This window comes from Oceanospirillum linum, from assembly GCF_001995095.2.
Classification (GTDB): domain Bacteria; phylum Pseudomonadota; class Gammaproteobacteria; order Pseudomonadales; family Halomonadaceae; genus Oceanospirillum; species Oceanospirillum linum.
Genome location: NZ_MTSD02000002.1, coordinates 576,715 through 634,385, shown reverse-complemented (window position 1 = coordinate 634,385; position 57,671 = coordinate 576,715). Strand labels below are relative to the sequence as shown.

Sequence of the window (57,671 nt, the reverse complement as noted above, 5' to 3'; positions counted from 1 at the left end):
CCATTCCCCGCTCCGCCATCCACTCACTCCGTAGATCCTGCCAATGCTCAAAGCCGATTTCATAGAGGCTTGCTGCGGGCTCAAATGCAAATTGCACATTCATCTGGTAGCTGTCAAAGAGCATATCGAGCCAGTGCTCATCCTCTCCTGATCCATCAACGTAAACGATATCAGAGTCAATATCCCCCTGTAACTCGCGAATCACTTCCAGTGCGCTGACACCGTGTAGCATCAGATCATCGATATCGATGGCGGCATCATCAAACTGATGGCTATGGCTATCCAGCCAGTCGTCTTCAGGGGTGATCAGAGTACTTTTTACCTGACCATCCGGTGTTGACCAGCACACGGCAATAGGGAAGCCGTCTTCATCGGGGCTGGAGCATTCAAAGTCGATAAAAATCGGAAACGGATTCATTTTCTACCTCGTTGGCTGGGGCAAAATGTTCAGGTAAACGAAAAAAACGCCGTGCATTGTCACTGGTTTTACAGGCAAGATCCAGCTCAGAAAGCCCGGTGTGAAGGCTTAATTCTTTCAGTACCCATGGTAAGTAAGCCGGCCTGTTTGTGCGATCTTTAGGTTTACGGAGCATATTGCGTGGCAGAAGATATGGTGCATCCGTCTCTATCATAAGGCGGTCCGGTGGAATATTGTGTACAAGTGCCTGCAGGTCAGTCCCACGGCGTTCATCGCATATCCAGCCCGTAATACCGATATAGAGACCAAGATCGAGATAGCCAAACAGCGCCTGCTTGCTGCCGGTAAAGCAGTGGATGACACCGTCGGTTATATGGTCACGGTAACTCTTCAGAATCTCATGCTGACGCTCAAATGCATCCCGTTCATGCATAAAAAGTGGTTTTTGAAACTCAATGGCCAGTTCCAGTTGGGCCTCGAAGGCCTTTTCCTGATCCTGGGGCGTTGAAAAATTACGATTGAAGTCCAGGCCTGTTTCGCCGACAGCAACGCAGTAGCTATTCTGCAGTAAATCACGGAGATTGGAGCGTGTGGAGCTATTGAATTCTGAGGCATCATGGGGGTGTATCCCCACGGTGCAGCGAAATTGCCCGGGGTAGCGCTCGCAAAGAGCCAGAGCTGCCTCCGATGAAGCAAGAGACGTACCGGTAATGATCTGCTTGGTTACATTAGCTTCCAGTGACTGTGCTACAACTTCAGCAATCTTCCCGTTAAAACGCTCGTTTGTGAGGTTAACTCCGATATCAATTAAAGATGATGGTGCGACCAGTAGTGCGTTTTGTTGACTGTCTCTCATGACTTTCCGGAATCCTGATAGAAATAAGATCTGAATTTAACTACTATTGACACCTCAAAGAAAGAAAACAGGCATAGATCGCCTTTTAACCTGAGACCACAACATTGGAGTAGCCCATGGCAGGGGTATTAGCTAGCGTAGATTCCCGGACACAGTTGGTTGGTGAAAACCGACTAGAGCTTTTAATGTTTCGCCTACTGACGGGACAGTTGTTTGCCATCAATGTGTTTAAAATTCAGGAAGTGATGCGTCTACCGGCATTGTCTAACCTGCCGCATCACCACCCTTATGTTGTAGGGGTTACTCATCTGCGGGGCCAGACAGTTACGGTGATCAACCTGAGTCAGGCGATCGGTATGCCTGCTCTGCAACCGACAGAAGAAAGCAACCTGATCGTGACGGAGTATAACAACTCTGTGCAAGCCTTTCTGGTCGGCGGTGTTGATCGCATTATCAATATGAACCGGGACGAAATTATGCCGCCGCCGCGAACCACAGGCCGCTCCCATTACCTGACGGCGATTACCCGGGTTGAAGAAAAGATCGTTGAGATCATTGATGTAGAAAAAGTTCTGGCTGAGATTTCACCTTACCTGATCAGTATTGATACTGAAAATCTGGATGAGCAAATTCGTCAGGCAGCTAGCCGGATGGAAGTCCTGATGGTTGATGATTCCTCCACTGCACGGGCCCAGGTTAAAGAGACCCTTGGGCACTTGGGCATTACAATCCATGAGGCCAGTGATGGCCGGGAAGGGTTGGAAAAACTGCGTGCTATGGCTGATGCCGGCGAGGATGTGCCTAATAAGCTGCTGATGCTGATTACAGATGCTGAAATGCCGGAAATGGATGGTTATCGTCTGACGCGCGAAATTCGTGAAGATCCGCGCCTTAAAGATCTGTTCATTACCCTGCATACCTCTTTGAGTGGTAGCTTTAATAAGGCGATGGTGCAAAAGGTCGGTTGTGATGACTTCCTGTCCAAATTTCAGCCGAAGCAGCTGTTTGATCTGGTTGTTCGTCGGATCGCTGAAGTTGAAGGGCTGGAGGTTCCGGAAGAAACGATATAAGCCGAACACCGGATACCCTGCTTAGCCAAATCAGGAGCGCGATCTAAAATAGCCCCCAATATTGAATATTCAGTATTGGGGGTTATTTTTATGCAGTATGTGTGGCGGATTGTAGCGACGAAGCTTCTGCCCATTGAGGCTTTTTGACTATGCCCTGAGGCTTTTTGTCTCTGTCCTATTGATACTAATCTGTCTGAATAGGTACTTTGGGCTCCAAAAGAGGCTGGGCCATACGTTCGCTAAAGGCTTTGCGAATCTCTTCAATTCGTCTGCGGTTGGCACCAAAATCAGAATAACCGATGCGTGACGCAGAGCGTACGGCAATGACACCCGGTACTTGGAAGTAGAACTCGACATCATCGATAAAGCCCATCAGAGGCGTGCGGAAATCTGCCCTTAGGTAGTGAGCGTGCTCGCGGGTGATGACAATGGCATCACTCTGCTCTGTGAGCAGAGCTTCCATCTGATTGTAAGCCTGGGTTTGTTCGGCGGTATAGAGAATAGGGGGGACTTTTTGGCTCTCCTGGGTATCCGGGTGTGAAGCAACACAGTTCGGGGTATCCGGGCAGGGTTTCAGGCGGTTGTTTTCAACCCCCAGTTTAGGAATGTCGTGCATACAGCCTGTTAAAAAGGCGATAATGGACCCCAACACAACGGTTTGTCTTATTAAAGGATAAGAAATCATTCGGGTTTCCTGTTTGATCGTCCTGATACGGCTGTTTAAAGTAGCAAGTTTTAGGTGGATACCTCAATATCGGATCCGTTTTTTTACAGATAATTCCAAGGTTTTTACAGGCATTTCATGGCGTTAGTTAGATTAGAAAAGATCAGTATCGCATTTGGCCATCATGCGCTGCTGGATGAAGCCTCTCTGGTCATCAGTAAAGGCGAACGAATTTGTGTCGTTGGCCGTAATGGCGCAGGTAAATCCACTATGCTGAAGCTGGTTTCCGGGGAGCAAACACTTGACTCCGGGTCACTTTGGATTCAGCCGGGGTTAAAAATCGGCCAGCTGGCTCAGGATCTGCCGGTGGCTGGAGAAGATACTGTATTTGATATCATCGCAGATGGTATTCCCGGTGTCGGGCAGTTGATTCGCGACTATCACCATCTGGTCATGAATATCGAGGGTGACGAGGATCTGAAAAAGCTAGAGCACCTGCAAAATGAGCTTGAAAGCAAAGATGGCTGGGCTCTGACTCAGCGGGTTGAGTCTATTATCTCCAGGCTGAACCTCCCAGCGGATACCCCCATGAAATCCTTGTCCGGTGGCTGGCGTCGCCGTGTGGCATTGGCCCGTGCTTTGGTTAGTGAGCCGGATCTGTTACTGCTTGACGAACCGACTAACCACCTTGATATTGAGACGATCGCCTGGCTGGAGCAGCAGGTGAGTGAGTTCCGGGGAGCGGTACTCTTTATTACCCATGACCGGGCATTTCTGCAAAAGCTGGCAACCCGAATTGTAGAGCTGGACCGGGGCCAGTTGACGATCTGGGAAGGTGATTATCCCAGCTTTCTTGAGCATAAAGAGCATATGCTTGAGGTGGAAGAGCGTCAGAATGCTGAGTTTGACAAGAAGTTGGCTCAGGAAGAAGCCTGGATCCGTCAGGGAATTAAAGCACGCCGAACCCGTAATGAGGGTCGTGTTCGTGCCCTGCAGGATCTGCGTAAGGAGCGTTCCCAGCGCCGGGACCGGCAGGGTACGGCGAATATCACGCTGGATAAAGCTGAGTCTTCCGGCAAGTTGGTTGCAGAGCTCGAGCATGTCAGCTACAGCTGGGGCGATAAGCCTATCATTCGGGATTTGACTACCCGGGTCGTGCGTGGTGATCGTATCGGCTTGCTAGGCCGTAACGGTGCTGGCAAGAGTACGCTTCTGAAGCTTCTTCTGGGGCAGCTTGACCCGCAAAGTGGCAACCTGAAAATGGGTTCTAAACTGGAGGTGGCTTACTTTGATCAGCTACGTGCCCAGTTAGAGCCTGAGCGCACGGTGATGGATAACGTTGCTGAGGGACAGACCAGTATTACCATCGGTGGCCGTGATAAGCATATTATGAGCTACCTGCAGGACTTTCTGTTCAGTCCTGAGCGAGCTCGCACGCCGGTCAAGGCCCTGTCTGGTGGGGAGTGTAATCGTTTATTGTTGGCTAAGCTGTTCACCAAACCCGCCAATATGCTGGTTCTGGATGAGCCAACCAATGACCTGGACGTGGAGACACTGGAGTTATTGGAAGAGCTATTGCTCAATTTTGATGGCACCGTGCTTCTGGTTAGCCATGACCGTGCCTTTATGGATAATGTCGTGACCAGTGTTTTCGCCTTTGAAGGTGATGGCGTGGTGAAGGAGTATGTTGGTGGTTACAGTGACTGGGTACGTCAGGGAGGTAAGTTCCCACCGGAAGTCTCCGGTGGCGACGGCAATGACAGTACGACACTGAGAACCGGGTCTGAAGGTGATTCTGCAGCCAATGATGATAAGCCCGCAGAGGCCAGACCGGCTGAAAAATCCGCTGCCAAAAGTAAAAAGCTTAGTTATAAGCTGCAGCGTGAATTAGATCAGCTACCGGCTTTGATTGAAAAGCTGGAATCAGAACTGGAGGTGTTACACACCACCACGGGAGACGGTGCTTTTTACCAGGGCGACCCGGACAAGGTGTCTGAAACACTGGATAAGCTTCAGCAAAAAGAGCAGGAGCTCGAACAGGCGATGGACCGTTGGGTAGAGCTAGAGGCGATGAAAGAAGAAGGCTAAGCGTTACATTGTCTGTGCCGAATGCCCCTGATAGCGTATTTGCTATCAGGGGCATTTCAGTATCTGAGGTTACCCGTAAGGTGGCCTCTGTTATGAGTATCTATTTGTCTTTCTGAATACGCACAGCCAGAACATCACATTTAGCACCGTGCAGGACGCCGGTAGATGTTGAGCCGAGTAACAGAGACAGGCCATGCCGTCCGTGACTGCCTACAACGATCAGATCTACACCCTGATCTTTAGCCATACGGTGAATTTCACTATCCGGCACACCCACCAGAATATGTTGCTGTTCCTGAGGGATGTTCAGCGGAGCAGCCAAATCTGCAAGTTTCGCTTTAGCGTGCTGCTCGAGCTGCTCCTGAATTGTCGTTAGATCCATTGGGATATCACCACCATACGCAAAACCCAGAGGCTCCAGAGCGTGAATCAGGCTGATATTCGCACCGTTACGCTCAGCGATAGCCTTACCTTTTTCAATAACCTGGCCGGATTCATCGGTCAGATCCACTGCAATCAGTACGTGTTTGTATTGGCTCATTTTCTGTCCCCTTGCTAAAAATCCTTATCTGACTGTACTTTATCCCTTGTCTATCGATTAGTATAGGGCGCAATCAGGTTTAAAAATTGATCACAGGCACTCTCTTGGCGTGGGTCATGGTTTACAGCTTTCAATCTTTAAAATCAAAACCTGAGTGTCGTATTTTCCTGCCCTGGGCAGCTGTTTTTTGAGGTGTTATATATGAGTACCTGGCTTATTGTTGTTCTGATTTTTGCAGCTGTTCTTAGTCCGATCGCATGGATTGTCCCTTCAAGGCGGCAGCGTTATCAGATGCACCTGAGAAAGATAGCGCTTCATGCAGGAATTCGGGTCCGAATAGAGACTTTTGAACTTCTGGGCACCAAAAACAGCGCGATTGCTTACCGCGTTATGCGTGAAGCTGATGATAAGGGCCCTGTTCATCGTTTTCGCCTGGGGCACTGTGCTCGATTAGATAAAGAAGAGATCCAGTACCGGGGGGATGAGTTTGTTTCCGGGTGGGTTTGGTTAGAGGCCCCGTCTCCGGCTCTGGATGATGGTCAGGAAGCAAGCCTGAAGACTTTGTTGAAGGTGCTGCCAGAAGATACTCTGATTTTTGAGGCTGGTACGGCAGCTCTGACCTTATGGTGGCGTGAAAATGGTACGCCTGAGCAGGTTGAAGCGTTGGCCGTTCAGCTGGCAGAGCTGAATGTCTGAATTCAGCCTGATGAGTAAACGAGGGAAAGCGTGATGTCGCTGCTGCTGAATCGGGCACTATCGCAGATGTTACCTTCCGCCAGGGTTAAAGAGGTGACTCTGCCGGGTGTCGATAAGATCAGGCTTTGGCTGGTAGATCCTGAGCCCGTCGACAGGGCATTTTCGTCCGATGAGATGATAGCTATTCTTGAGCATGCTCCATATTGGGGGTTTTGCTGGGGTAGTGGCTTGGCGCTGGCACGCTTTATTCTGGAAAATCCTGCAGAGGTCGTGGGGAAGCGGGTTATCGATTTTGGAGCGGGCTCTGGTGTTGTTGCTGTTGCGGCCGCGATGGCGGGGGCAGAGGTGATTGCCTGTGATATCGATCCGGTATCCCAACTGGCCTGTAAGGAGAATGCGCGCCTGAATAAGGTGTCGTTTCAGGTTGCTGCAGATCTGTTAGCCCTCCCTGAAATGGGAGCAGATCTCCTGATTGCTGCCGATGTGCTTTATGACCGGGATAACCTGCCCTGGCTTGACACTTTTTTTCGTTTTGCACCGGAGGTGTGGGTGGCTGATTCCCGGGTAAGGAATTTCAGCCACTCCTCTTATCAGCTGGTGGATACATTTAACGCGAATACTGTGCCGGAAATGGGGGAGCCCTATGAGTTTTCCTCAATTCGTTTTTATCGCTCAGTCTGAGTGTCTGATTTTACCGGATGGATCAAAGGAGATGGCCAGGTAGCTCGTAATGGTCAAACTCAGTTGCGCTTCCGTTGCTGATTAAGTCTGCCAGGTATTTTCCTGAGCCGCAGCCCATTGTCCAGCCAATATTATGACCGCTGTTGATCCATAAGTTGTCAAAACGGGTTTTACGGATACAGGGCAGACCAGAGGGTGTTGCCGGCCTTAACCCTGTCCAGAAGCGAGCCTGATCAAAGCCTCCGGCTTCCGGGAAAAGTCTTCTCGCCTGCTCCAGAATACGGTCGCAACGTTTGACATTCAGCTCACGGGAATAGCCACCCAGTTCACCGGTGCCGGCGACCCTAAGTTCATCCCCCAGCCGACTGAATACCAGCTTGTTGGTTTCATCCGTCAGGCTCACCGTCGGTGCTTTTTCCGGATACTCTAAAGGTACAGAAATAGAGTATCCCTTAACCGGGTAGATATTGGGCCAAACGTTAAGTGGTTTCAGAAGTCTGGCTGACCACGGCCCCATACAAACAATCAGGTGATTTGCGGTCAGGTGTTGGTTCCCCAGCTCACCATTGACTCTGACATGAATACGGCGCCCTTCGCGAACTAACTGCATGATATGAGTATTCATGGCGAAGGTGACTCCCATCTCCCGGCAGACATCCGCTAATTGCTGGCAATATTCACGTGCATCACCTGATTCATCGGACTCCGTATAGGTTGCGCCAACAATTTTTTCATTGCTGAATCTCAGGGCAGGCTCTTGGGTGAGGGCTTCTTCCGGGCTGATGATTTTTCGGTTAAGCCCAAAATTTCGCATTTGTTCAATGCTTTGCTTCGCGCTGTTTAGTGATCTGTCTGTTCTGTAGAGATGGAGTACACCTTTACGTATCTGTTGGTATTTTAACTGGTGCTCATTTTGAACCTGACGGGTCAGTTCCTGGGAGTAAGCTGAGAGGCGCATGGCTTCCAATAGATTTGTGCGCCACCGCCCGGGAGTGCATTGTCCGAACCAGCTTAGCAACCAGCGCCATTGCCGGATATCCATTCCGGGCCGGAAGAGGAGGGGAGCATCATCCCGGATCAGATCTTTTATGACAGAAAGTGGAGCAGAGGGTTTGGCCCAGGGGTCAGCATGGCTAACGGCGATCTGGCCGCCGTTAGCATAAGAAGTTTCATTGCCCGGTATTGGCTGACGATCAATAACCAGAACCTTGTGACCCGCTTTGGCCAGCCAGTACGCTGTGTTTACACCAATAACACCGCTACCCAATACAATGCTGTCATACATAGGGGCTCTCCTTGTCAAAAACGAGGTTTTTTATCAGTGTAGATACTTTCTTTTGTAAAGGTGTCTGTTTTCCTGAGCCCACGCCTAATGCTTGCATAGGGCTTGCCGTCAGGTTGAGTGAACAGTCGTCTGATTTCTGCCGTTCCGTTTGGAGTGATAGAGTGCCTGGTCAGCCCGTTCAAGCCATTGGCTGTACTCTGTCATATCCGGTGTTATCTCACAGACCCCCAGGCTTACCGTAAAGCTGATATGTTGTCCTTCATATTCAACTTCGGCTTCCTCAAGACTGACTCGCAGCCGCTCAGACATTATAGAAGCCTGTTCAGCGTTTGTTTCCGGCAGGATAACGCCAAACTCTTCCCCGCCATATCGGCCGGAAATATCCGTTTCTCGCTGAAGACTCAGTAGCGTGCTGGCAACCTGCTTTATAACCTCATCCCCGGCCTGGTGGCCAAAGGTATCATTCACTTTTTTAAAGTGGTCAATATCAAACATAACCAGAGAAGAGGGTGTCTGGCTGCGCCTGAAACGCCGGAACTCCTGACTGAGGCGCTCTTCCCAATGCCCTCGATTGTTAAGACCTGTCAGGCGGTCAGTCCGGCTGAGTCGTGCCAGCTCCTGGTTTGCCTTTTCCAGCTCAATTTTGCTGGTCGCGATATCCGTGACATCGTAAATCAGAATACAGGCATGGGTAACACGCTTGTCCATACCGGTTAAAGGAATAATAGTGACATTCTGATACATCTGCTCTGATCTGCCGGTCAATGGGCGATAGCTTTTAAATCTGAACAGGTGTGGTCGCTGCCCCCAGGTCGAATACGCCCGGCTATCCAGGGTGAACACAGACTCTATCTTGCGGGTCAGCCATTGATCCGGTAACTCCGGGAACAGGCTGAAAATATTATTGCCCCGAGCCTGGGATGTGCGTACGCCGCTATGGTTCTCCATAAAGCCGTTCCACAGCTGGATATCAAAGGCCCGGTCCACAACAACTAAGCCGACATCAACCGTTTGCAGCATCTGCATCAGCCAGTGCAGGCGTGGCATATCGAGATCTTGTGGATCATTGGTCATTTCAGATACCCCGCTCGCTCTGTTAAAACAGGCAAAGAATCCTCTGTCAGCACCAGAATCAGATCGCATTCGACCTGATGATCAGGGATGCCATAGTCAATTTCAATTGCCAGTACTTTTTGCTGCTGGTTAGGGGAACCCAGTAGTGGGGGCAGCCCTTTTTTCTGACCTAAAATCACGGGGTGGCTGTAACTGAACTCTACATCCAACTGTTCAGCGATACCTTTCAGGCAGGCTCCGATCAGGATGCCGGACAGGTCCATAAGGACTTCCAGGTCATTGTTAGTTGTTGCATCGGATTGGCCTGATGACATTTGATCATATTGCATCAGGCGGGACATATGGGGGAAGCTCTCATCCCCTACGAGCAGGATGGCTTCGCCAGCTATGCCGGAACCATTAAAGCCCTGGGATACACCGGATAAAGATGTGGCATCCTTGGAGGCCAAAACTTCTTTCAGTTCGTTATAAGGCTTTATGTGTATCTTGGGGACAGGTAAATGGATAAAGGTGTTGAGCAGACCTGCAAGCAGACTACCTGTCTGCCCCATAGAGACATTGACCACTTCCTGGATCAGGTCTGTCAGGGCAACCTCTTCGTCAAAGCGAGCCAGTTCTGTTTCGGTCTGGGGCTGAGAGGCGCTGATAATACCGTATGAAAGAAGAATCTCAGTGATTTTCTCTGTCGTGGCTGGTTTCTTGATAAAGTCGAGGGCACCCAGATCTTTGACACGTTTATAGGCTTCGGGCTGGATGTCGCCGGATACGACAAGAACCATGGTCGGCAGATCTTCGGTGCGAATGGCCTCCAGAACGGCGTAACCATCCATTACCGGCATGTTGAGATCAAGAAACAAGATATCAGCTTTACCGGCTTTAATTAATTCAATCGCTTCTCCACCATGATTGGCGAAGCTGATTTCAATATCCCAGCTTCCGGGTAAGGCACGGGCCATCTGCTTACGTGCAAAGCTAGAATCATCACATATGACGATGGGGGTAGTCATCAGCTGCATCGATCCTTTTTAGCTGTTGTGTTAAACCTTAAGGTTTTTTTATAGTTAGACTCAGCCTGAATAGGGTCTTTGGCTTTTTCTGTTATACTTACAAAATGATACATTCCTTGTGTATCTAACAATAGACCTTAACAGAAAACAAATCATACTGTTAATTGTGTCCTGAAAAATAGTGTGGTTTGTCACAAAAAGTAGCGGTTTTAGTTTTCTGGTTGTCGGATGATAACTCTCAATAAAAATAAGAGTATAGTAGGTACAAAGCACATTGTTTTTATTCGCTTTTTTTGAATATAGCTCTCTGATAACTTTAGGTCGAACATACTAATGCGTGAAAAATCCATTCTGACCGATGTCGGTTCTATGACGTTGCCACATCGCCTGCGCTATATGTTTGAACAGGTACGGGGCTATGAGCTTATCGGTAGCCGTAACCACCCTGCAGACTTTAACCTTGTCAGGGCTGAGTACATCAATACCCGCGTTCGTGTCCTGGCGCTGCTGTTCTCAATATTGACTCCCCTCTGGATTCCTGTTGATTACTTTATTCTGCCGGAAAGTAGCTTTGGCATGATGGCCGCAGCCCGCCTGCTTTTTTCGCTTTCATTGCTGGCGCTCTGGGTTAAAGCTTCCTATGTTTTCTCCCTCAGGCATGCTCGGTTCCGACTATTGATGCTGATGGTGATTCCGGCACTGTTTCACCTGTCGGCACAATTTATCCTGGGGGAACATTTGTCGGATGCCCGACTGGCTTCCTACACGTTTTTGCCATTTTTAATTATTACGATCCACTGTGTCTTTCCGCTGACGCTCAGGGAAGGGAGCTTGTTAGCTCTGATCACTATTTTTACGCTCTCTCTGGATGAGTTGATTCAACGACAAATGTTTACGCTTGCCTCGTTGAATAATCTTTGGCTGCTGGCGGTCATTATGAGTATTGCGATCTGGGCTCAGCTTTCACAGCTACATATGCAGCTTAAATTATTTGAACAAGCAACCACAGATGCCCTGACGGGACTCCTGACTCGTCGGGCTTTTATGTCCCTGGCTGAATCAGAGCTTAGTCGTTCTGAGCGCTATAACCGAACCCTGACCATGGCTTTGCTGGACCTGGATCACTTTAAGGTCATTAATGATACTTATGGTCACCAGGCAGGGGACAAAGTTCTGGTCACTTTTTCCAGACAGCTGAAGGATGTGCTGCGGGCGACGGATATTATCGGCCGTTATGGCGGTGAAGAGTTCATTATTGTGTTGCCTGAGACACGTCTGGATGAGGCAGAACAGGTTATTCAGCGTGTTTTGGATACCTGTCGTGAAACACCTGTTCAGTACGGCAATCATAGCATTCGCCTGACAGCCAGCGCTGGCCTGGGAGAAGTTCTTGTTGATGTCCAGACTTCCATTCTCTATATCGATGAGGCCCTTTATCAGGCTAAAGACAGTGGTCGTGACCGGATTATTAAAGTGGCCGGAGAGCGTAAGTTACTGACAGAATAGCTATCTTACGCTCTGCTTTTCTTTCTATCAGGGGAAAATGAGCTGGTTACTGATGATGCGCTCATTGATCGCTTCAGTTGTTAAGGGGCGGCTAAAAAAGTAACCCTGGCCTAAGTCGCAACCTAACTCCCGTAAAGTATCAAGCTGAGACTGGGTTTCAATACCTTCGGCCACGGTTATCTTATTCAGCTCATGGCACAGGTTAATAATGTTCTTTGCCAGAATACGGTCATGTTTATTGGTATCAATATTCTGAATAAAGGCCCGGTCCAGTTTGACTTTAGTGACTGGTAATCGCTGCAGATAGCTTAACGATGAGTACCCTGTACCAAAATCATCAAGCGAGAAATGTACACCGTGACGCAGAATCTCTTCCATATTCTGTATCGCACGGTCGATATTTTTCATAAGGCTGGTTTCGGTCACTTCCAGTTGTAACTGGGAGTGTCTCAGGTCGTTATCATAGATAGCTGATAGCACCAGACTGCTCAGATTCTTCAGGCCCATCTGTTCACTGGCCAGGTTAACGGCTACCGGCATAGGATTGTCTCCCATGTAGGGACGCCAGGTGCCAATCTGCCGACAAACCGCTCTTAGTACCCATTCACCTACGGGCAGAATCAGGCCGGTATCTTCGGCAACGGGTATAAACTCTCCCGGTGATATCGGGCCGTCATCAACATTCAGGCGCAGAAGCGCTTCCAGACTACGCAGCTTACCACTCTGAATATCAACAATGGGCTGATATTCCACGTGAAAGCGGTTCTCATTCAGGGCTTGCTGCAAATGCTGTTCGACCTCGAAGCGGCGGTTTGACTCACTGGAGTGCTCTTTGGAAAAATAGTTGATGGTTTTTTCCCGCTTACTACTGGATTTAGCCTGCTCCAGCAAGGAATCAGGTGTTGATCCTGTGCCAGGGTAGTGGCTAACTCCCAGCTTGACGGGGACATGCAGCACTGCGCCTTCAACCCTTATCTCCTGTTCACAGAGCTCCAGGATACGTTTAGCCAGTTTTTTGTAGCTGTTGCGGTTATCTTGCGGCTGCCCTTTGCTGACACTGAAGACTGCAAGTTTAGCCCCTTCAAGGCGGGCGACAGTGTTTGATATTGGCAAACTGCCCCTGAGCCTGATGGCGGTATAGAACATAACCTTATCGGCCCACTCTTTGCCTCGGGCATGATTCAGCTCGTCAAAACGACACAGATGAACGACACAAACACTGATCTGGCTGCTATCCGAGACACTCATCAGGGCCTGATCCAGACGGTCAATAAATAAACTGTGATTGGGCAGTCCGGTGAGTGCGTCATAATAAGCCGTATTCACGGCCTGTTTCTTTAAGCTGAGGGTTTCAGCGTGCAGTTTAATCTGTGCTTCCGCCAGATGGGCGAAGAGTGTCAGTTGCCGGATCTCGTTTTCATCAGGTTGCCTGGGGACGGTATCCATTATGCAGCAGCAACCTATCGGTGTCCCGGCAGGGCTTCTGACAGGAACGCTGGCATAAAAGCGTACTTTTGGACCTGAAACAACCAGAGAGTGTTTTTTAAAGTCAGGATGTTGATGGGTGTCCGGAATAACCAGAACGTCTTCCTGCAGATTAGCCTCATTGCAAAAACTGTCCTCCAGGGAGAACTCTTTTTGGTTAAGCCCGACCTCGGATTTGAACCACTGCCTGTTTTGGTCAATAAATGAGATACCAGCGATTGGAGCCGAGAATGTCAGGCTTATCAGCATAACCAGTTGGTCGTATTGAACTTCAGGTTCTGACTCTATTATTTCGAGCTCGGAGAGCTCTCTGAGTCGTTCCTCTACACCGTAAGTACGGGTGATATTGGGGAAGTTTTGCTGAAGATCTGACATTTCCAACACCTCAGATATTGGGGTATCCATAGCCCGGTTTCGTTTTATATCTTATCGGTAAGCTATCGAAATTTATTAGAAGGCCCTACAGAGATAACATGTTTCAATCACTTCAGTGAAGCCTGTTTTGTTTTGGTGTAAAAATAATACATGATTTTAAGTGTTACTGTTTATGGGTTTAAAGGCAACTGAGTACTATATTTGACTTCTTCCATCGCAAAGCTCGAACTGACATCACTGAGCCCTTCTACCTGTGAAATCAGTTTCTTGTAGAAGTGATCAAATGCAGTAATATCTCTGGCTACGACCCGCAGCAGATAGTCCCATTCCCCCGCCATACGATAACACTCCATGACTTCATCAAACTGGCGTATCTTATCGGCAAAGGCCATCAGCCAGTTTTCATCATGACGCTGGGTCTTCAGGTGTACAAAAACAGAAACACCAAGATCAACTTTATGCCGGTCTAACAGAGCCACCCGTTTTTGGATAATGCCCTTTTCTTCCAGCCGTTTGATCCTCTTCCAGCAGGGGGTAACAGAGAGATTTACGGTATCTGCAATAGACTGTACCGCGATAGTGCTATCCTGCTGAAGGATTTTTAAGATTGTTTTGTCCGTTTTATCCATGTTTTTTCTTTGAAAGTTGTCTGCATAGAAAAATTTTCTCTGGCGCATCGTTTTATTTCAGCATATAGCAAAATTTTTCTTCGGGCTTGTTTTTATAATCATTTTCATCAATGACTAAAACAGGAAAACATGATGCGAGCCTGGGTGAACCAATCTATAGCAAAAATTCATGCGGATTATCAACGGTCTGCGGATACCCACCTGATCAAGTTAGATCTTTCTGATTTTGAAGATGGTCAGCTTGACTGTGTTGATATCTATCTGAAAGATGAAAGCACCCATCCTACAGGAAGCCTTAAGCACCGGCTGGCGCGTTCTTTATTTCTGTATGCGTTATGCAACGGTAAGATCCATGAAAATACACCGGTTATTGAAGCATCTTCCGGAAGCACCGCGGTTTCTGAGGCTTATTTTGCCCGAATGATTGGGGTGCCGTTTATTGCGGTTATGCCAGCCAAAACGGCAAAACGAAAAATTGAATTAATTGAGCACTACGGGGGCCAGTGTCACTTTGTTGAATCTGCAACTGAGATGCACCGTGCTGCCGTAGCACTAGCCCGCAAGCTGAATGGTTATTTTATGGATCAGTTTGCCAATGCTGAGCGGGCAACAGACTGGCGGGGCAGTAATAATATTGCTGAGAGTATTTTTCAGCAGATGGCCCGAGAACGCTTTCCTGTGCCCCGGCATATTGTGATGAGTGCAGGCACCGGCGGTACATCCGCTACGATTGGTCGTTATATCCGATATAAAGGCCTGGATACCTTGCTCACCGTAGTGGACCCTGAAAACTCGGTTTTTTTTGATGCCTACCAGCAAGGTGATCGTAGGCTGACCTCTGAACATAACAGCCGTATTGAAGGTATTGGCCGTCCCCTGGTCGAAGAGTCATTCCAGCCCGGAGTGATTGATAACATGTTAAAAGTGCCGGATCTTGCCAGCGTTGCTACCATGCACTGGTTATATGACAGAACCGGACGTAAAGCCGGACCGTCGACGGGAACGAATCTTTGGGGAGCACTTCAGCTTGCCCGAAAGATGGTTGAGCTGGGTGAGGAGGGGTCCGTAGTGACACTGATGTGTGACAGTGGCGAGCGGTACCCGGACACCTATTACAACCCGGAGTGGGTGGCGGAAAATATTGGTGTGTAAGCTGTTTTTGGTGTCTGTATTCTTTGTGGCATGTTAATGCTGCCATGGGCGAGGTGCCATGCTTTGGGTATAAGGTTTCGGCAACTTTAATCGCAATCGGTTATCTGACAGGTTAACGTTATAGCGGCCTGTAGGGCTTATCTGAATATGAAAGGAGTTTTTTTCGCATGACCGGAAGCGAGCAAAACCTGAACGCGACAGTACCTGTTTATCCTGAATCGCAGTCGCATACAGAGGGGCAGAAAAAATTGCCTTTGGTGCTCGCAGGGCCTATTTTGCGCCGGTGTACACCATCAAAGCTAACCTTCTGGCTGGCGACATCTCAGCCTGTCGCGGGTCGTTTAACACTGTCTTATGGGCAGGGTGAGGTTCAGCACATCAATCCGGAGCAGTGGCGTACAGGCTGCCTGCAAATTCAGGGGGCTGATCACCTTTGGTTTCAGCTGGTAGAGATCTCACCCGGCACCCCGCTACCCAAAGATTGCTGGGTAGGATATGAACTAAGTTTTGCTCCCCTGAAAACCGTTGACCAAGCACTAGAACCCTTAGCCAGTGATGCATTTATCAGCTGGCGACACTGGGCACCGGACCTTGTTTATCCGGGGCGGGATACGCCAGGTTTTGTTCTGAAAAGCCAACTGAGTAAGCTGTTACATGGTTCCTGCCGCAAGCCTCACCATGAAAGCGATGATGGTCTTTGGCGAGCGGATGATGAGCTGGCAGCCTGTCATCCTAAGGACTGGCCCGCACTACTGATTATGAGTGGCGATCAGATTTATGCTGATGATGTTGCTGCTCCCTTTCTGGCTTCAATTCACCGGTTTATTGCTCAGCTGGGGTTTGCCGAAGAGGCGCTACCCTGTTCTGATGTCAACTCTTCCGGGCAGCTTCATGAAAGCAATCCCTATTATTATCAGCGGGAAGCTCTTTTACCGGATACTGAAGGCGGGCAGGCGGTGACGGACCTGGTATTTGGCGGTGCCCGCAAACCCGTATTTACATCAGATAATGCCCATAATCATCTGATCTCTCTGGCGGAAGTGCTGTCAATGTATCTGTTGGCCTGGTCCCCGGCGGGCTGGCAGAATCTGTCGGTTCCCGATGTGAGTGAGCTGACGCAAGCACTATCCCCTGAGCAAGCTGATACCTATGTACGTGAAAGCCGCGAAGTGAAACATTTTGTCAGTGGTTTAGGGAAAGTCCGGCGTCTGATGGCTCACCTGCCGGTGGCGATGATTTTTGATGATCACGATATTACAGATGACTGGAACCTGACCGCCGCATGGGAGCAGACCGCATATGGCCATGGCTTCTCCCGTCGCATTATTGGTAATGCGTTGACCGGCTACCTTATTTGTCAGGGGTGGGGAAATGCCCCGGAGCAGTTGCCGGATGAACTGATGCAACTGACCGCGCGGACATTGAGCTCTCCCGGTGGCCACGATCATCAGCAGCTGATTGATGAGCTGACCCGTTTTCCTGATTGGCATTATCAATGGGACACCCAGCCTGTTCTGTTGGTACTGGATACGCGAACCCATCGCTGGCGCTCGGAGCGTTCGCTCGATCTGCCATCCGGGCTGATGGACTGGGAGGCTCTGACGGATCTGCAGCAGCGGCTGATCGGCCACGATGCGGTGGTCATGGTGTCCCCGGCACCTGTATTTGGCGTTAAGCTGATAGAGGTGATACAGCGTATTTTCACCTGGTTTGGTAAGCCTCTGATGGTGGATGCGGAAAACTGGATGGCTCATCAGGGTGCCGCCTATGCACTGATGAATCTGTTCCGGCATCCCAAAACGCCGAAAAATTTTGTCATTCTCTCCGGGGATGTCCACTACTCCTTTGTTTATGACATTGAGCTGCGGGGCCATGAACGGGGGCCGGATATCTGGCAAATTACCAGTAGCGGTTACAAGAATGAGTTCCCTGCAAAGCTGCTGACCCTATTTGATCGTTTGAATCGCTGGCTCTATTCGCCAAAATCCCCGCTGAACTGGTTTACTAAGCGGCGTAAAATGCGGGTGATTCCCAGAAAGCCTCAAACCGCTGATCCCGGTGAGCGCCTTGCAAATGGGGCCGGTGTTGGATTGGTGGAGTTAAATGCTGAGGGGGCTCCGGTCAGAGTTGTGCAACTTTGTGCTGATGGCCGGGATATTAGTTTTAAGCTACAGGAGGATGAGGCCAGATGGGAGTAAATCACTGGGATTATGCTTTGATTCCGGTATATTTTCTGGAAAAGACAGTGAATATAATGTAAAAGAGCCGAATGCAATAGTATAAACCGGAGCTGGAAAGGCTCCGGTTTTTTTATTTCCAATGTCTGATATTCAGGTGCAAACAATGTCTTCCGATTTATCCTCCGGGCGCTTTCTGATTGCCGCAGCGCTGTCTGCGTTTTTTATGGGTACAATTGGTACTATCTCTCATTATGCTGGAGTCAGTGCTGAGGCTGTCACCTTTTACCGCCTGTTTTTTGGTGCCTTGCTGATGGCGTTGTTTCTGCTGGCAACTCGCCAGAAGGAGAAACTCATAGTCTGGCCCGGTGTAAAGGTGCTGCTGACCGGAGCTTTTTTGGCAGGTTTTGTGGTCTTCTATGTGCTCTCAATGCAGTACACCTCCATGGCCAATGCCATTATGCTGATCTACCTGGCACCGGTAGCCGCATCTGTCGTGGCACATTTTTTTATGGGAGAGCGTTTAACCGGCGCTTCTGTGGGGCTGATTCTTCTGGCCCTGTTTGGTTTTGCCATGATGATGGAGTTTAATCTTTCCCTGAAAGGGCGGGCAGATGAGGCGCTGGGTCTATTCTATGGGCTTTGTGCAATGGCTTGCTACGCAGCCTTTATTCTGACTAACCGCCTGATTGAAGCACGGGTTCATGTATTGACCCGAAGTGGCTATCAGATGTTTGCTGGTGCACTGTGCATGTTACCTCTGATGTTATTGCAGGGAGATGTGATTTCATTACCTCAATGGGGTTGGTTGGTGCTGGCAGGAATTGTTCCCGGCTTTATGGCAATTGTGCTGGCTGTTGTTGCCTTGAGGGCATTACCGGCTTCAACTTTTGGTACGTTAGCTTATCTGGAGCCCATCACAGTGGTGGCTTTGGGTTGGTTGTTGTTTGGCCAAAGCCTGAATCTTCTCCAGCTGTCCGGCTGCGGATTGATTATGTTCTCTGGTGTTGCTCAGGCGCTTTTGTCCAGTCGGCCATCACCTGAATCAGAGACCTGTTTAGCTCCGTAAGCCGCCTGATTAACGGAGTTTTGACAAATCGCATTGTTTTAAACCCCATAAAAAACGAGGATAAGCGTCCTGCCGGTTTGGCCTGATGAACTCCTTTATAATGATGGCGGTTACTATGAAATCCTCTGAAAATACTGCAAAAACGGTTCTGAGAACATTGAATGCGTCCGAAATTGCACCGGGAATGCGCCTGCAGTACTACGAGCATGCCGCCATGGATAGGGCGCACCATAAGTTTACTGCGCTGCTGGGCGCTTTACCTTTGGTAGACAAGGCCGCCTTTTCCTGTTTGTTGGAGCAGATCTGTCAGGAGGCTAAAGAGCACTTTGAGCAGGAAGAGCGCTTTATGCTGACGACAGAGTTTGATCAGTACAAGGCTCATAAAGCCGAGCATGATGCCTTGTTGCTGCTACTGGATGATCAACGTAATAGTCTGAACGCCGGTCATCAGCCCGATGCGGTTGGACTACAGTTAAAGCTTTGCCACTGGCAGGATAAACATCAGCAGGAGTGGGATTACCCTCTGGCAGATTTTCTTCGTTGTCGTGCCAGTTGGTTAGGAGAGGGTACAGGCATCTGAGGCCAGGTGGCTCCCGGCCTCAGATGTGTAGTGTTTAGCTCATATCCATTACGATACGGCCGGTAATTTCACCTTTTTCCATTTCAGCGAAGATGTCGTTGATATCTTCCAGTTGTTTAACCTCGGTGATCGCTTTTACTTTACCTTCAGCGGCAAACTGCAAGCACTCTTTCAGGTCTTTACGGGTACCAACAATAGAGCCTACCACCTTCACGCCGTTAAGCACGGTATCAAAAATTGGAATGGGCATCTCCTCCGGAGGTAGCCCAACCAGAACACAAGCCCCGCCGCGCCGAATGGCACGGTAAGCTTCTTTAAAGGCAGGTTGGGAGACAGCTGTACAGACAACACCGTGAGCACCGCCACCAGTCAGCTCAATAATCTTTGCCGAAGGCGTGTCCTGCATAAAATCAATGCAGTGTTTTGCACCCAGTTTTTGCGCCAGTTCCAGCTTTTCAGCTCCGGTGTCAACCGCGATGACATTCATTCCCATAGCAACTGCATATTGCACCGCTAAATGACCCAGGCCGCCGACACCGATAATGGCAACCCACTCACCGGGTTTAACTTCAGTAACCTTGAGCGCTTTATAGGTTGTTACGCCAGCACAAAAAAGCGGTGCGGCATCCACATAGCTTAATCCATCCGGGATTTTGACAACATACTCACCATCAGCCAGGCAGTATTCAGCATAGCTGCCATCTACAGAGTACCCGGCATTCTGCTGGTCCAGGCAGAGTGTTTCTTTTCCTTCCAGGCAATAGTCGCAGTGACCGCAAGCGCTATATAGCCAGGGTATGCCCACCCGGTCACCAACACTCAGGTGATGAATTTCGCTGCCAACTTCAACAATTTCCCCTACACCTTCATGTCCCGGAACCAGTGGCATTTTAGGTTTAACCGGCCAGTCACCATGGCAGGCATGAAGATCCGTATGACAAACACCACAGGCATGAATCTTCACGAGGACATCCTTTGCCTTGATCTCCGGCCGAGGAATATCTTTGGTCTCTAGCGGGCCTTTAAACTCATTGACGACAGCTGCTTTCATAGCGTTTTCCCCCTGGGGTTGTCTAGCAGATAACGCCCATTATTCTCTTTGTGGCTGTTGTTGCATTGATAGCGGTCAAGTTCATGACTCTCATACTCAGGGGAAAGGCATCTGACCGGTACGGGCTGAAACGGACCTCTGATGATGGGCGGTAAAGCTTATGTTGCTGGTTCAGTCTTGACCTGAATCTTTACCGCCGCTCAGTAGTTGGTCGCCGAAGTGCTGCACCTGTTGTTGCAACCAGATTCGCCCCGGTTCTTTCGCAAATAACGGGTGATAAATCTGGGTCATTTGCACGCTGGGTAGCCCTTCTGGAGGCTGTACTAAGCGTACCGGCAACATCTCACTGAACAGCAATCCCATCTGATAGGGCAGGGTCATAATCGCTTGGCTTTGGGCAACAATCTTGGCCGCTGCCATATAGTTTACGGTGCGGGCTATGGAGCGACGGCTAAGCTTTCTTTCGGCTAACCAGTGATCGATAGCGTTGGCATTACTCCCTACCAGATCAGAAAAAACAATATGGGGTCGCTGAATATAGTCCTCTAAACTTAGCTGCTTTAAGTGGGTCTCATTGTTATTGGCTAATAGGCAAATCTGTTGCTCTGTAATCCAGCTTTGAGCCTCAAGGTGGCTCGGTATAGATTCGCAAATATCCATTCCCACTACCAGGTCAACGACCCCTGTTTCCAGGTCGGATAGAAAAGCATCATCGACAATCATGCGGGCTTCTATCGTGATGTTGGGGGCTATATCCTGAAAATGACTGATCATCTGAGGAAACACGACCGCTTCAAAATAGTCCGTACAGGCGATCACAAAAGCCCGTCGGCTACTGGCAGGATCAAAACTTTCAGGGGGGCTAAGAGTACGCTCAATCTGGCGCAGGGCATTGCGAACCTCCGGCAGTAACTCTTGTGCCCTGGGGGTTGGCTGCAGACCATTTTCCGTGCGGATCAACAAAGGATCATCCAGCTGTTCCCGTAGCCGGTTCAGGGCATGACTCATGGCGGATTGGCTGAGAAAAACCCTTTTTGCGGCTCGGCTTACATGACATTCGGTCAGTAAGGCTTCCAGCAGAACCAACAGATTCAGATCGAATTGACGCAGTGACTTCATTGGGTGGTACTCATCATCAGATGCTACTCGTAGCGGCTCTTTTTTTGTGGGAGAGATCAGGTTTTATATTAATTTCATGCATACCAATATTGTAACTATGCGTTTCACTAATGATTGATGCAAGCCTAATCTTAATGCAAGACACAAGGGCCGCTGAATTGATCTCACTTGTACAGAGGCAAGTCAGGCACTAAGCCCATAAATCCAAGTAATAAGTTTCAGGAGCGTTAACCATGTCAGCCACTGCACCCCTTCATACCGGAAGCGTCGCCAATGCGGACCTGCCACTGTACGGTGAACTGGGTATGACGTTTATGCAGTTCCCTCTGGTGCGGGATATTCAGGCCTCTCTGGCAGATGTTGTTGTCAGTGGCGTGCCATTTGATCTGGCAACATCAGGTCGACCCGGTTCCCGTATGGGACCTCAGGCGATCCGTCAGGCATCTGCGAATCTCATATGGGAAGGTGCCCGTTGGCCCTGGACGTTTGCACTGGATGATCACCTGTCGGTCACAGACAGTGGTAACGTGCGTTTTAAACATGGTGAGCCACAAACAATGGTCGATGCTTTAGAGGCGCATATCCGCTCTGTCTTACAGTCTGATAAGACCGCGCTGACCTTTGGCGGTGATCACTTTATCTCTTTGCCGGTACTGCGGGCTTATGCGGAAAAATATGGCCCAATGGCTCTGATCCATGTGGATGCCCATACTGATACCTACTCCGGTGGCAGTGAGTATGATCACGGCACCATCTTTCATCGGGCGGTAGAAGAAGGTTTAATCGATACTGAGCACTCTATCCAAATTGGTATCCGGACCGCCTACACTTATGAGGGTCATCCGTTTGAAGTACTGGATGCCGCTTGGGTTGGTGATCACGGCCCCGGTGCCGTACTGGAAAAAATCCGTCAGCGGGTGGGTGATAAGCCCACATATCTGAGCTTTGATATCGACGGTATTGATCCTGCATTTGCACCGGGAACCGGCACGCCGGTGGCCGCTGGTATCAGTATCGACTGTGCTTTGAAAATTGTTCGTGGTTTGCAGGGTATTGACCTGATCGGAATGGACCTGGTGGAAGTTGCTCCCGCCTATGATCATGCGGAGATAACCGCTCTGGCAGCAGCAACACTGGCATTGGAGTATTTGTATGTTCTGGCGGCAAACAAGCAGCAGAAAGCCGCCAAAAGCTGATAACCCGATTACCTGATATGCAGAAAAGCCGGCAGATGCTGGCCTTTTCTGTCAGGTATACTGGAGGCCGATAGAGATACCTGTCCTAAGTGGAAAGTGCCTCTATATCCTGAGGGGTATAGCCGGGCACCCCGACTCCTTCCTACACTGGCAGTCAAGTAGTTATCAGATCCGTATGATCTGCACCGAATTCAGCTGAGGTAGACAATGACCGTTAAAACACCTGTGACCCGTGATGAGTGGTTTGAACTCAGTAAATCTTTGACCTTACATGGTCAGGCTTATATCAATGGGCGGTTTTGCGATGCCGAAAGCGGCGAAACCTTTGCCAGCATCAATCCGGCCACCGAAGAACACCTGACCGATGTGGCCAGCTGTGATCAGGCCGACGTTGATAAAGCGGTTGCTAACGGTTTAGCCGTTTACCGCAGCGGTGAGTGGGCGGAAGCATCTCCTAAATATCGTAAAACTGTACTGCTGAAACTGGCGGCCTTGGTCGAACAGCATAAAGATGAATTCGCTGTTCTGGACACACTGGATATGGGTAAATCTATCTCTGAAATGACGGCCATTGATGTGCCGGATGCCATCGATTGCATTCAGTGGACCGCAGAGTGTATCGATAAGGTTTATGGCGAGATCGCCCCGACAGCACCGGGTTCTCTGGCACTGATCAGCCGCGAACCTGTGGGTGTTGTCGCCGCGATTACACCTTGGAACTACCCGTTGATGATGGTGAGCTGGAAAATCGCACCGGCGCTGGCAGCCGGTAACAGCGTGGTATTGAAACCATCGGAGAAAACCAGTCTGAGCGCCCTGCGTCTGGCGCAGCTGGCAACTGAAGCCGGTATCCCGGATGGTGTCTTCAACGTTGTAACCGGTTATGGCCATACTGCCGGTAAAGCGCTGGCGCTGCATAACGATGTACACGTACTGGCTTTTACAGGTTCAACCCGTGTTGCCGGAATGCTGCTGGGTTACGCCGGTGAATCCAACATGAAGCGCGTTTGGCTGGAAGCCGGTGGTAAGTCACCGAATCTGATTTTTGATGATTGCGATAACATCAAAAAAGCCGCCGGTGGCGCAGCAGCGGCTATCTTCTCTAACCAGGGGGAAGTGTGCATCGCCTGCTCCCGTATCTATGTGCAGAAGAGCATTAAAGAAACGTTTATTGCCGCACTGGTTGAGGCTGCTTCCCGCTATCAGCCGGGTGATCCTCTGGACCCGAATACCAATATGGGGCCACTGGTGGATAAGGCGCAGCTGGATACCGTCAGCCGTTATATCCGCTCCGCAACCGAAGAGGGTGGTCAGGTGATTTTGGGCGGAGAGCCTGAGTATCAGGAAGGTGAAGGTTTCTATGCCAAGCCGACCATCGTGACCGAAGCGCACAACGGCATGACCTTCGTAAAAGAAGAGATTTTTGGCCCTGTTCTGGCGGTATGTGAGTTTGAAACCGAAGAGGAAGCGATCGCACTGGCCAACGACTCTCAGTATGGCCTGGGGGCCGCGATCTGGACATCAAACCTGTCCCGCGCGCACCGGGTCAGCCGTAAGATTCACAGCGGCATGGTCTGGGTGAACACCTGGGGTGAAGGCGATACCACGGTTCCGTTTGGTGGCGTAAAAGCCTCCGGTAATGGCCGGGACAAATCTCTGCATGCGCTGGATAAGTACTCCGAGATCAAAAACGTCTGGATCAATATCGACTGATCAGATTTTAATCGCCGTCTCGTTATCAAATCCTGGTCGTGATCAGGCCAACCAGCCTGATCACAATCCGGCAGAAGCAACTCTGTGTTGTTTCTGCCACAGCCAGAGTGCCTCACTCCCGTGGGCCCACTCTGGTTTTAGCACCCTTGCATCTTTGGGTGCTTTTTTTGTTTAAGGTCCTCCTGTTTACTCAGACGCTCTGACTCAGGGTTTCAGCTTTGCTGTTTCTTGTTCGACTATACTGTAATATAAAGTATTATGTGTTTATTTATACAGTGTATTTCCGGTTTGATGATAAAACATGCACGTTTTATCCGACTTAATGCTCGGTTTACCCATGCACGGTAATTGGATAAGCTGCAAATTTAATGAATTATGGAAATCGCGCCTGCCTGTTGTTGTGTAAGAGCAAAGGCGCAGGGTTATTGGTGTATGTACGCATGAGCGTTTATCAGGGAAGCAGTTAGATCAGAAAATGGATTTCTCCTTTCTAATCAAAACCTTTCCTCAGCTCTTATCGGTATATTGAAATCAGCAAAATGCACGTGCCTACGATTAAAGTGTTAAATTTCTGGAGAAGTATGGAGACAACTCGTCCTACACACATAGAGGTAGCAGAACATTTCTATCACGATTCGATTGATCTGCTTCAGCGGTACGAGCACTGTATTGAAAGTGAATCCCCGGATTTTTCGTCTCTGAAGTCTCGCCGAATGAAGTGCTTTATCGACCTGCGAATGGCAATGGAAAGTGCTTTAAAATCAGTTGTTTCTTACTACTGCCACAGCAACCTTCAAGGTAAAAAATTGGTCAAGAAGGTAGAGAATTATCGACACCACATGGACAAACTGAAACCGGCTGCATTGCCACATCTACCTGAAGTGATTATGGGGAGCGTCTCTTCAGTTTGCGACCAACTCCAGTCCTTGCCGGTTGGTTTGCGTTATAGGCTCGATGTTATAGATTTCATCAGTAATCGGGAAGAAGAGTATTGCAGCACTATTGGCAGTGATACTTGGATGGATTCGACAGCCGGAACAGTGTGGGGTGTTTCTAAATTTATTGGTAAAGAGCTCAGCAAGGAGAGCCGCATAATTGGCCTGGACGAATTGATGGAAGAGTTTTTTCAGCCAAGATACGAGAAGTATGCCATTAAATAGGAGGACGAAATCTAACCCAGCTAGGCACTGCGACGCATACTACATTGCGGCTTCGCCTCTATTTCGAAAGCGCGCATGCTGGCAGCGTTAGATTTCTTGGGAGACGAAGTGGATTACGCAAACCGTGAATGGCGGTATTCATACCGTCGGCTCTTTGATATCTGCCCAGAGAAGAAACTTTCCAAGGTGGTAAGCCAAGTCCTGACACAATACTCGACTTTAACAAAGGCGTGGGACGTCGAGGCAAACTCTACATGGGTTTGTCGTACATATCTTGCGGCAAAGATGATTTTGAACGCTACCGTTCTTACCAATACGCTCGAACACAGTGAGGAAACAGGCCTTAGGGTTGCTAATCCTTACTACGAATACTATGCAGCGTTATCTTTGTTGCGGGCTGTTGTATACACATTGCCCACAGCTGAATGGTCTAATGGTGAACTTATTTCAGTCTCTCATTCACGGGCTATCAATCTGGCTTTTGATTGGCTTGGAAAGTTTGATCAAGATACGGCTAAGCGCCTAAAAGCACTTACACAGCAATTAAAAGCCCAGAGAGAGGTGATCTCATATCGTGCGCCAGCCAGTGGAGATTCGGTTCTTGACGTCGATTACGATCTTTATGAGCTGCTGATTATGCTTTCCGAGTTGGCGCAGTTCAACTCCGAGCTACTTGAACAATCAATTACCAAGAATGCCGACCCATCATCGTTTGTGGTTAAACCAGAGTATATTTTCCAGCTATCGGGGTTTGAAATTAAAGGGTTCGCCTTTCACGATTCCGAAGATGCCTATCGACTTAGTTATCTAAAGCGGAAAATGCCACGCCCCTTCAACTTGGCGGAAACGATGACCGAAGGCCAGACTGAGGACTTCATTGGCGCGTGGGACGCCGATGAGGAAGGGAAGTTCACTAATGGTAGTCCGTGTGATTGGCAGCAGATCTTTGATGTGCCATAAGAAATCTAACCAGGCCAAGCACAGCGACAGCTTTTACGTTGCGGCTTCGCCTATACTTCAAAGCTGCGCGTGTTGGCGGCGTTCAGGCTGTAGAAAAACCTAACAGGTTCTGGTTATTGATAGTTTATCGCGCGCCTACGTTGATTTAAGAGTATTTGGCGATGAAAACTGCCCCAAAATTCACGTAGAAGCGTCATTTTAGTACAAAAAATGATCAATTTTTGAGGCTGAGGTTTTTCTACAGCCTCGTTAGGCATCAACGGAGTATTTGAGCATTATGTTTCTTATTAAGAAAGTAAGCATCCCAATAAATAGTGAAGTATTTAAAAGCCTGAATGGTTCTTACTACTCAGACTCATATTCTTTCTGTTCAAGCAAAGAAGGTAGAGTAGCACTTCAAGTTTGGTTAGATCACGCAACCCAAATACCTGCTTGGGTAAACTTTTTAATGGCAAGTCGAAATAAAATAGTATTAATGTTTGGATTGAAAAATATTGGTCACTTAGGTGACCTCGAAGCTAATAAATCAATTAATGATTATCAAGTTGGTGATAAAGTAGGAATATTTACTTTACTATATTTAAGTGACAGTGAAGTTATATTAGGTGATTCAGATAAACATTTGGATGTAAAAGTTTCAGTATATATCCAGAGAGATAAAACTCATCTAGTTTCGATTTCGACTGTAGTGCATGTTCATAACTTTCTTGGTAAATTATATATGTTGTTCGTTGAGCCAATGCATAAACTAATTGTGCCGGCATCTATTAAACGAGCGGAAGGCTCTGATGCCTAACAAGCTGTTAAACAAGGACAAAAAACAGTTGGTTTTGTTCCTGCGTCGCTAATTTTAACCAACTGGTTTTTTCCTCTGATTGAGGCATTCAGGCTGTAGAAAAACCTCCCGAACTATGGTTTGGTCGAGCGCTTGAAACGCAGAAGGCGGTGATGGCACGATTCAAACACTACGACTATAACCAAACGTCGATGGTAGTCATTAATTATCAGGATCAGTTACAGCCGGCGTTTTACAGCAGCTTCCTACACTAACTGAAAACGCCGTTGTCTTATATTACAATGCTGATGGTGCACTAGACCTTTGCAGAAAGACTGCCCTGATAATGCTGCATCATCGACAATGCCTGCTGCCAGAATTCAGCCGTTTTATTCTCGCCGAGAGACTCAGCATAATTGATACGCTCCTGCGCAAAAGAGATAAAGTTTACTTTTTCCTTGTTATCCTGTTGCGAGATCTGCTCCGTTGTTAGTGTTCTCTCCACATGACCGCTTTCCGTCAGTTTCAAGCCTGAAATATTCAGTCCCATAGACCAAATCGCATCAACCCCTTCAGGAGATAGATTACCGACAGATTGCTGGGACTTACCCCATTCTAACAATTCACGGCGGGTCATATGGGTAAAGTCTGCGCCTGTGATAGAAGATGACTTTTCTATGCCAATGGAATTAGACTTAGCCATGATATCTGGAAACCGACTGCCTATGCCGTCACCTTGAGATTTCTTTTGAATAGCCTGTCCCATAGCTGTTTGATTGATTGATTCAACCTTCATCAATATCACTCCTTTAAAATACTTTATTAAAGACATAAAAAAATATGGAAAAATAAACCATATTTAATAAAAAATTACTGTAAAAAAATAAAAAAATCAAGCCATTTTAAATATTAAAGAAAAAATATGGTTGACACAAAATTTAACTTTGTTAATACCTAATTGCCTGCGCAGGATTCGCATTATTAAAAATTTCAAAGGAAATGAGCTATGAAACACCTTTTAATAAAAAGTATTATACTACTGGCAGCAACTGTCACCAGCTTAAATGCATTATCTCAGGATATTCAATTAAGTAACAAACAACTACCACCGGCTGTACCTCCTGTTACTGTTTTTCAGAAACTGGATCTTAGCCAGTTCAAAGTTAAATTTTCTGATACTCCACTACAACAATTGGGATCAGCTGGAATGGGCACTAGAGGCTCTGCTCCTGCGCTGACTCAAGTTCAAGTGTTTGCTGTGGGATCATCAAACTGTGGATGGGAAGCTATATCAGCGAATACCTTCGCAACGAGCTGTGATCACGGTGGTTCAGTTTTAAGATCAGTTATTCTGGAAGTAGGGTACAGCAACGCTTCCTTACGCACGGCATGGATGAGTGGAGCGTTCAGGCTGTAGAAAAACCTCCCGAACTATGGTCTGATCGGGTTTTGAAACGCAGGAGGCGGTGATGGCTCGATTCAAGCACTATGACTACAACCAAACGTCGATGGTGGTGATCAATTATCAGGATCAGTTGCAGCCTGGGTCATTTGAGTATGCCCTGCACTACCTCGTTTCTGAAAAGCTGGATCTGTCCGCGTTTCATCAGCCTTATAAGAATGATACTGAAGGTCGTCCGGCTTATGATCCGGCGATTTTGCTAAAAATCATCCTGTTTGCTTATTCTAAAGGCATCACCTCCAGCCGTGAGATTCAGTGGTGCTGTGAAACCAACATCATCTTTAAAGCCTTGTCCTGCGATACTGTCCCGCATTTCACGACCCTTGCTCATTTTGTCAGCAGCCAACCCCAAGCCATTGAAGACCTGTTTGAACAGGTGCTGTTGATCTGTGATCAGCAGGGGCTTTTAGGCCATGAACTCTTTGCCATTGATGGCTGTAAAATGCGTTCCAATGCTGCTAAGGAATGGTCAGGCACTTTTAAAGAACTGGAACAGAAACGCCAGAAACTCAAACGCCTGATTCGTCATCACCTGAGCGAACATCAGGAAAAAGACCGCTGGGAAAGTGAAGAAGAACTGGATCGGGATATCCGCAAAGCCAAAACAATACTCACGTTGGATAAAGCCGCTAAGAAGGTGGGTCACTTCTTACAGCAAAGCCAACCGAGGATAGGACAGGGCAAGCGCAGCAAGGAAGTGAAAAGTAATATCACCGATAATCAATCGGCCAAAATGACCACCAGCAAAGGCACGATCCAAGGCTATAACGGCGTCGCCTCCGTTGATAAGAAACACCAGATTGTCATTGATGCCCAAGCCTTTGGTGAAGGGCAGGAACACCACACGCTGCAACCCGTTTTGGAAACCATTCAAGAGCGTTACAAGCGGCTGGGCATCAGCAAAAATCTCTATAAAGAAGGCATCGTTGTTACCGCGGATACCGGCTTCGCCAACGAAGCGAATATGAAATACCTACACAAAAACCAGATCAACGCCTACATCCCAGACAATCAGTTCAGAAGCCGCGATCCCAAGTTTAAAGATCAAAAAGAAAAATACGGCAAACGTCACCAGATACCCGGCAAACCCCAAGCTAAACAACTGATCCCAGCCAGCGAGTTCCAGTTCGACCCAATTAAAATGACCTGCATCTGCCCAGCAGGTAACAAGATCAGTCATCGCGGTACACGAGACAACGACCAAGGCCAGCCTATCGTCTATTTTGAAGGCAGGTTACTGCAATGCCGGAACTGCCACAAAAAGCACCGTTGCATGAAGAACCCATCCGCAGCTAACCACGGCAAAGGCGCAGGCCGCCAAGTCAGCTTCCTGTTAAATGACAAACGACCACCGAGCTACACCGACTGGATGAAGCACCGCGTCGACAGCCCTCACGGAAAACAAATTTACAGCCACCGGATGTCCGTTGTCGAACCGGTCTTCGGCAACATCGGCACCAACAAGGGATTAAACCGTTTTAGCCTGAGAAGCAAAACCAAAGTACAGGGCCAATGGCAACTGTATTGCTTGGTGCATAATGTAGAAAAACTGGCAAAATACGGACATCTCAGCCAGTAAAACAGAGTTAATACAGCTTTAGAACAGGCACTGAAAGCAGCATGAATCGAGCTTACAGACAGCCAAAGCTTAAAAAGGCAGGAAACACAGAATAAACAAACGATGGCCGATAAAAACCGGCCATCGAAAATAAACAACAGAGAGCGAGCTGTTGGTGGGAAAAACGGATTAGAAGCAGGTTTTCCTACAGACTCGTTATTACCCAAATCGGCTAATTATCAAGATGAGATGCTATGTCTTCAATTAACTGGTTATCTTGACTATTGTAGCCCTGGTCAAACAGTTGCTGGTTATCTTAGATACTATAATTTAGATGGTAATCAAAATGGACAGTTTTCCTACCAAAGCACCTCAGCTAACTTCCCCAATAATACATTTTATCGCTTCATTAACATCCAGTAAGTTAACTTATCTGTTATCACTGACTTTAGGTCAGCGAAAAACTGTGACACCCATAATTTAGCCTAACCAAAACGGGCTTGTCCCATCTAAAAAACTGGGACACCCATAATTTGATCCTACCAAAATCAGCCACCTGATCTACACTTAAAGCACTGGTGAAATTATGGAGGATCACACCATGACCCGTGCCCGATATGAGCAGATCAGCACCGCTGATACCCCGTATTACCACTGCATCGCCCGCTGCGTTCGGCGGGCATTCTTATGCGGTGAAGATACCTTTTCCGGTCAGTCCTACGAACACCGCCGCCAATGGATTCTGGATCGTTTAACCGCGCTGGATCAGATGTTCGCCGTTGATGTGTGTGCTTACGCCATTATGTCCAACCATTACCATCTGGTGCTCTATATCAATCAGGCTGAGGCGGAGTCCTGGTCTGAGGATGAGGTGATCCGTCGTTGGTTGCTGCTGTTTAAAGCGCCGGTTCTGATTGAGCGTTATCAGAAAAACGAGTGCTCCAGTAACGCTGAGCGGAAAAAAGCCACTGAAATCATTGAAGACTGGCGGCAGCGTCTGATGGATATCAGTTGGTTTATGCGCTGCCTGAATGAGTATATCGCCCGAAAATCCAATGAAGAGGATGGCTGTACGGGCCGATTCTGGGAGGGGCGCTTTAAAAGTCAGGCCCTGCTGGATGAGCAGGCGCTATTAACCTGCATGGCCTATGTCGACCTGAATCCGGTGCGGGCGGGGCTTGCTGATCGCCCGGAACACTCGGATTTTACCTCGGTGCAGCAGCGTATCCGGCAAAGGACTCAAGCCCGTGAAGAAGCCGATCTACCCAAACTGAAAGCCTTATCCGCCACTCAGGCGGGTAGCGAACAGGTGATCCCTTTTGATTATGCGGACTATCTGACGCTGGTCGACTGGGCTGGACGCTGCCAACGGGAAGATAAACACGGCTCTATCCCCGAGGGTTATCCGCCCATTCTGCAACGGCTGAATATCGATGCAGACGCCTGGCTGAAAGCGATGCGACCCAAAGGTATGCCACGCTGCCGTGCGGTAGGGCGGTTCAGAAAACTGCAACAGTTTGCCCGGAATAAAGGACTGGCATGGATCTCATCCGGTCAGCAGCTACAGGCTATTTTCAGATAGGTCATGAAGCGGATTTAACGTGTTAATATGACTGAATTAAATTATGGGTGTCCCGTAATCCCGTTTAAGCCTCTTCGAAAAGAAAAACCGGGACACCCATAATTTGACCCTGCCAAAACCAGCTCTCTGACCTACGCTTAAGATGCTGTTTCCCAGCTAGCGCTATGAACACCGCCGCAGGCTATTTTCAGATAGGTCAGAAAGCGGATTTAACGTGTTGTTACTTAAACGCATCCAAAAACGGAATCAGGGTCAGACTGGCAATCGCGATGATGGCGACAATGCTCAGGAGAAAACGGGTTGGATGTTCTAAAAAACGCTCGCCGGTTGTCTGTACAGGATGCTGGCGCACCTCTTCCAGCCAGTCCCGCTGAATCTCATCCAGCAGTACTCTTGCGGATTCAAAATCCTCTTCATCTCTCAGCCATAATGCTGCCAGCGAAATACCAAAGCGGCCTTTGGTGGTTTCGTAGTAGTTGACCTCTGCTTTATCAAGGCGTGCTCGTACAAAGTCAGCTTCTTCATCGGTCACGGAGTTGAGCTTAAAAAGCAGTTTGGCCACGTTGTTTCCTTTGAATAGTAAATAGGCTGTCCGGTAAGTCGGGCAGCGTAAAAGGCAGGATATTAGCCTTGTTAGGCTGAAGGTTCCACCCTGTTGCGGTGAAACGCAAAACGCCCTGAAGGGATCAGGGCGTTTAGCTGTAGCATCGGCTTAAGATTTAAGCGCGACCACCAAACTTACGCTCTTCTACGTTCACCTTAATACGGTCACCGGCGGAGATATGCTCCGGTACCTGAACCACAAGTCCTGTGCTTAGGGTGGCCGGTTTAGTGCGGGAGGTTGCGGATTGCCCTTTAATTGACGGGTCTGTTTCTGCGATAACAAGCTCTACCGTGGTGGGCAGTTCAATGGCAACGGGACTATCATTGACCAGTAGTACGTTAATGCCCTGAGTCTCTTCGGTAATAAAGCCGGATTCTTCTGCGATGGATTCTTTACGTAAGTTATATGAGCTGTAATCCTCGCTGTCCATAAAGACGTACTCGTCACCATCAATATAAGACAGCATTGCCGGGCGGCGGAACAGGTCAGCCAATGTCAGCATGTCGGAATCTTTAAAAGACTCATCCCGCTTGGCACCGGTTACCACATCGTACATGCGCATACGATAGATGCTGCCACCGGCGCGGCCCTGGGGCACAGAGCGCTCGATATCCCGGATGATCCAGACATTCCCGTCCAGTTCTACAGCTGCATTTTTTTTGATTTCACTTGCCTTCGGCATGCTCTCATTCCTCAGAGGCTATGGGTGTAAATGTTGCAGGCAAGATTACTATAAAATGCGATCACATCGTCAGCAGTATTTTAGTATGACGGGGGGGATTGACCTGTTGGTTAGGTGATCAATTTCTGCTGCTGATATCGTGATCACAAAATTACCCCCTGGTAGGTATATCTGATACTTGCCTTCTGCGCGTATCGTTAACCCATAAATAATATTCCGTGGGGCTGCTCTTTTGAGAGTGGCCTCCCGATAAAAGACGACCATTTGAGACAACCACTCCAATTGAGAGTGAATGCCGGAGTCACTGATATGACTGTACCTTCACATACCACTTCTTACTATGCCGCTTCGGCCAATGATAAGTCCCTGCGACCGGAATTGCAGGGTGATGTCACGGCGGATATTTGCGTTATTGGCGCAGGTTTTACCGGGCTTTCCAGTGCGCTGCATTTAGCGGAACGTGGCTTTAATGTTGTTGTGCTGGAAGCCAGCCGTATCGGCTTTGGTGCATCTGGCCGTAATGGTGGTCAGATCGTACACAGTTATAGCCGGGATATGGATTTTATCTCCCGTCACTATGGTAAAGAGACCGGTGATGAGATGGGGAAAATGGCTTTTGAGGGCGGCGAGATTATTCGCGGCTTTGTGCAAAAATACAAGATCGATTGTGACCTGAAAAATGGCGGTATCTTTGCGGCCTGTAACAGTAAGCAGCTGAAAGAGCTGGAAGGAAAAAAAGCACTTTGGGAGCAGCATGGCCATACCCAGCTTGAGATGCTGGATGCTGGCTCGATTCAGGATCATGTGGGTACAAGCCGTTATCCCGGTGGTTTGCTGGATAAATCCGGCGGTCACTTTCACCCTCTGAATCTGGTGCTGGGAGAGGCCGCAGCCTTTGAATCTCTGGGCGGCACCATCTATGAAGCCTCTGCCGTAACCCGGGTTGAAGAGGGCGAAAAAGCCAAAGTTCATACGGCTAAAGGCTGTGTAACTGCAGATTTTGTCATTGTAGCCGGTAATGCCTATCTGGGCGGTCTGATTCCTAAGCTGGAACAGAAAGCGATGCCGTGCGGAACCCAGGTGATCACCACAGAACCACTTTCTGAAGCGCAGCAGAAAGCTCTGCTGCCAAAAGACAACTGTGTGGAAGACTGTAACTACCTGCTGGATTACTACCGCCTGTCGGGTGATGGCCGGCTGATCTATGGTGGCGGCGTAACCTATGGTGCCCGTGAGCCGGATAAGATTGAATCTCTGATCGTACCTAAGATGCTGAAGACTTTCCCGGAACTGAAGAATGTGAAGGTGGATTTCGCATGGACCGGTAACTTCCTGCTGACCTTGATGCGTCTGCCGCAGTTTGGTCGGATCGGCAGCAATGTCTATTACGCCCAGGGATACAGTGGTCATGGTGTCACCAGTTCTCATCTGGCGGGCCGTGTGTTGGCGGATGCGATTCAGGGGCAGGCGGAGCGCTATGATGTTCTGGCAAACCTGCCGCAGTATCCGTTCCCCGGCGGCCGTTTATTGCGTGTGCCCTACACTGCAATGGGTGCGGCCTACTATAACGTACGAGACAAACTGGGTATCTGATACCTCACTGCACTGACCACAGAATATCCGGGTTTTCTAAACCCGGGTTATCTCAAATACAACCAGCAAGAGCGCACCTGACCGTCCTACCCTATAGCTTCCCGGGACTGTTCGTGGTGCTACTTACCTCATTCTAATAATACTTGTCGTGGGCAGGGATTAAGCCAGCGGTTAAACAAGTCGGATGCAGGGTCTGTCGTTGCAGCTAGTCACTGTTGTTGGCTACCAACTGATAGATTGATGACCGGCAGTAAAACACCACCTGAGGAGAGCGGGATGCTCATCCTGCAGGGTATAAAAAATATAAACAGGTACGCATATGAGCAGTTCAAGTTATTCGTCTCCCGCTACAGAGCCTATGACTCAGGAGCCTTCGGCTTCTATGAATAAAGCTGTAATACCGGATATGGTCTCCAACCCCACACGCTGGGTTCTGTTTTACGGCATGATTATGGCGGGGTTTGCTTATCTTTCCACTCTGCAGCCTGAAGGCGAAAGTTACGGCTTCTTCAGTATGCTGCCTGCTCTGCTGATTCTGGTGGTAGCGGTGCTGACTAAAAAACCGCTGGAATCGATTTTTGCCGGTATTATCGCCGGACTTCTGCTACTAAACCCCGCCGGTATTGTGACGGGACTGGGAGATATCTCTCTTGCGGTTGTGATGGATGAGACTATCGCCTGGATTGTGCTGGTTTGCGGCATGATGGGTGGCCTGATCAATATGCTGGAGCGCGGCGGCAGCGTACTCTCATTCGGTGAGCTGCTTGCCAAGCGAATCCAAACCAAGCGGGGCACCATGCTGACGACTTGTGGTTTGGGGGTGATGGTGTTTATTGATGACTACCTGAACTCTCTGGCGGTATCCGCGTCCATGAAAAATCTGACCGACCGTTACAAGATCTCCCGGGAGAAGCTGGCCTTTCTGGTGGACTCCACTGCAGCCCCGGTCTGTATTTTGGTGCCGGTGTCCACCTGGGCCGTTTATTTTGCTGCACTGTTAGAAGAAAACGGTGCTGTTGCTGAAGGTAAGGGGATGTCTCTTTATATTGAGTCTATCCCTTTTATGGCTTACGGCTGGATCGCCTTGGTTGTTGTTTTTCTGGTTGCTGCCGGCATTCTGGGGGATTTTGGCCCCATGAAAGCGGCGGAAAAACGAGCGCAAGAGGGGCAGTGCATACCTGATGGCGGTCAGCAGATGGGATTCGATACCAGTAACTTACGCAAGACGTCACCGGTGGTCGGTCTGATCAACTTTCTGCTACCTATGGCGGTTCTGATCGCGGCGAGTGTTTACTATGAGATCGACCTGCTGCTGGGCGCTCTGGTGGCCTCCCTGTTCACCATGGTGCTCTATTTCTGGCAGCGTCTTTTGAGCTTCAGTGATCTGGTGGACTCCATGCTGGATGGCTTTAAAGTGATGCTGCACCCCATCGCGGTGGTTTGTGCCGGGTTTATGCTGAAGGATGTCAATGATCAGCTGGGTATGACGCCTTATATCATCGACACTCTGACCCCTTATCTTTCGAAGGAGATGCTTCCGGCACTGGTGTTTGCTGCCATGGCGGCTGTGGTGTTTGCCACAGGTTCCAGCTGGGGCGTGTTTGTGGTGTCTCTGCCGATTGTTATTCCTATGGCCCTGGCGATGGATATGTCCATGCCGCTGACAGTGGGTGCGCTACTGTCGGCCTCTGCTTTTGGTAGCCATGCCTGCTTCTTTAGTGATTCCACAGTGCTTTCTGCTCAGGGGTCCGGTTGTACGCCGATGCAGCATGGTTTGACTCAGATTCCTTATGCTCTGTTAGGTGCCGTATTTGCCTTTGTTGGCTTTATTATGCTCGGCTTCTGGATGGCATAGGACAGCACTCCGGTCGCTGCATGGTCTTCTTTGCGACTGCGTTAAAGCGTATAGCTAAAAGAACAAAGGCCCCTGATCTGAGAAAGGATCAGGGGCTTTTGGGTTTAACAGGTTTCAGCTTTAAGGAAAAATAATAATGATAATACGTTCATCAAGACTGGCATTTATTTTAGTTTTTCTGATCAGCCTGATTTGGGGCACAGAATTTGTTCTGATTGATTTGGCCGTGGCGGAACTGCCGACTCACACCTTTAATGCCATCCGCTTTGCTCTTGCTGCACTTTCTCTCTTACCTCTGCTGTATTTCAGTAAAGAGAAGGTGCGTCCGGATCAACTAAAGAAGCTATTACTAACCGCACCCGTATTAGGGGCGATGTTGTTTATCGGTTTTTATGCACAGACGGAAGGTCTGCGTTTTACCTCGGTATCCAATGCGGGTTTTATTACCGCCTTAAGTGTCCCCTTGGTGCCTGTGCTGGGATTGCTGCTTTTTCGTCAGAAAGTGCGTCTGATGGTTTGGTTGGGTGTTTCTCTGGCAACATTGGGTCTGTACCTGTTGACCATGGGAGGCTCCGCTTATGTGTATAACAAAGGAGATCTTCTGGTGCTGATCTGTGCCTTTGGTTTTGCTGCCCATATTGTACTGACAGGTCACTGGGTGGGAAATATGCCGGTGATTACCCTGAGCATTATTCAGTTGCTTGCTGTGGCATTGTACAGCGTGATTGGAGCGGCAATGGGTGATCACCCTATATTCTATTATGCCGGAACTCCGCCGATTACGGGTTGGGAGTTGTTCAGTAAACCGATTGTTATTTTTTCGGTTGTGGTGGCTTCGACACTCGGGACAGCCTATGCCGTATGGGCTCAGTCTGCCTGTCAGACGCTGCTGCCCTCCCATAAAATTGCTCTGGTATTTGCCCTTGAGCCGATCTTTGCGCATATAACCGCCTGGGTGGTATTAAGTGAGCACCTTGGTGTGATGGGTGCTGTTGGTGCGGCCTGTATTGTTGCGGCGATGGTTATTTCAGAGCTGGGGGATAAGAGCCATAAGCCTGAGATTCGGGCACTGGATCAGACCGCTGCACCGCATTAAGTCTGGCGCTACTTTGTGAGATATTACGTGGTCTCAGATTACCATCGGCGATATGGATGACAGAAAGACCGGAGCCAGGGCTCCGGTTGCTTGGTCGGGGAAAAATGACGCTTTAGTATTCACTCAGGGCTTTCAGGTGATGGATTGCGTCCACTTCTTCATCGATCTCCTCCAACTGTTGTGCCAGGCTGTTCATATTAGCAATATTGGCGCTGACCTCTTCTCCGGTCTGGGTGGAAGATGTGACCATATTGTGAATATCCTCGCTCAGCTCTGCAGAGCCTGAGGCGATCTCTTCAACAAACTGGCTGGTTCGGTCGATAGTGCCCTTAATGCTGATAATAGAACCGGAAACATTGCCGATTGTTTTTCCGGTTTCGTCGACACTCTTTTGGGTGTTCTGTGACAGGTTGCGTACTTCGTCTGCCACGACAGCAAACCCCCGGCCTGCATCTCCGGCCCGTGCTGCTTCAATGGCCGCGTTCAGTGCCAGCAGGCTTGTTTGGTCGGCAATATTAGAAATGACACTTAGAACGGTGGTTACTTCTTCAGCGTTATTCTGTAATACATCCACATCAGAGCGTAGCTGTATCCGGTCTGACTCCTGTTCGAGAATCAGGTTGTTGAAATGATCAAAGCGCTGCTGAATATTGCTCAGTACATCCCGCGAGCTTGCAGTGTATTCCTGCAAAGAGTCAAAGCCGCCTATGATGGATTTTACCAGAGGTTTGTATTCTGCCATCCGGTCGATCAGCAGGGCTTGTAGCTGGTTGATTTGGCGTAAACTGTTCAGTCGGGATTCCATAAAGTACATACGGAAGTGGCTGTAGTACTGTGGGAAATTATCCGCGTATTCATCGCGGAAAGAGGCTCCCTCCGGTAACTGATAAAAGAAAACTGCAGTCAGGGTCTGATTCATATGCACACCGAGCAGCTCGCCAAAAGTGGAAAACCCGGCAGTTGGGATCTGTTTGAAAGTATTCAGGCGATCCAGATCCGGCCCATTATTAAGGCGGCGCAAAATACAGTCGTTAGCCAGCATTGCAACGGGCTGGGGTTTCTCAGCGGAAAATTTCCGGTAGGCCTGATCCGTTTGGTCGGTAAAGCTACCAGCCTTGACCAGGTGTAGTTTGTCGCCAAAATGCAGATCGCAAAAGAAGGTAACGGTTTCGGTTGCCTGATTAATATCTGCTACCGAACGTATAAAGAGTTCATCGCCGATATCAACGCCAAAAGAGTATCCGACCAGATGGTGGTCCAGAGCTTCAGGCTGGCAGCGGAAGTGATCACATAGCACCTGAACCAGAGAAAGAGCCTTATGCTCACCATCACGCATTACCGATTGTACTGTTCGGGTGTGAACATCTGCTTCGATAACGGTGAAATGAGTGCCGGTTTTCTGGAAATTATGGCTTTTGAATATGCCATATCGGGTTTCAGGGCTGAGTTTACAAAAAAGAATTAGAGCCTGACCATCAACAACCTGTTGGCCGTCGAATACTGCCGCTTGTTTAAAGTCCAGCTTGCCACCCGCTGAGCCGCCAACAAAGTAGCAGGGGAGTTTGTTGCTGGAGTAAAGCGCCTGCATAAAGAAGTTTTCGCTGGCAGTCACGCCATCAAAAAAGGTTAAAGCCAGTGTATCCCGCGCCTGCACATCAAAGGGCAGACTGATGCGTTGGATTTCCTGCTCAATTTTTTCTGTACGTTGTTGTTCGTTTATCTGAGGCTCACCGCGTTTTATGTCATCGCAATGCAACTTCACCGTGCGTAGTTCCAGAGCGCTAAACAGCTGATGACTGAAGCTCTGCAGCACGATATTGTCCCATTGCTCATCGGCCTTATGATATAAGCTGCCACCACAGGAGCTGAGCTCCCCGGCGGTCATGACCGCAATAAAGTGTTGGGCAAAGGGGAGAGATTGTTTCAAAGCTCGGGCAGTCTGCTCAAAAGGCAGCCAGGGAGAGATAAAGGCCATTACAAGTGCAGCTTGTCCATCATGAAAAGCCAAGGGTTGAAGCTGCTGAGGGCTTATCTGGTTATGGTGCAGCTGGGCAACCTTCACCGGTGACTCACTTTGCTCTTTGTCGAGGGTGGTCTTTTTTTTCCAGAACATAGTTCGCTCCATTCGGTGTGTCTTGGTCTTTGCGCCGACAGCTGGTTTTAAAAAGATACACTTATAATGTGTAAATGAAAGACGTGGATCGCTTGGGCTGTACATTCGTAAAATGAATGTAATACTTAATATACGGAATGAGAGTAGTAATCAACAGCTTTTAATGCCGTTTTGGTTTGATGGTGATTCAGGTCCGATGATGCGAAGAGGAGGGGCGTTCTGTTTAAGGAATAGCCCCCAAGTGTATTTTACGGTTTGTAGACGTTAACAGCCTGCATCATACCCAGGTCTTCGTGGGTTAGATTTGCTCGACTTCAATCAGCCGGGTTCTCACCGAGAGAGCGTTGATCGCAATACCATGAATCATAGCATCAGCCGTTGTGCAGGCGTTCTTAAGTACGGTTACCTGATAGGGCTCTGCCATTTTAGACAGAGCGGTATGGGTGATGCAGTTTTGCGTCATCATACCGCAGAGCAGAAGTTCGCTGGCCTTGAGTTCTGACAAAAGGGTTGCAAGGTGCGTTTGCTCAAAGCTGTCAGCAAAGTGCTTAGTGATTACCGGTGCGCTGGGGGCCAGCTTTTGAATCTCCGGGTGGATCTCTGAACCCACGGTTTCCGGGTTAAAAAAGGGGCTATTCTCGGTACCTTCATGGCGGACCAGAATAACCGGAATTAATTTTTCATTAGCGGTTCTGATCGCCTGTTTCATTTTTTCCAGTACAGGCCCAGTGTTCCAAAGTGGATACTTACCCTCGGGGAAGTAGTCGTTTTGAGGATCAATTACTAAAAGTACCTGATCAGCCATGGGTGTCTCCATAGGTTGTTGTTTCTAAGTGCTTATTCATCAGTGAATCTGACCATCACAGTTTAAGGGTTGATAATTCATGTGATTAGTGTCTGAATTGACAAATTTAAGGGTAAATACGACATTTTAGTGTTTGCCTTTCTTTATGATTCAGAATCAGGAGTTGCTATGACCCAGGCAAATAGACCCAGGCCGGTATCCGTGGCAATAGTGGCTTATCCGGATAGTCTTAAATCTGCTGTCTACGGGCTGGAGGAGTTATTTATTCTTGCCAATCGGGTGGTTGGTGAGCTGGGTCAGTCCATTTGCTTCCAGCCCGAGGTGCTCTATTTTGACGGTGATAGCTTTGCTACTGAATCTTTGTTGCAGACGCTTTATCAGATTGTCATTTTGCCACCGGGGCAGCGCAGCGAGTTTTACCTGCAGCCACCACAGGCCCTGACCGAGTGGGTTCAGTATCAGGCTGAGAACACCAGCGGTTTGATCTGTTCGGCTTGTGCCGGGAGTTTCATCCTTGCCGCCAGCGGGCTTTTACACCGTAAGCGAGCAACTACTCACTGGGCATTTGAGTCTCTATTCCGCAGGCAGTTTCCGGATGTGCAGCTGGATCTGGATCAGATTCTGGTGGCGGAGGGGTCACTGTTGACCGCGGGCGGTATGATGTCCTGGTTGGATCTGGGGTTTGAAGTGATCTCACGTTTTACTGAACCCGGAGTTGTGCCTTTATTGGGTAAATATCTGGTAGTGGATACCGGGCGCAGGGCGCAGAGTTTTTACCGGCGTTTCCGGCCAGATTTGCAGCATGGGGATGAGGTGATTGTGTCTGCTCAGGAAAAGATTGCTGAGCAGTTTCCGACATTACCCTCGGTTTCAGAGCTTGCCGGGCTGGTACATCTTGGTGAGCGTACTCTGCTTCGCCGTTTCGAGAAGGCCACCGGACACAAACCGAAAAACTATATGCAGCGTTTTGCTATTCAAAAGGCCTGTGATCTGCTGGAAGAGAGTCGAGCCCCCTTTGAAAGCATTGCCCGTAAGGTGGGTTATGATGATGCCGGTGCCTGCCGTAAATTGTTTGTCCGCATTATGGGGCTGACACCGGGAGAGTTCCGGCAGCGGTTCAGGGAGTCACCGTAGACGGATAGCAGAAAACGTCCGGTTTTGCTGCGCTTTTCAGGTCTGGTGATCCATATCAGGCCAGAGTGACTCTGTTATCCGTTTTCAAGGCTATTCAGATGACTTAAGAAAAGTGTGAAAATTTCAGACTGAGTTGAGGTGTTCAGGCGGCTGTGAATATTCTTACGATGCACTTTAACGGTGCCGACACTGATGCTGAGAAGATCTGCTATCGCCTTGGATGAGTGTCCCTGAAGAATAAGCCCCAGAATCTCTTGCTCACGCTGGGTCAGCACGCCACTGGCAAAGGTCTTTAGTGCCTGTTTGAGAGGGCCTTCTGATTTCTCATATTTTACAAATTCACCGGATTGCGCCTGCCAGAACTGCTGAATCAGTGCCTCAATGACCGGAAAGATACTTTTAAGCCGGTTCAGCTCAGCACGGGTGATAGTACCCAGAGCTGATTTGCGCCCCAGGGCGATAGCACAGGTTGTATGCTGGCTCAGAGGGATGGTCATATTGACTTCATCCACCAGATCAAACTTGCGGTAGCAGGACTGGTAATACTCTGTCTGATCAAAGGAGTCCAGAGCGATATCGACCAGTCGTGATACGTTTGCCCCTGGGCCGTTCTGAATACTGTTAAACAAAGGATCAAGAATATAGGCTTTATCGATATAGGCTTTGAGGGTCGGGCTGTGTTCTGCCGGATCTTTCGGGTGCAGAATGATGGGTTTAAAAGACTTTTTGTAGGTGACCACTAAGATGGTATCAAAATTACAGTGATTGCTGAGCACCTCTTCCAGCACGGGCATAAAACTGGGGACTTTAATATGGTTAATCAGGGATGCGATATCCCGGGCGCAGTGGGCAGTAATAAGCTCCGGATGAGTTTTTGTTTGCATGGTGACTGATGCTCCGGTGGCTGATGCGGTTTTTGGCGTTGATACTGAGGCTATATAACGCCTGATTATCCGGTTTGACTGAAGTAATTGCATGTTTTTATTATTGTTTTGGTGTGATCTTCTCAGATCAGAGAAAGGTAGCAGATGCTGTAATCATCTGAGAAAGGTCACCGGCATTCGGGCTTTCGGTGACCTTTTTCAGCTTGCCCTGCAGGCTTATAGTTGATTAATGGATTCCAGTGTCAGGTCAAGGCAGTACTTTGTTTTTTCACACAACTCATCCACTTCAGCATGGGTAATCACCAGAGGTGGAGACATCACCATGCGGCTGCCCACGGCGCGGATAATCAGGCCGTTGTTGAAGCAATGCTCGCGGCAGATATAGCCGACATCAATATCAGACGGGAACTGCTCTTTAGTGGTTTTATCTTTCATCAGGGCAAAACCTGCGATCAGACCAACACCGTCAATAGTACCCACCAGAGGGTGATCCTGCAGGGTTTCGCGTAGTTTTTTCTGCAGGTAAGGGCCAATATCCTTGGCAACATACTCAACAATATTTTCTTTCTTCATCAGTTCGATGTTTGCCAGAGCAACCGCTGCTGCCGCCGGATGACCCGAATAGGTAAAGCCATGGTTAAAGTCTTCACCCATTGTCTCCAGAGCATCAGCAACGCGATCGCCAACCGCTACGGCGGAGATCGGCAGGTAGCCGGAGGAGAGGCCTTTCGCCATAGAGATCAGATCCGGCTCAATGCCCAGAGTTTGACTGCCAAACCAGCTGCCGGTACGGCCAAAGCCACAGATAACCTCATCCGTAACCAGAAGGATGTCGTATTTTTTACAGATCTTCTGGATCTCTGCCCAGTAATTTGCCGGTGGTACAATAACACCGCCAGCGCCCTGAATCGGCTCACCGATAAAGGCCGCCACGTTATCCGGGCCCACCTGAAGAATACGCTCCTCAAGTGCCTTAGCGCAGGCCAGGCCGAATGCCTCTTCGGTCATATCGCCACCTTCACCATACCAGTATGGCTGACGGATGTGCTCAATGCCCCCCACCATCGGCATGCCCTGTTTGTGCATACCGCTCATTCCACCCAGACTTGCGCCCCCCAGAGTGCTGCCGTGGTAACCATTTTCACGGCCAATCAGAGTGTTTTTATAGGGCTTACCCTGAGTAACCCAGTAAGTGCGCACCATGCGGATAATCGTGTCGATCGCTTCTGAGCCGGAGTTGGCGAAGAAGATACGGTTCAGATCACCGGGTGTCACGTCAGCAATGGCCTGAGCCAACTTGGCGACCGGCAGGTGAGTGGTCTGGAAAAAGGTGTTGTAAAAGGGCAGCGTTTTCATCTGCTCATACGCGGCATCAATAAGTTCCTGGCGACCATAGCCCATGTTTACACACCAAAGACCGGCCATACCGTCCAGCATTTTCTGGCCTTCACTATCCCAAAGGTAAACACCTTCTGCTTTGGTGATAACGCGTGCACCTTTTTGGTTCAATGCGCCGGTGTCGGTAAATGGGTGCAGGTGGTGTTTTGCATCCAGTGCCTGCCACGCTTGAGTGTTGTTGTTTTCAGCAGCCATTTGCTAATCCTCTGGTTGGTTGCGCCTATGCTAATGTCCGATATTGTTTGATTCAGCCTGTTGAGTAAGCGCTGTGTGTCTTATCAAAGCCATTTTTTATAGGTCATTTGTGATCAGGTTATAACGTACTGTCTCAGTCGTTATCGTCATTGTGGTTTCATTTTGTGATCACAAAAAAGAAAAGTCAAATGATCATGTGGAATATTTTGATCACAAAGCGGCAGGATATGATCATACTTTTGATTTTTAAGGGCTATTTTCTTGTTGTTCAGCACTGCGTTTTGTGAGGTGTGATCACGAAATCTGAAGAGAGGGAGCCGTCAGGGCAGGGAGGCGGGTTAGTCCGTTAGGCAGCAGAAGCTGTACCCGCCCAGGTTGGCAGTGGGGCTGCGTTGGTTCTGTTCTATTCTATTCGGCCCCTGACTGTTCAATAAAGTTGTAAAGCAGCTCCGGTGTCCCTGCAAATGCAAAGCCCTCACGGATATCTGATGCAATGGCCATCTGAAGAGCCAGGGCATCTTTTTTATTGATCGCTTCAAGGGCTTCATTGTGCCGGTCAATGGTGTAGTGCTCCTTCAGGCGTGAGTTGGCCAGCTTCATGAAAGGGCCAAGCTGTAACCAAAGGCTCTCGATCAGCGGCAGGGTCACCTGATGAGGGTTTGCGGTATAGAGACAGCGATGAAAGCGCTGGTTACGTACCGTGATTTGTTCAAGATCCCCCTTGTCCTGCGCGTCGTCAATATCCTTGTCCAGGGCGATCAGCTGCGCACGTTTATCTTTGTCGATATAGGGTAGCGCCCGCGCAGCAGCGTGAGACTCCAGAGTGATTCGGGCCTCGCACAGTTCACTGAATTTCATGGCGGTCATCTTTGGCACCATAACCCGGCGATTTCCCTGAATCTCCAGAGCATTCTCTGCTGCCAGCTGGCGCAGAGCTTCCCGAACCGGCATTGGGCTGACATCCAGTATCGCTGCCAGTTCACGTATGGTCAGCGCCCGGCCAGGGAGTATCTGGCCGTTCATGACGGCGTTGCGCAAGGTGGAATATACCCACTGGGTGATAGTTACAGCTTCGTCGCGCTTGGTTAATGTGATTTGTATCGGTGATTTTTTGTCCATTATTCGGCCGCCTGATCCCGTGTTTGTTTAAGACACTGTATATTTTTTGTTGTTTTAGACGTTGATTCGGTCTTTGCTCCGTAACTTTTGACCTGCAGTGCAGGGTATCACAATTAAGGTGCATTCCCTGGCTTGTGATCACCAAAATGGTGCGGTTAAAAATCTTTAACCGGATGGATTGACCGGGTTATTTATTTGTGATCATATCATTAACAGTAAATGTGATCACAAATAAATAAAGTTTTCCTGATTCGGGTCACGCTATGGCGTCAAAGCACTTCCGGTATCAGGTGGTAGCAAGGCTTCAATTTTTTTGTCCGGCTGATTCCGATGCAAGAAGTATGACGGCTGGCACATTTCGCAAAGTTTTATAAGAGAGATAGAAAATGTCTGTGAATTTTAGTGGTGATAACAAGAGCCTTGATAGCTCAGATACCGGCAACAAAGAGTTTGATCTGTTTATTACCGATCTGAACGGGAATCTGCGCGGTAAGCGTATGCCGGCTAATGGTTCAGTTAAGGCGTTTAAAGAGGGCGTTAAGCTACCGCGCTCTGTTATCGGTTTTGATAACTGGGGCGATGATGTGCTGGAGAATGGCCTGGTTTTCGAAACCGGCGACAGCGATGGCGTTTGTATGCCGGTGCATGCAGATCCTGTGAACGTACCCTGGGCCAATGCCCCCCGGGATCAGGTGTTAGCCATGATGTTTGATCCGGATGGTAAACCTTTTGATGCTGACCCGCGCCAGATCCTGCTGAGTATTGTTGATCGTTTTGCCCGGATCGGTCTGACGCCTGTGATGGCCACCGAGCTGGAGTTCTATCTGCTGGATGGTGCATCTGAAGAGCAGCGCTTCCCTGAGCCGCCGGTTCTGGCGGAAGGTCACGGTCGCCGTCTGACAGAGACGGACTGTTACTCCATTGAAGAGATGGACGGTCTTTCCTCCTTTTTTGCAGATGTCCGCAGCGCCTGCGAAGAGCAGGGCATTCCGGCGGATACGATTATTTCTGAGTTGGGCCCCGGTCAGTTTGAAATCAACCTGATGCATGTGGCTGACCCGGCTCTGGCTGGTGACCACGCTACCCTGTTCAAACGCCTGGTTAAAGGGGTTGCCCGTAAGCACGGTTATGGTGCGACTTTTATGGCGAAACCCTATGCCGATAAGAGTGGTAATGGCTTCCACACTCATTTCAGCCTCATCGACCGTGATGGGAACAATGTGTTTGACGATGGTACCGATGCCGGTTCCGACCTGCTGCGCCATGCCATTGCCGGTCTGATGGAAACCATGGCTGACAGTATGCTGATCTTTGCACCTCATCTGAATTCATACCGACGCTTTGCCGCCGGTGCTCATGCGCCGACATTTGCCAGCTGGGGCTACGAAAACCGTACCGTTGCTCTGCGTGTACCGGAGAGTGAGCCTGTGGCTCGTCGCATTGAACACCGTGTATCTGGTGCTGATGCTAATCCATATCTGGTACTGGCCTCTGTGCTTGCAGGTGCTTTATACGGCATTGAGAACAAACTTCAGCCACCATCTGCGATTGAAGGTGATGCATACGCTGAAGCAGAGGCACGTAATCTGCCACGTCTGCCAACCCGCTGGGATGATGCTACCGAAGCACTGAAAGAGAGTGAAGTGCTGAAAGAGTATATGGGTGAGTCCTTTATACGTGTGTTCTCCGCGGCTAAAGAGCAGGAGCAGCGCAAGATTCAGGGACGTATCTCTGATATCGAATATGAAGCCTATCTGTAAACCGATCTGCTTTCAGTGTGAGACCGGCAGGTTAACAGACAGGTAAAGGCGGTTACGTCTGCCATGAAAAGAGTTCGATCCGGGGGGCTAGCCTTCCGGCCGGAATGTTTAGGAAAAAGAATGAACTAACCCGCAATCTACGATAAAAAAATAATGCACGACACCTTGATCGGACGTGCCCCTTCAGAGGAACTGAACATGACAATAAAAAAAGCCCTTACCCTGTCTGTATGCAGTGCACTACTTGCCGGTAATGCCCTTGCCGATGATAAGGTGCTGAACATCTATAACTGGTCCGACTATATTGAGCCGGAAGCTATTACCCGCTTTGAACAGGAGACGGGTATCAAGGTTAACTATGATGTTTATGACAGTAACGAGGTTCTGGAAGCCAAGCTCATGGCTGGCGGCTCAGGTTATGATGTTGTTGTCCCTACCGGTGCTTTTCTGGAGCGCCAGCTACAGGCAGGAATCTACAGTAAAATTGATAAATCCAAACTGAGCAACCTGGGTAACCTGGATGCTGCTTTGGTTGAGAAAATCTCCAGTCATGACGAAGGCAACCTGCACAACATCCCTTATGCCTGGGGAACAGTCGGTTTGGGTTATAATGTCGATGCGGTAAAAGCCCGTTTAGGTGATATGGAGTTTGACACCCTGGATCTGATTTTTAACCCGGAAGTGACGGCTAAACTGAAAGATTGTGGTATCGGTGTGCTGGACTCTCCGGCAGAGGTGATGGCCATCGCGCAGAACTATGCTGGGGTTGATCCGAACTCTGAAAGCAAAAAAGACCTGAAAAAAGGTGCTGAAGTGCTGGAAAAGGTTCGTGGTGACTATAAGTACTTCCACTCCGGTAAATATATCTCAGATCTGGCCAATGGCGATGTCTGTGTCGCTCTGGGCTACAATGGTGATATCTTGCAGGCGCAAAGCCGGGCCGAAGAAGCGGGACAGGGCGTAAATGTTAGCTATGCCATCCCGAAAGAGGGGACACTGATCTGGTTTGATCTGCTGGCGATCCCTTCTGATGCACCGCACCCGGAAGCGGCACATCGGTTTATCGATTACATTCTGCAAGGCGATACCGCTGCGGGCATCTCCAATTATGTTTACTACGCAGTTCCGAATAAAGCTGCTGAACCACTGTTGAATGAAGACGTAATCTCCAATCCGGGTATCTATCCTTCAGAGGCTGTCAAAGCCAAACTGTTTGCTCAGAAAGCCCATACTGCCAGATTCGACCGTCTGTTAACCCGTACCTGGGTCAATATCAAAACAGGCCGATAAAGGTCAGAGGTCTTCTGCCTGTTATAAGGCAGGAGACCTTGAACAATAACAATACTATATAAGAGTCGAGTGTTTTATGACTTCTCCGCAACATACAGATCTTAGTCAAATCAGTGAACGGACGAACGTACAGCTGCCAAGCTGGAAAAGCGATGCTCAGCCGTTTGTTCAGATCGAAAACATTACAAAAAAATTCGATGATTTTATCGCGGTAGACAACATTTCGCTGGATATCTACAAGAATGAACTTTTCTGTTTGCTGGGGGGCTCAGGCTCCGGCAAAAGTACACTGCTGAGAATGTTGGCGGGCTTTGAAACGCCCACAAGTGGCCGAATTCTGATCGATGGTGTCGATATGGCGGGTATTCAGCCCTGGAGCCGCCCGGTCAATATGATGTTTCAGTCCTATGCGCTTTTCCCCCATCTGACCGTTGCCGAAAATGTTGCTTTTGGTCTTAAACGTGAGGGTATTCGCGGGGCAGAAGTTAAGCAGCGGGTTACTGAAATGCTGGATCTGGTTCAGCTGGGGCACCTGGGTAAGCGCAAACCGAATCAGCTATCCGGTGGTCAGCGTCAGCGTGTAGCTTTGGCCCGCTCTCTGATTAAACGGCCTAAGCTGCTACTGCTGGATGAGCCTTTGGGCGCTCTGGACAAAAAACTGCGTGAAGAAACACAGTTTGAGCTGATCAATATTCAGGATGAGCTGGGTGTGACGTTTGTGGTGGTGACCCATGATCAGGAAGAGGCGATGACGCTGGCTTCCCGTATCGGGGTGATGAATCACGGTGTTATTGTGCAAACCGATGAACCTCAGGATGTTTATGAATATCCGAATAGCCGTTTTGTGGCGGAGTTTGTTGGTTCGGTGAATCTTTTTGAGGGGCAGGTAACGGTCGATGAACCCGATACCGTCTGTGTAACGTCACCGGAAGCCGGTGGTGAACTTTGTGTTAACCATGGCATCAGTTGTGCGCCGAACCAGGATGTCCATGTGGCGGTACGGCCTGAAAAAATTCGTGTCAGCGAAACCCGCCCGGATCAGACATATAACTGCCTTCAGGGCACTATTCTGGATATCGCTTACATGGGTAGCCTGTCGGTCTTTAAAGTGAAACTGGCCAGTGGCAAAGAAGTTCGTGTAACCCAGCCGAACACAAATCGTGAATCCGGTGGCCGCTTTACCTGGGACGACAGTGTTTATCTGTCGTGGGATATGGACAGCTGTGTGGTGTTAACGTCATGAGTGCTTCCAAGATTGCATGGATCAATGACTCCTATGCCAAGATGACCCGATACAATTTTTTCCGCCGGGTGAACTGGGGCCGCTTCTCGGTGGTTTCGGTGCCCTATCTCTGGTTGGCGATCTTCTTCTTTATTCCTTTTGTTGTGGTGTTCAAAATCTCACTGTCTGAGGCGGCCATTGCGGTACCGCCTTATACTCCGATTCTGGACTGGAACTTGGAAGAGGCCTACGTCACCTTAAAGATCAGTCTGAGCAATTACCTGTTTTTACTGGAAGATGACTTCTACCTTAGCGCTTATCTGAGTTCGATTAAGGTAGCCGCCATCTCGACATTCTTTACGCTTTTGGTCGCTTTCCCTATCGCTTATCTGATGGCCCGTACCGAAGGTTCAACCCGTGCCTTGCTGTTAGCCCTGGTTATTCTGCCGTTCTGGACCTCTTTCCTGTTGCGGGTTTACGCCTGGATGGGACTGCTGAAAAAGAACGGTCTGATCAATGAAACCCTGATGAGTCTGGGGCTGATTGATCAGCCGTTAATCATGATGCAGACGGACTTTGCGGTCTATATCGGTATTGTGTACACCTATCTGCCTTTTATGGTACTGCCTCTGTACAGTGCGCTGGAAAAAATGGATATGACCCTGCTGGAAGCCGCAGAAGATCTGGGTGCCCGCCCGTATCAGAGTTTCTTCCTGATTACGTTGCCTCTGGCGATGCCGGGTGTGATTGCAGGCTGTCTGCTGGTATTTATCCCGGCGGTGGGTGAGTTTGTGATTCCGGCGCTGTTAGGTGGCTCCGATACTCTGATGATAGGTCGTGTGCTCTGGGATGAGTTCTTCCTGAATCGTGACTGGCCGATGGCATCTGGGGTTGCTGTTGTGATGCTGATTATTCTGGTGTTGCCGATCATGCTGATCCGTAACAGCCAGGGCAAAGAGGGGGCTGCATAATGAAACGCCGTTCACTGTTTTTAAATATAAGCGCAGGCTTGGGTTTTCTCTTTCTTTATGCGCCGATTATCGCACTGGTCATTTACAGCTTTAATGCCTCCAAACTGGTAACGGTTTGGGGCGGCTGGTCTCTGAAGTGGTATGCCGAGCTGTTCCGCAACGACCAGATTATTGATGCAGCGCTACTGAGCTTTAAGATCGCGTTTATCACCGCCACACTGGCCGTTGTATTGGGCACCATGGCAGGCTTTGTGCTGAGTCGTTTTGGTCCGTTCCGCGGCAAGATGATTCTTTCCGGCTGGATATCAGCCCCGTTGGTGATGCCGGAAGTGATCACGGGTTTGTCTTTGCTGCTGCTGTTTGTGGCTATGGAAGCCGCCTTTGGCTGGCCCGCGGGTCGTGGCACAGGCACCATCATTATTGCACACACCACCTTCTGTATGGCGTATGTGGCGGTTATTGTGCAGGCCCGCCTCTCTTCGATGGATGAGTCACTGGAAGAAGCGGCGATGGATCTGGGGGCGAAACCCTCCTCTCTGTTCTTTCTGGTGACGTTGCCTCTGATCTCTCCGGCAATTATCTCCGGTTGGTTGCTGTCGTTTACTCTGTCGCTGGATGACCTGGTTATCGCCAGTTTTGTATCCGGGCCGGGTAACAGCACTCTGCCAATGGTGATTTTCTCCAAAGTTCGACTGGGTGTAACCCCTGAAGTTAACGCTCTGGCAACACTGATGATTCTGGTGGTTGCTCTGGGGGTTATCGGGGCCATGTATCAGATGCGCCGTCAGGCCCGCCTGTTGGCCCAGCCGGATAACTGATCACGGGTGACCTTGTCTTATTGTCATTATTTTTCTATCAGGGCTTCCGGCTTTTGCCGGGAGTCCGGGGTTTTGAAATCACGCAAATCTTTCAAACCTCTTAAACCACTGCAACGATTACGGTAACAGGTACAGACGATGAAAATTGGTATTTTGGCGACCGGTATTACGCCAGATGAATTAATTAACGAGTATGGCTCTTACGCAGATATGTTTGTGCAGCTGTTTCAGCAGTCCGGCCACGCTTTTGAATATCAGGTTTATGATGTGCGTGATGGGCAATTTCCCGGCGGAGCCACGGACTGTGACGGTTGGATTATTACCGGCTCTAAGTTTAATGTGTATCAGAACCTGCCCTGGATGCAGCAACTAAAGACCCTGATTCTTGATATCCACCGAGCCGAGCGTCCTTTAGTGGGAATCTGCTTTGGTCACCAGATTGTAGCGGATGCCTTTGGCGGTCAGGTGGATAAATATTCCGGCGGTTGGGGGGTTGGCCTGCATAGTTATGAGGTGAAGCCTGCTTTTGATTTTCTGAAGGGTGCGCCATCGTCATTCTGCATCAGTGCTATGCATCAGGATCAGGTGCTGACCAAGCCGGATAATGCTGAAGTATTCGCGACCTCTGATTTTTGTAGCTACGCAGGGCTTGTCTATGATGATCGCATTATGACATTTCAGGCTCACCCGGAGTTTAGTATCAGCTATGAGAATAAACTGATCACTTTACGCAAAGGTGATGTGATTCCCGACGAGACCGCTGAACTGGCTCTGGCTATGGTTAATGATAAAGATGCCGAAACCGACTCTGTGATGGTGGCTCACTGGATGGCTGACTTTTTACGTCAGCGGGCTCCTGAGGCCGGATAGGCCAAGGCCCCACAGGCCGGTTGAAGAGCCGGCCTGCACGAAATCTAAGTGATCCCAGCTTAGAATTGCTGTACTCAGCGACAAACTCCCCCAAGTGTATCGACCGTTATAACATCGAGCCGACGCTGGCCGAATATTAGAGCATTTAGTCAAATTTTGACGGTACACCGGACTTCTGTCATCACTCTATCAGGGCAGCAGCTTTGCTGTATGAGGTAAACGATTATGCCTGTTACTGCTTCTATAGCATCAGCACCGATTTCTTCTCTTACGGAAAAAAAGGGTTTATCCCGCTTTGCGTCACTTTCAGTCAGTCTGCGTATTACGCTAACACTGGGTCTGATTTTACTGCTCTTTATGCTCACTTCTGCCAGCGCGTATTACAGCTTTAACTCTGTGGGGCGTGATGTTGGGGTCGTGGTCAATAAAGCGTCACCACGGGTCTATCTCAGCGGTAATCTCAGGGGTAACCTGGCGGAAACCAAATACCTGTTGCTACAGCTTATAGCAGGTCATAAGACCGACCGCGAAGCCATTGAAAGCCGTCTGCAGGGGTTGGGACAGGCATTTGAGCAGGACTTTACTCAGCTTAAGGCTCTGGGAGTAAAGGGGGTTACTGAGGCTGAGCAGCTTAGTACACAGATTTTCACCCTGGCCAGACAAATGATACAGGCGCAGATGGTTTACCATCAGGGGCAGCATATTGTTGCGGATCAGGCAAAAGACTTTAAGTATCTGACATCTGAAATGGGTTACACACTTGAAGATCTGCTATTTGAAGAGTTTCGTTATGAATACCTCTCCGTGCTAAAGCCGATTCGTGATGATATCGCTTTTATGAATACCGGTATCCGTCAGCTTTTACAGACAAACCGTTATGATGACGCTCGCAAGGCGGCAGATGAGATACAGAATAAGCTGGTGTTTATCGAAAAAGCGATTGCGAAGGCCCCGGCACTGGATCAGGAAGTGGCGGATCTTCTTAATGAATCCTGGCTGCCCTATAAAGCGCAGCTGGTTAACCCTCAGCTGACGTTACAGCAGCATCTGGCATCACTGGAAGCGATGCAGCAATCAGAGCAGCTAATGCTCAGAATTGAGCAACTTGTGGCGCAAAGCGAGCAGCAGATTTCGGTCTTTATTCAGACGGCCCGGGACCAGGCAAATAGCGCCACAGCCAATACATTGGAGACTCTCTCCCAGGGTAAGAATATTATTGTACTGGGTGCCCTGGCGGCTATGCTTCTGTCTCTGTTTCTTGGCGCTCGTCTGATCCGCTATCTGCAGAAAGCGCTGGCACGACTGGTTGGCGCTATTGGTCGCATCGCCGAAGGTGATCTGACGACCCGTGTGCCTGTCGAGGGCAATGATGAGATCACTCAGGTTGCTGTCAGCACTAATACACTGGCTCAGCATCTGCACGACTTGGTGGATCAGATCAGTCATACCGTTCAGGCAGTGCATGAGGCGGCACAAATCAGTCAGACCATTGGTGATCAGACCCTTGCCGGTGCGGAGCAGCAAAGTACACAAACCAACCGATTGGCGGCTACTGCCAGCGAGATGGAAGCCAGTGCCTTTGAGGTGGCCGAACATGCTGAGCAGACCCGAATGAGTGCTCAGCAAGCGGGTGAAGTTTTGCAGGGCAGCCATCAGGACCTGGAGCAGAGCCGGAAGGCTATTGCTCACCTGGCAGCTCAGGTTCAGGTTTCGATGCAGCAGGTGACGGACCTGAAAGAGCGCAGTGATGGCATCAGTGATGTGATCGATGTGATTCGTTCTGTAGCGGAGCAGACCAATCTTTTAGCGTTAAATGCTGCCATTGAAGCCGCCCGGGCCGGAGAGGCAGGGCGGGGTTTTGCTGTTGTGGCCGACGAGGTTCGCTCGCTGGCATCCCGAACCCAGCAGTCTGTTGGTGAGATCGAAGATATTATTCTGCACCTGCAGGATGGTGCTCAACGGGCGGCTGTAACACTGTCCGGCTGTAGTGAAGAAGCGACCCAGTACAGTCAGCAGCTTAATATCAGCCTTGAGGCACTGCACCAGGTGAGTGATACCGTACAGTCCATGAGCCAGATGAATGCCCAGGTCGCCACTGCCACGGATCAGCAAAGCAGTACTGTGGCCGATATCAGTCAGAGCCTGAGTGAGATTCATACTATCACGACCCAAACTACAGAGGGTGCTGAGCGCTCATCCCATCAAAGTGAACGCCTGCTTACCCTATCTGATGATCTGTCCGGTCTGACGGCTCGTTTTAAGGTCTGAGCTTAACTCTATATAAGGAACACCCCATGATCACTCTGGGTATTTTAATCACGGACAATGGCCCGGCTTCTCTGCAGGAGCAACACGGCAACTTCGCTGATCTGTTTGAGCGTTTGCTGAACGGCTCAGATATGGCGTTTGAATACCGTCATTACTCAGTGATTGATGGCGAGTTTCCGGTTAGCCCGGATGAGTGTCAGGCTTGGTTGATTACCGGCTCTGCCCATGGTGTTTACGATGACCTGCCATGGATGGAGCCCCTGAGAGCTCTGATCCGAACCCTGCACGACGAGAAACGCCCGTTAGTAGGTATCTGCTTTGGTCATCAGATCATCGCTGAAGCCCTTGGCGGACGGGTAGAGAAGTTTGATGGCGGCTGGAATCTGGGTATTAAGCAGTATCAGGTCACCGAGCAGTTACCCTGTTTTTCCGGTGCTGATAACAGGGCACCGGTTACAGAGTTTGCCATTAACGCCATCCATCAGGACCAGGTGCTGGATATCCCTATCGGTTGCCGGGTTTTTGCCAGTGCGCCACGCTGCGCCAATGCAGGTCTTGTCTGGGGTGGTCATATCCTGACGTTTCAGGGACACCCGGAGTTTTACCGCCAGTATGAGCAGGATCTGCTAACTGCAGATCTGGGTGTTACCTTCCCGGATAGAGAGCTGCAACCGGCCCTGAACAGCCTCACAGAAGATGCGCTGGATGACCAGCAGGTAGGACAGTGGATCGCTCGCTTTATTCAGCTAGGAGTAAGCTGTTAGCAGCAATTAACTCGTTGTTTATCTGTGATAACGCCAGCATCTAAGCTGGCTTTTTTTTGTTTTTATTCTTGTTACATCTCATTTACGTCTCTGAACAAGTTCGCACATTTGCCTGAAACCTGATTTACATCGTCGTTATAGCCTAGATTCCAATCGAAAATTCCTGCGACAGATGGGCGCTGCTCTTACAAGGATAATAAAAATGACAACCAATTCAGAGATGTTGATCAAGGGTAAAAAAGTAACCGGTCAGGCGGCGACTTTTGATGTGCTAAACCCAGCCACTGAAGAGGTGGTGGCAAGCTGCCATGCCGCGACTGAAGCGCAACTAAATGGTGCGATAAGCGCTGCGCAGGACGCGTTCACAAGCTGGCAGTACACCTCTGATGAGGACCGCAAAGCGATGCTGCATCAGATCGCGGATAAGATCGAAGCGAATGCTGCAGAGCTGGCCGAGATTGTGGTTCACGAGCAGGGTAAGCCGATGTTTCTGGCTCAGGCTGAAGTTGGCGGTGCCGTTGCCTGGACCCGTTATGCCGCAGAGCTGGATATTCCGGTGGAGGTGATTGAAGACACCGACACCAAACGTATTGAAGTACAACACAAACCGCTGGGCGTTGTCGGTTCCATCACCCCATGGAACTGGCCGCTGATGATTGCTATCTGGCATATCGCACCTGCTCTGCGTGCCGGTAATACTGTGGTATGTAAGCCATCTGAGCTGACACCACTGAACACCCTGCGTCTGATCGAACTGATGAATGAAGTGCTACCAGCAGGCGTGGTTAATGTCGTGTTAGGTGGTGGTGAGATCGGTGGCGCTATGAGTGAGCATCAGGGGATCAACAAGATTATCTTCACTGGTTCGACCCCCACCGGTCAGAAAATTATGCGCAGCGCGGCATCTAACCTGAAGCGTCTGACGTTGGAACTGGGCGGTAATGATGCGGGTATTATCCTGCCGGATTCAAATATCGATGCCATTGCTGAAGGTATCTTCCAGACCGCTTTTCTGAATATGGGACAGACCTGTGCGGCGCTAAAACGTCTGTATGTGCACGACAGCCAGTACGATGAAGTGTGTCAGAAGCTGGCGGCTATTTCCGAAGCTCAAATAGTGGGGCATGGCCTGCATGAAGGCACGACTTTCGGCCCGGTTCAGAACCGTATGCAGCTTAACAAAGTTATCGATCTGGTAGAGGACGCCAAACAGAACGGCGCGAAAGTGCTGTGCGGTGGTGCTAAACCCGAAGGTGCTGGTTACTTCTTCCCGCCAACGATTATCGCAGAGGTGACCAATGGTATGCGTATTGTTGATGAGGAGCAGTTTGGCCCGGTACTGCCGGTGATCCGTTACAGCGATGTGGATCAGGCGGTAGAAATGGCGAACAGCTGTTCTGTGGGGCTGGGTGGTTCTGTCTGGTCAGCGGATGTTGCCAAGGCGCAGCAGGTGGCTCAGAAACTGGAGTGTGGTACGGCTTGGGTGAATGGTCACGCAGAGGTACTGCCCCATGCGCCGTTCGGCGGCTGCAAAATGTCGGGCTTCGGTGTTGAGTTTGGTCAGGCGGGTCTGCTGGGGTACACCCAGCCGCAAACGATCAATATCAATAAATAAGCGTGATGTGAAAAGAATTCCGGCATCTGCTGTGGGTCAGTAGATGCTGGTTTATCCCTGGCTTCTTGTTTTGCCACATTGGCCATCTCACTGAGATGGCCTTTTTTGTATTTATTGGATCATAAAAACAGGTCGATATTTATCGTCCCATCGGAATTCAGAGAGCCAGCGGGAATTCCCATAGCATTATTTCGATTCAACGGTAAGTTGGGGAAGTTATCCAGCAGATCAATGACATGTTGTATCCAGTCTGAATTTGGGCCAATCTGGTGAACCAAATACCAACAAATGGTTATAAGAACAAAAATTCGTTTTCTTGAGTCTTGATCCATTCCAAAAGCTGAATAGTAGGATTCCTCAGCTCCCGAATTAGGTAGATTCAATGGGTTGTTTGCTTCCTGATTCCAGACCCGAGTGTGATGAGCGCATCGGTTCCTCAATATATTAAGTTCTTGTAGCCAACGGGATAGCTCATGTGAGTTGCTTACACCCAAGCGCTTTGCAATTTTTGCTCGATGTTTAGCTTTTAGCATTTCGTAATACTGAGAAAGAGTTCCAAAGCTCCAGGCTTCAACCGCTACCCAGATGGGAATTTCTTTTTTGGCTTTCCGGTGTGAAACAAGGCTGTCCTCTTTGCACCGTTCTAATTCACTCGCTTGACGCTGAGACCACTCATCCCATTTGTT

At 49.3% G+C, this 57,671-nt stretch carries 51 protein-coding genes (2 of these 51 only partly in view); 31 read left to right on the top strand and 20 right to left on the bottom strand.

Going from position 1 to position 57,671, the window contains the following annotated elements; translation table 11 throughout:
* Window positions 1-418, bottom strand: partial view of a hypothetical protein gene (locus BTA35_RS07975; protein ID WP_078319270.1) — the 5' portion only. 74 nt of this gene lie to the left of the window's left edge; the window shows 418 of its 492 coding nt (coding positions 1-418); it begins with the start codon at window positions 416-418; its stop codon lies beyond the left edge, outside the window.
* Window positions 387-1,274: a TatD family hydrolase gene (locus BTA35_RS07970; RefSeq protein ID WP_078319269.1), complete on the bottom strand. Its 888-nt coding sequence runs from the start codon at window positions 1,272-1,274 to the stop codon at window positions 387-389. Before BTA35_RS07970 ends, BTA35_RS07975 begins: the two co-directional genes overlap by 32 nt.
* 116 nt (window positions 1,275-1,390) lie before the next feature.
* Between BTA35_RS07970 and BTA35_RS07965 the strand changes: the two genes are divergently transcribed.
* Window positions 1,391-2,344: a chemotaxis protein CheV gene (locus BTA35_RS07965; RefSeq protein ID WP_078319268.1), complete on the top strand. Its 954-nt coding sequence runs from the start codon at window positions 1,391-1,393 to the stop codon at window positions 2,342-2,344.
* A 184-nt stretch (window positions 2,345-2,528) separates the two neighbouring features.
* Here BTA35_RS07965 and BTA35_RS07960 read toward each other — a convergent pair whose 3' ends face one another.
* Window positions 2,529-3,029, bottom strand: coding sequence for a DUF1499 domain-containing protein (locus tag BTA35_RS07960; protein ID WP_078319267.1), 501 nt, complete (start codon window positions 3,027-3,029; stop codon window positions 2,529-2,531).
* 117 nt (window positions 3,030-3,146) lie between these two features.
* Here BTA35_RS07960 and uup point away from each other — a divergent pair, with 117 nt between their 5' ends.
* Window positions 3,147-5,096: an ATP-binding cassette ATPase Uup gene (uup, locus tag BTA35_RS07955; RefSeq protein WP_078319266.1), complete on the top strand. Its 1,950-nt coding sequence runs from the start codon at window positions 3,147-3,149 to the stop codon at window positions 5,094-5,096.
* Between the two features lie 100 nt (window positions 5,097-5,196).
* Here the strand turns inward: uup and BTA35_RS07950 are convergent, their stop codons facing one another.
* A complete protein-coding gene (locus BTA35_RS07950; protein WP_078319265.1) occupies window positions 5,197-5,637 on the bottom strand; it encodes a universal stress protein in 441 nt (146 codons plus the stop codon).
* A 201-nt stretch (window positions 5,638-5,838) separates the two neighbouring features.
* On the opposite strand from BTA35_RS07950, the gene BTA35_RS07945 reads away from it, so the two are divergent.
* Both BTA35_RS07945 and BTA35_RS07940 read left to right on the top strand, forming a co-directional pair.
* A complete protein-coding gene (locus tag BTA35_RS07945) occupies window positions 5,839-6,333 on the top strand; it encodes a hypothetical protein (protein ID WP_078319264.1) in 495 nt (164 codons plus the stop codon).
* A 33-nt stretch (window positions 6,334-6,366) separates the two neighbouring features.
* Window positions 6,367-7,014, top strand: a complete 648-nt coding sequence (locus tag BTA35_RS07940) for a class I SAM-dependent methyltransferase (RefSeq protein WP_078319263.1) — start codon at window positions 6,367-6,369, stop codon at window positions 7,012-7,014.
* A 22-nt stretch (window positions 7,015-7,036) separates the two neighbouring features.
* Here the strand turns inward: BTA35_RS07940 and BTA35_RS07935 are convergent, their stop codons facing one another.
* The 3 genes from BTA35_RS07935 to BTA35_RS07925 form a co-directional block, all read right to left on the bottom strand.
* On the bottom strand, window positions 7,037-8,299 hold the full coding sequence (locus BTA35_RS07935) for a D-amino acid dehydrogenase (protein WP_078319262.1): 1,263 nt from the start codon (window positions 8,297-8,299) through the stop codon (window positions 7,037-7,039).
* Window positions 8,300-8,407: 108 nt separating this feature from the next.
* On the bottom strand, window positions 8,408-9,373 hold the full coding sequence (locus BTA35_RS07930; protein ID WP_078319261.1) for a GGDEF domain-containing protein: 966 nt from the start codon (window positions 9,371-9,373) through the stop codon (window positions 8,408-8,410).
* Window positions 9,370-10,380, bottom strand: a complete 1,011-nt coding sequence (locus BTA35_RS07925; RefSeq protein WP_078319314.1) for a response regulator — start codon at window positions 10,378-10,380, stop codon at window positions 9,370-9,372. Before BTA35_RS07925 ends, BTA35_RS07930 begins: the two co-directional genes overlap by 4 nt.
* A gap of 333 nt (window positions 10,381-10,713) precedes the next feature.
* Here BTA35_RS07925 and BTA35_RS07920 point away from each other — a divergent pair, with 333 nt between their 5' ends.
* A complete protein-coding gene (locus tag BTA35_RS07920; RefSeq protein ID WP_078319260.1) occupies window positions 10,714-11,886 on the top strand; it encodes a GGDEF domain-containing protein in 1,173 nt (390 codons plus the stop codon).
* A gap of 27 nt (window positions 11,887-11,913) precedes the next feature.
* On the opposite strand, the gene BTA35_RS07915 is transcribed toward BTA35_RS07920, so the two are convergent.
* Window positions 11,914-13,776 (bottom strand): sensor domain-containing phosphodiesterase, encoded by a 1,863-nt coding sequence (locus tag BTA35_RS07915; RefSeq protein ID WP_078319259.1) that lies wholly within the window; start codon window positions 13,774-13,776, stop codon window positions 11,914-11,916.
* A gap of 140 nt (window positions 13,777-13,916) precedes the next feature.
* On the bottom strand, window positions 13,917-14,375 hold the full coding sequence (locus BTA35_RS07910) for an Lrp/AsnC family transcriptional regulator (protein ID WP_078319258.1): 459 nt from the start codon (window positions 14,373-14,375) through the stop codon (window positions 13,917-13,919).
* 132 nt (window positions 14,376-14,507) lie between these two features.
* Here BTA35_RS07910 and BTA35_RS07905 point away from each other — a divergent pair, with 132 nt between their 5' ends.
* The 4 genes from BTA35_RS07905 (at window position 14,508) to BTA35_RS07890 (ending at window position 19,353) form a co-directional block, all read left to right on the top strand.
* Entirely contained in the window at window positions 14,508-15,527 is a 1,020-nt protein-coding gene (locus tag BTA35_RS07905) for a PLP-dependent cysteine synthase family protein (RefSeq protein WP_238377525.1), read from the top strand.
* 167 nt (window positions 15,528-15,694) lie between these two features.
* Complete coding sequence (locus BTA35_RS07900; RefSeq protein WP_238377524.1) at window positions 15,695-17,725, top strand: metallophosphoesterase family protein; 2,031 nt, start codon at window positions 15,695-15,697, stop codon at window positions 17,723-17,725.
* A gap of 145 nt (window positions 17,726-17,870) precedes the next feature.
* Window positions 17,871-18,773 (top strand): DMT family transporter, encoded by a 903-nt coding sequence (locus tag BTA35_RS07895; RefSeq protein ID WP_078319256.1) that lies wholly within the window; start codon window positions 17,871-17,873, stop codon window positions 18,771-18,773.
* 85 nt (window positions 18,774-18,858) lie between these two features.
* On the top strand, window positions 18,859-19,353 hold the full coding sequence (locus BTA35_RS07890) for a bacteriohemerythrin (RefSeq protein ID WP_078319255.1): 495 nt from the start codon (window positions 18,859-18,861) through the stop codon (window positions 19,351-19,353).
* A 34-nt stretch (window positions 19,354-19,387) separates the two neighbouring features.
* Here the strand turns inward: BTA35_RS07890 and adhP are convergent, their stop codons facing one another.
* Both adhP and BTA35_RS07880 read right to left on the bottom strand, forming a co-directional pair.
* The gene (gene adhP / locus BTA35_RS07885; protein WP_078319254.1) at window positions 19,388-20,404 is read right to left on the bottom strand and encodes an alcohol dehydrogenase AdhP; all 1,017 of its coding nucleotides are present in this window, start codon (window positions 20,402-20,404) and stop codon (window positions 19,388-19,390) included.
* Between the two features lie 171 nt (window positions 20,405-20,575).
* Window positions 20,576-21,523 carry a LysR family transcriptional regulator gene (locus BTA35_RS07880; RefSeq protein ID WP_078319253.1) on the bottom strand — a complete coding sequence of 316 codons (948 nt, stop codon included), beginning with the start codon at window positions 21,521-21,523 and terminating at the stop codon, window positions 20,576-20,578.
* A gap of 233 nt (window positions 21,524-21,756) precedes the next feature.
* Between BTA35_RS07880 and speB the strand changes: the two genes are divergently transcribed.
* From speB to BTA35_RS07855, 5 genes are all read left to right on the top strand, one after another.
* Complete coding sequence (gene speB, locus BTA35_RS07875) at window positions 21,757-22,719, top strand: agmatinase (RefSeq protein WP_078319252.1); 963 nt, start codon at window positions 21,757-21,759, stop codon at window positions 22,717-22,719.
* Between the two features lie 207 nt (window positions 22,720-22,926).
* Entirely contained in the window at window positions 22,927-24,432 is a 1,506-nt protein-coding gene (locus BTA35_RS07870) for an aldehyde dehydrogenase (protein ID WP_078319251.1), read from the top strand.
* A gap of 581 nt (window positions 24,433-25,013) precedes the next feature.
* Window positions 25,014-25,592 carry a hypothetical protein gene (locus tag BTA35_RS07865; RefSeq protein WP_078319250.1) on the top strand — a complete coding sequence of 193 codons (579 nt, stop codon included), beginning with the start codon at window positions 25,014-25,016 and terminating at the stop codon, window positions 25,590-25,592.
* 75 nt (window positions 25,593-25,667) lie between these two features.
* Complete coding sequence (locus BTA35_RS07860) at window positions 25,668-26,552, top strand: hypothetical protein (RefSeq protein WP_078319249.1); 885 nt, start codon at window positions 25,668-25,670, stop codon at window positions 26,550-26,552.
* Between the two features lie 277 nt (window positions 26,553-26,829).
* Complete coding sequence (locus tag BTA35_RS07855; protein WP_238377523.1) at window positions 26,830-27,348, top strand: DUF2867 domain-containing protein; 519 nt, start codon at window positions 26,830-26,832, stop codon at window positions 27,346-27,348.
* 295 nt (window positions 27,349-27,643) lie between these two features.
* Here BTA35_RS07855 and BTA35_RS07850 read toward each other — a convergent pair whose 3' ends face one another.
* A complete protein-coding gene (locus BTA35_RS07850; protein WP_078319248.1) occupies window positions 27,644-28,123 on the bottom strand; it encodes a hypothetical protein in 480 nt (159 codons plus the stop codon).
* Between the two features lie 210 nt (window positions 28,124-28,333).
* Here BTA35_RS07850 and BTA35_RS18285 point away from each other — a divergent pair, with 210 nt between their 5' ends.
* The 4 genes from BTA35_RS18285 to BTA35_RS07830 all read left to right on the top strand — a co-directional run bounded on the left by BTA35_RS18285 (window position 28,334) and on the right by BTA35_RS07830 (window position 31,929).
* Window positions 28,334-28,744, top strand: a complete 411-nt coding sequence (locus BTA35_RS18285; RefSeq protein ID WP_078319247.1) for a DUF4879 domain-containing protein — start codon at window positions 28,334-28,336, stop codon at window positions 28,742-28,744.
* 52 nt (window positions 28,745-28,796) lie between these two features.
* Window positions 28,797-30,368, top strand: coding sequence for an IS1182 family transposase (locus BTA35_RS07840; RefSeq protein ID WP_078319246.1), 1,572 nt, complete (start codon window positions 28,797-28,799; stop codon window positions 30,366-30,368).
* A gap of 102 nt (window positions 30,369-30,470) precedes the next feature.
* Window positions 30,471-30,770, top strand: coding sequence for a DUF4879 domain-containing protein (locus BTA35_RS07835; protein WP_078319245.1), 300 nt, complete (start codon window positions 30,471-30,473; stop codon window positions 30,768-30,770).
* A gap of 163 nt (window positions 30,771-30,933) precedes the next feature.
* On the top strand, window positions 30,934-31,929 hold the full coding sequence (locus BTA35_RS07830; RefSeq protein WP_238377522.1) for a transposase: 996 nt from the start codon (window positions 30,934-30,936) through the stop codon (window positions 31,927-31,929).
* A 220-nt stretch (window positions 31,930-32,149) separates the two neighbouring features.
* Here BTA35_RS07830 and BTA35_RS07825 read toward each other — a convergent pair whose 3' ends face one another.
* Together BTA35_RS07825 and efpL are read right to left on the bottom strand one after the other, a co-directional pair.
* Window positions 32,150-32,491 (bottom strand): DUF6164 family protein, encoded by a 342-nt coding sequence (locus tag BTA35_RS07825; protein WP_078319244.1) that lies wholly within the window; start codon window positions 32,489-32,491, stop codon window positions 32,150-32,152.
* 157 nt (window positions 32,492-32,648) lie between these two features.
* Window positions 32,649-33,215, bottom strand: coding sequence for an elongation factor P-like protein EfpL (gene efpL, locus BTA35_RS07820; protein ID WP_078319243.1), 567 nt, complete (start codon window positions 33,213-33,215; stop codon window positions 32,649-32,651).
* 309 nt (window positions 33,216-33,524) lie between these two features.
* Here efpL and BTA35_RS07815 point away from each other — a divergent pair, with 309 nt between their 5' ends.
* From BTA35_RS07815 to BTA35_RS07805, 3 genes are all read left to right on the top strand, one after another.
* Entirely contained in the window at window positions 33,525-34,808 is a 1,284-nt protein-coding gene (locus tag BTA35_RS07815) for an NAD(P)/FAD-dependent oxidoreductase (RefSeq protein WP_078319242.1), read from the top strand.
* A gap of 382 nt (window positions 34,809-35,190) precedes the next feature.
* Window positions 35,191-36,663 (top strand): Na+/H+ antiporter NhaC family protein, encoded by a 1,473-nt coding sequence (locus tag BTA35_RS07810; RefSeq protein ID WP_238377521.1) that lies wholly within the window; start codon window positions 35,191-35,193, stop codon window positions 36,661-36,663.
* Between the two features lie 136 nt (window positions 36,664-36,799).
* Complete coding sequence (locus BTA35_RS07805; protein WP_078319241.1) at window positions 36,800-37,759, top strand: DMT family transporter; 960 nt, start codon at window positions 36,800-36,802, stop codon at window positions 37,757-37,759.
* Window positions 37,760-37,871: 112 nt separating this feature from the next.
* On the opposite strand, the gene BTA35_RS07800 is transcribed toward BTA35_RS07805, so the two are convergent.
* Entirely contained in the window at window positions 37,872-39,872 is a 2,001-nt protein-coding gene (locus BTA35_RS07800) for a methyl-accepting chemotaxis protein (protein ID WP_160055113.1), read from the bottom strand.
* Window positions 39,873-40,170: 298 nt separating this feature from the next.
* Window positions 40,171-40,677 carry a cysteine hydrolase family protein gene (locus BTA35_RS07795; RefSeq protein WP_078319239.1) on the bottom strand — a complete coding sequence of 169 codons (507 nt, stop codon included), beginning with the start codon at window positions 40,675-40,677 and terminating at the stop codon, window positions 40,171-40,173.
* A 168-nt stretch (window positions 40,678-40,845) separates the two neighbouring features.
* Here BTA35_RS07795 and BTA35_RS07790 point away from each other — a divergent pair, with 168 nt between their 5' ends.
* Window positions 40,846-41,811, top strand: coding sequence for a GlxA family transcriptional regulator (locus tag BTA35_RS07790; RefSeq protein WP_078319238.1), 966 nt, complete (start codon window positions 40,846-40,848; stop codon window positions 41,809-41,811).
* 74 nt (window positions 41,812-41,885) lie between these two features.
* On the opposite strand, the gene BTA35_RS07785 is transcribed toward BTA35_RS07790, so the two are convergent.
* From BTA35_RS07785 to BTA35_RS07775, 3 genes are all read right to left on the bottom strand, one after another.
* A complete protein-coding gene (locus BTA35_RS07785; protein ID WP_078319237.1) occupies window positions 41,886-42,695 on the bottom strand; it encodes a LuxR C-terminal-related transcriptional regulator in 810 nt (269 codons plus the stop codon).
* Between the two features lie 216 nt (window positions 42,696-42,911).
* Window positions 42,912-44,288 (bottom strand): aspartate aminotransferase family protein, encoded by a 1,377-nt coding sequence (locus tag BTA35_RS07780; protein WP_078319236.1) that lies wholly within the window; start codon window positions 44,286-44,288, stop codon window positions 42,912-42,914.
* A gap of 408 nt (window positions 44,289-44,696) precedes the next feature.
* On the bottom strand, window positions 44,697-45,407 hold the full coding sequence (locus tag BTA35_RS07775) for a GntR family transcriptional regulator (RefSeq protein ID WP_078319235.1): 711 nt from the start codon (window positions 45,405-45,407) through the stop codon (window positions 44,697-44,699).
* A 386-nt stretch (window positions 45,408-45,793) separates the two neighbouring features.
* On the opposite strand from BTA35_RS07775, the gene BTA35_RS07770 reads away from it, so the two are divergent.
* From BTA35_RS07770 to BTA35_RS07730, 9 genes are all read left to right on the top strand, one after another.
* The gene (locus tag BTA35_RS07770; RefSeq protein WP_078319234.1) at window positions 45,794-47,167 is read left to right on the top strand and encodes a glutamine synthetase family protein; all 1,374 of its coding nucleotides are present in this window, start codon (window positions 45,794-45,796) and stop codon (window positions 47,165-47,167) included.
* Between the two features lie 198 nt (window positions 47,168-47,365).
* A complete protein-coding gene (locus BTA35_RS07765) occupies window positions 47,366-48,457 on the top strand; it encodes a polyamine ABC transporter substrate-binding protein (RefSeq protein ID WP_078319309.1) in 1,092 nt (363 codons plus the stop codon).
* Window positions 48,458-48,533: 76 nt separating this feature from the next.
* Complete coding sequence (locus BTA35_RS07760) at window positions 48,534-49,700, top strand: ABC transporter ATP-binding protein (RefSeq protein WP_078319233.1); 1,167 nt, start codon at window positions 48,534-48,536, stop codon at window positions 49,698-49,700.
* Window positions 49,697-50,650 (top strand): ABC transporter permease subunit, encoded by a 954-nt coding sequence (locus tag BTA35_RS07755; protein WP_078319232.1) that lies wholly within the window; start codon window positions 49,697-49,699, stop codon window positions 50,648-50,650. The genes BTA35_RS07760 and BTA35_RS07755 overlap by 4 nt, the downstream gene beginning before the upstream one ends.
* The gene (locus tag BTA35_RS07750; RefSeq protein WP_078319231.1) at window positions 50,650-51,468 is read left to right on the top strand and encodes an ABC transporter permease subunit; all 819 of its coding nucleotides are present in this window, start codon (window positions 50,650-50,652) and stop codon (window positions 51,466-51,468) included. Before BTA35_RS07755 ends, BTA35_RS07750 begins: the two co-directional genes overlap by 1 nt.
* 138 nt (window positions 51,469-51,606) lie before the next feature.
* The gene (locus BTA35_RS07745; protein ID WP_078319230.1) at window positions 51,607-52,338 is read left to right on the top strand and encodes a glutamine amidotransferase-related protein; all 732 of its coding nucleotides are present in this window, start codon (window positions 51,607-51,609) and stop codon (window positions 52,336-52,338) included.
* Window positions 52,339-52,563: 225 nt separating this feature from the next.
* A complete protein-coding gene (locus BTA35_RS07740) occupies window positions 52,564-54,606 on the top strand; it encodes a methyl-accepting chemotaxis protein (protein WP_078319229.1) in 2,043 nt (680 codons plus the stop codon).
* A 26-nt stretch (window positions 54,607-54,632) separates the two neighbouring features.
* Complete coding sequence (locus tag BTA35_RS07735) at window positions 54,633-55,370, top strand: type 1 glutamine amidotransferase (protein ID WP_202931210.1); 738 nt, start codon at window positions 54,633-54,635, stop codon at window positions 55,368-55,370.
* A gap of 202 nt (window positions 55,371-55,572) precedes the next feature.
* Window positions 55,573-56,985, top strand: a complete 1,413-nt coding sequence (locus BTA35_RS07730; protein WP_078319228.1) for an aldehyde dehydrogenase family protein — start codon at window positions 55,573-55,575, stop codon at window positions 56,983-56,985.
* Between the two features lie 119 nt (window positions 56,986-57,104).
* On the opposite strand, the gene BTA35_RS07725 is transcribed toward BTA35_RS07730, so the two are convergent.
* Window positions 57,105-57,671: the 3' portion of an Abi family protein gene (locus BTA35_RS07725; protein WP_202931209.1), read on the bottom strand. It continues 447 nt past the right edge of the window; the window shows 567 of its 1,014 coding nt (coding positions 448-1,014); its start codon lies off the right edge, out of view; the stop codon is at window positions 57,105-57,107.

Coding starts and splice junctions, on each gene's coding strand:
- BTA35_RS07970 (WP_078319269.1), bottom strand. CDS start 1,274: ATGAGAGACAGTCAACAAAACGCACTACTGGTCGCACCATCATCTTTA.
- BTA35_RS07965 (WP_078319268.1), top strand. CDS start 1,391: ATGGCAGGGGTATTAGCTAGCGTAGATTCCCGGACACAGTTGGTTGGT.
- BTA35_RS07960 (WP_078319267.1), bottom strand. CDS start 3,029: ATGATTTCTTATCCTTTAATAAGACAAACCGTTGTGTTGGGGTCCATT.
- uup (WP_078319266.1), top strand. CDS start 3,147: ATGGCGTTAGTTAGATTAGAAAAGATCAGTATCGCATTTGGCCATCAT.
- BTA35_RS07950 (WP_078319265.1), bottom strand. CDS start 5,637: ATGAGCCAATACAAACACGTACTGATTGCAGTGGATCTGACCGATGAA.
- BTA35_RS07945 (WP_078319264.1), top strand. CDS start 5,839: ATGAGTACCTGGCTTATTGTTGTTCTGATTTTTGCAGCTGTTCTTAGT.
- BTA35_RS07940 (WP_078319263.1), top strand. CDS start 6,367: ATGTCGCTGCTGCTGAATCGGGCACTATCGCAGATGTTACCTTCCGCC.
- BTA35_RS07935 (WP_078319262.1), bottom strand. CDS start 8,299: ATGTATGACAGCATTGTATTGGGTAGCGGTGTTATTGGTGTAAACACA.
- BTA35_RS07930 (WP_078319261.1), bottom strand. CDS start 9,373: ATGACCAATGATCCACAAGATCTCGATATGCCACGCCTGCACTGGCTG.
- BTA35_RS07925 (WP_078319314.1), bottom strand. CDS start 10,380: ATGACTACCCCCATCGTCATATGTGATGATTCTAGCTTTGCACGTAAG.
- BTA35_RS07920 (WP_078319260.1), top strand. CDS start 10,714: ATGCGTGAAAAATCCATTCTGACCGATGTCGGTTCTATGACGTTGCCA.
- BTA35_RS07915 (WP_078319259.1), bottom strand. CDS start 13,776: ATGGATACCCCAATATCTGAGGTGTTGGAAATGTCAGATCTTCAGCAA.
- BTA35_RS07910 (WP_078319258.1), bottom strand. CDS start 14,375: ATGGATAAAACGGACAAAACAATCTTAAAAATCCTTCAGCAGGATAGC.
- BTA35_RS07905 (WP_238377525.1), top strand. CDS start 14,508: ATGCGAGCCTGGGTGAACCAATCTATAGCAAAAATTCATGCGGATTAT.
- BTA35_RS07900 (WP_238377524.1), top strand. CDS start 15,695: ATGACCGGAAGCGAGCAAAACCTGAACGCGACAGTACCTGTTTATCCT.
- BTA35_RS07895 (WP_078319256.1), top strand. CDS start 17,871: ATGTCTTCCGATTTATCCTCCGGGCGCTTTCTGATTGCCGCAGCGCTG.
- BTA35_RS07890 (WP_078319255.1), top strand. CDS start 18,859: ATGAACTCCTTTATAATGATGGCGGTTACTATGAAATCCTCTGAAAAT.
- adhP (WP_078319254.1), bottom strand. CDS start 20,404: ATGAAAGCAGCTGTCGTCAATGAGTTTAAAGGCCCGCTAGAGACCAAA.
- BTA35_RS07880 (WP_078319253.1), bottom strand. CDS start 21,523: ATGAAGTCACTGCGTCAATTCGATCTGAATCTGTTGGTTCTGCTGGAA.
- speB (WP_078319252.1), top strand. CDS start 21,757: ATGTCAGCCACTGCACCCCTTCATACCGGAAGCGTCGCCAATGCGGAC.
- BTA35_RS07870 (WP_078319251.1), top strand. CDS start 22,927: ATGACCGTTAAAACACCTGTGACCCGTGATGAGTGGTTTGAACTCAGT.
- BTA35_RS07865 (WP_078319250.1), top strand. CDS start 25,014: ATGGAGACAACTCGTCCTACACACATAGAGGTAGCAGAACATTTCTAT.
- BTA35_RS07860 (WP_078319249.1), top strand. CDS start 25,668: ATGCTGGCAGCGTTAGATTTCTTGGGAGACGAAGTGGATTACGCAAAC.
- BTA35_RS07855 (WP_238377523.1), top strand. CDS start 26,830: ATGTTTCTTATTAAGAAAGTAAGCATCCCAATAAATAGTGAAGTATTT.
- BTA35_RS07850 (WP_078319248.1), bottom strand. CDS start 28,123: ATGAAGGTTGAATCAATCAATCAAACAGCTATGGGACAGGCTATTCAA.
- BTA35_RS18285 (WP_078319247.1), top strand. CDS start 28,334: ATGAAACACCTTTTAATAAAAAGTATTATACTACTGGCAGCAACTGTC.
- BTA35_RS07840 (WP_078319246.1), top strand. CDS start 28,797: ATGGCTCGATTCAAGCACTATGACTACAACCAAACGTCGATGGTGGTG.
- BTA35_RS07835 (WP_078319245.1), top strand. CDS start 30,471: ATGGCCGATAAAAACCGGCCATCGAAAATAAACAACAGAGAGCGAGCT.
- BTA35_RS07830 (WP_238377522.1), top strand. CDS start 30,934: ATGGAGGATCACACCATGACCCGTGCCCGATATGAGCAGATCAGCACC.
- efpL (WP_078319243.1), bottom strand. CDS start 33,215: ATGCCGAAGGCAAGTGAAATCAAAAAAAATGCAGCTGTAGAACTGGAC.
- BTA35_RS07815 (WP_078319242.1), top strand. CDS start 33,525: ATGACTGTACCTTCACATACCACTTCTTACTATGCCGCTTCGGCCAAT.
- BTA35_RS07810 (WP_238377521.1), top strand. CDS start 35,191: ATGAATAAAGCTGTAATACCGGATATGGTCTCCAACCCCACACGCTGG.
- BTA35_RS07805 (WP_078319241.1), top strand. CDS start 36,800: ATGATAATACGTTCATCAAGACTGGCATTTATTTTAGTTTTTCTGATC.
- BTA35_RS07800 (WP_160055113.1), bottom strand. CDS start 39,872: ATGTTCTGGAAAAAAAAGACCACCCTCGACAAAGAGCAAAGTGAGTCA.
- BTA35_RS07795 (WP_078319239.1), bottom strand. CDS start 40,677: ATGGCTGATCAGGTACTTTTAGTAATTGATCCTCAAAACGACTACTTC.
- BTA35_RS07790 (WP_078319238.1), top strand. CDS start 40,846: ATGACCCAGGCAAATAGACCCAGGCCGGTATCCGTGGCAATAGTGGCT.
- BTA35_RS07785 (WP_078319237.1), bottom strand. CDS start 42,695: ATGCAAACAAAAACTCATCCGGAGCTTATTACTGCCCACTGCGCCCGG.
- BTA35_RS07780 (WP_078319236.1), bottom strand. CDS start 44,288: ATGGCTGCTGAAAACAACAACACTCAAGCGTGGCAGGCACTGGATGCA.
- BTA35_RS07775 (WP_078319235.1), bottom strand. CDS start 45,407: ATGGACAAAAAATCACCGATACAAATCACATTAACCAAGCGCGACGAA.
- BTA35_RS07770 (WP_078319234.1), top strand. CDS start 45,794: ATGTCTGTGAATTTTAGTGGTGATAACAAGAGCCTTGATAGCTCAGAT.
- BTA35_RS07765 (WP_078319309.1), top strand. CDS start 47,366: ATGACAATAAAAAAAGCCCTTACCCTGTCTGTATGCAGTGCACTACTT.
- BTA35_RS07760 (WP_078319233.1), top strand. CDS start 48,534: ATGACTTCTCCGCAACATACAGATCTTAGTCAAATCAGTGAACGGACG.
- BTA35_RS07755 (WP_078319232.1), top strand. CDS start 49,697: ATGAGTGCTTCCAAGATTGCATGGATCAATGACTCCTATGCCAAGATG.
- BTA35_RS07750 (WP_078319231.1), top strand. CDS start 50,650: ATGAAACGCCGTTCACTGTTTTTAAATATAAGCGCAGGCTTGGGTTTT.
- BTA35_RS07745 (WP_078319230.1), top strand. CDS start 51,607: ATGAAAATTGGTATTTTGGCGACCGGTATTACGCCAGATGAATTAATT.
- BTA35_RS07740 (WP_078319229.1), top strand. CDS start 52,564: ATGCCTGTTACTGCTTCTATAGCATCAGCACCGATTTCTTCTCTTACG.
- BTA35_RS07735 (WP_202931210.1), top strand. CDS start 54,633: ATGATCACTCTGGGTATTTTAATCACGGACAATGGCCCGGCTTCTCTG.
- BTA35_RS07730 (WP_078319228.1), top strand. CDS start 55,573: ATGACAACCAATTCAGAGATGTTGATCAAGGGTAAAAAAGTAACCGGT.